The following is a 55,704-nucleotide window of genomic DNA, read 5'->3' as shown; positions in this document are numbered from 1 at the left end:
TTCGCGAACATGTTCGCCGGCCACATGCTCATCCTGATGTTCACCGTCGCCAGCTGGTACCTGCTGAACGGCATCGGCATCGCCTACGCGGGCGTCTCGTTCGTCATGACCATCGTGATGACGGCCTTCGAGCTCTTCATCCAGGCCATCCAGGCGTACATCTTCGTGCTCCTGGCCTGCAACTACATCCAGGGCGCGCTCGCCGAGCACCACTGAGCCCCCAGGTACCCCAGCAGTTCCACCAGACGTCCGGTGGCCAACCCCCACCGGTCCATGAAAGAGAAGGAAGACACGGCATGTCCGCGACTCTCGAACTCGCCGCCGGCCTCACTGGCAACGTCGCTTCGATCGGCTACGGCCTCGCCGCCATCGGCCCCGGCGTCGGCGTCGGCATCATCTTCGGTAACGGCACCCAGGCCCTGGCCCGTCAGCCCGAGGCCGCCGGCCTGATCCGCACCAACCAGATCATGGGCTTCGCCTTCTGCGAGGCGCTCGCCCTCATCGGCATCGTCATGGGTTACGCGTACCCGTCCTAATCACGGAACGCACCGACGACGCCACTTAGACGGAAGGCATTGATGTGAGCGCCCTGGTGAACATGGCGGCGGAGGTTCCTGAGAACCCCCTCGTCCCGCCGATTCCAGAGCTGGTCATCGGCCTGATCGCTTTCTTCATCGTCTTCGGTTTCCTCGCGAAGAAGCTCCTCCCGAACATCAACAACGTTCTGGACAAGCGCCGCGAGCAGATCGAAGGCGGCATCGAGAAGGCGGATGCCCTACAGGCCGAGGCCCAGCAGGTCCTGGAGGACTACCGGTCCCAGCTCGCCGACGCGCGCCACGAGGCCGCCCGGCTGCGCCAGGAGGCGCAGGAGCAGGGAGCGACCCTGATCGCCGAGATGCGTGCCGAGGGCCAGCGGCAGCGCGAGGAGATCATCGCGGCCGGCCACGCCCAGATCGAGGCGGACCGCAAGCAGGCCGCGCAGTCGCTGCGCCAGGACGTGGGCAAGCTCGCCACGGAGCTGGCGGGCAAGCTGGTCGGTGAGTCCCTGGAGGACCACGCCCGCCAGAGCCGGACCATCGACCGCTTCCTCGACGAGCTCGAGGCCAAGGCGGCGTCGGACCCGACGAAGGCAGAGGCCGGCCGATGAATGGAGCGAGCCGCGAGGCACTCGCCTCCGCACGCGAGCAGCTCGACGCGCTGACGGACAACACGACCGTCGACGCGACGAAGCTCGCCGAGGAGCTGGCTGCCGTCACCGCTCTGCTCGACCGCGAGGTGTCGCTGCGTCGGGTCCTCACCGACCCGGCGCAGGCCGGCGAGGCCAAGGCCGAGCTGGCCGGGCGCCTGTTCGGCGGCCAGGTCGGCGGCGAGACCGTCGACCTGCTCTCCGGCATGGTCCGCTCCCGCTGGTCGCGCTCCCGCGACCTGGCGGACGCGACGGAGGAGCTGGCGTACGGCGCCGACCTCGTCGCGGCGCAGCGGGCGGGCGCCCTCGACGACGTCGAGGACGAGCTGTTCCGGTTCAGCCGGATCGTCGCCTCGTCGCACGAACTGCGCGCGGCACTGACCGACCGCACCGCGCAGGGGCCGGCCAAGGCCGAGCTGCTGCGCTCGCTGCTGGGCGGCCGGGCCAACCCGGTCACCGAGCGCGTCGTGGTCCGGCTTGTCGCACAGCCGCGGGGCCGTAGCCTGGAAGCAGGGCTGGACGCCCTGTCCAAGCTGGCCGCGGCCCGCCGGGACCGGATGGTCGCGGTGGTCACCTCCGCGGTGCCGCTCGGCGACACCCAGCGGCAGCGCCTCGGCGCGGCCCTGGCGGCGGTGTACGGACGGCAGGTCCACCTGAACCTCGACGTGGACCCCGAGGTCCTCGGCGGCGTCCAGGTCCGGATCGGCGACGAGGTCATCAACGGCAGCATCGCGGCACGCCTCGAAGAGGCGTCCCGGCGGATGGCCGGCTGACCCACCCACCAACTCAAGAAGTAGTACGGCGGCCCGAGTTGGGCCGTGGACGCAGTGACATCACGGGGGCAACCGCCCCTGCCTGCGGCGGGGGACGCACAGTCCCCCGTAAACGACGACGGGCCCAACAAGGAGAGCAGGGAACCCAGATGGCGGAGCTCACGATCCGGCCGGAGGAGATCCGGGACGCGCTGGAGAACTTCGTCCAGGCGTACAAGCCGGACGCGGCCTCGCGCGAGGAGGTCGGGACGGTCAGCGAGGCCGGTGACGGCATCGCGAAGGTCGAGGGTCTTCCCTCGGCGATGGCGAACGAGCTGCTGAAGTTCGAGGACGGCACGCTCGGTCTTGCGCTGAACCTGGAAGAGCGCGAGATCGGTGCGGTGGTCCTCGGCGAGTTCAGCGGTATCGAGGAGGGCCAGCCGGTGCGCCGCACCGGTGAGGTGCTCTCGGTCGCCGTGGGCGAGGGCTACCTCGGCCGCGTCGTCGACCCGCTGGGCAACCCGGTCGACGGCCTCGGCGAGATCGAGTCCGAGGGCCGCCGCGCGCTGGAGCTCCAGGCTCCGGGCGTCATGGTCCGCAAGTCGGTCCACGAGCCGATGCAGACCGGCTACAAGGCCGTCGACTCGATGGTCCCGATCGGCCGTGGCCAGCGTCAGCTGATCATCGGCGACCGCCAGACGGGCAAGACCGCCCTGGCCGTCGACACGATCATCAACCAGCGCGACAACTGGCGCTCCGGCGACCCGAAGAAGCAGGTCCGCTGCATCTACGTCGCCATCGGCCAGAAGGGCTCCACCATCGCGTCCGTGCGCGGCGCGCTGGAGGAGGCCGGTGCCCTGGAGTACACGACCATCGTCGCCGCCCCGGCGTCCGACCCGGCGGGCTTCAAGTACCTGGCGCCCTACACCGGCTCGGCCATCGGCCAGCACTGGATGTACCAGGGCAAGCACGTCCTGATCATCTTCGACGACCTCTCGAAGCAGGCCGACGCCTACCGCGCCGTGTCCCTGCTGCTGCGCCGCCCGCCGGGCCGTGAGGCGTACCCGGGTGACGTCTTCTACCTGCACTCCCGCCTGCTGGAGCGCTGCGCGAAGCTCTCCGACGAGCTCGGTGCCGGCTCGATGACCGGTCTGCCGATCGTCGAGACCAAGGCGAACGACGTGTCGGCGTTCATCCCGACCAACGTCATCTCCATCACCGACGGCCAGTGCTTCCTGGAGTCCGACCTGTTCAACGCGGGCCAGCGCCCGGCGCTGAACGTCGGTATCTCGGTCTCCCGCGTCGGTGGCTCCGCCCAGCACAAGGCCATGCGCCAGGTCTCCGGCCGGCTCCGCGTGGACCTCGCCCAGTTCCGTGAGCTGGAGGCGTTCGCCGCCTTCGGTTCCGACCTGGACGCGGCCTCCAAGGCCCAGCTCGCCCGTGGTCAGCGCATGACCGAGCTGCTCAAGCAGGGCCAGTACCAGCCGATGCCCGTCGAGGAGCAGGTCGTCTCCATCTGGGCCGGTACCACCGGCAAGATGGACGACGTCCCGGTCCAGGACATCCGCCGCTTCGAGCGCGAGCTGCTGGATTGGATGGGCCGCGAGAAGAAGGAGCTGCTCACCAGCATCGCCGAGGGCGCCAAGATGTCCGACGACACCATCCAGGCGCTCACCGACACGGTCTCCACCTTCAAGCAGCAGTTCGAGACCTCGGACGGCAAGCTTCTCGGTGAGGACGCTCCGGTCAGCACGAGCAAGTGACGACGGAAGGGACCTGATCCATGGGAGCCAAGCTCCGGGTCTACAAGCGTCGCATCCGCTCCGTCACCGCGACCAAGAAGATCACCAAGGCGATGGAGATGATCGCCGCCTCGCGCATCGTCAAGGCGCAGCGCCAGGTGGCGGCATCGACGCCGTACGCGAGTGAGCTCACCCGCGCGGTGACGGCGGTTGCGACCGGTTCGAACACCAAGCACGCCCTGACGACCGAGGTGGACCAGCCCACCCGGGCCGCGGTGCTGCTCATCACGAGCGACCGCGGTCTGGCCGGCGGCTACTCCTCCAACGCCATCAAGGCCGCCGAGCAGCTCACCGGGCGGCTCAAGGCCGAGGGCAAGGAGGTCGACACCTACATCGTCGGCCGCAAGGGTGTCTCGTACTACGGTTTCCGTGAGCGCAAGGTCACGGAGTCGTGGACCGGCTTCACCGACAGCCCGACGTACGCGGACGCCAAGGCCGTCGCCGGGCCGCTGATCGCCGCCGTCCAGCAGGACACGGCCGAGGGCGGCGTGGACGAGCTGCACATCGTCTACACCGAGTTCGTCTCGATGATGACGCAGACGCCGGTGGACAACCGGCTGCTGCCGCTCAGCCTCGAAAAGACGGCCGAGGAGGCGCAGGAGTCGTCCAAGGGCGAGATCCTGCCGCTGTTCGACTTCGAGCCGTCGGCGGAGGACGTCCTGGACGCCCTGCTGCCGCGGTACGTGGAGTCGCGCATCTACAACGCGCTGCTCCAGGCCGCCGCCTCCAAGCACGCCGCCACGCGGCGGGCGATGAAGTCGGCGACCGACAACGCGGAAGAACTCATCAAGTCGCTCTCGCGGCTTGCCAACGCGGCCCGCCAGGCCGAAATCACCCAGGAAATCAGCGAGATCGTCGGTGGCGCGAGCGCACTGGCCGACGCGACCGCGGGGAGTGACTGACAACTATGACCACCACTGTTGAGACGGCCACGGCGACGGGCCGCGTCGCGCGGGTCATCGGCCCGGTCGTCGACGTGGAGTTCCCCGTCGACGCGATGCCGGACATCTACAACGCGCTGCACGTCGAGGTCGCCGACCCGGCCGAAGAGGGCAAGCTCAAGACGCTGACCCTCGAAGTCGCCCAGCACCTGGGTGACGGCGTGGTCCGTGCGATCTCGATGCAGCCCACCGACGGCCTGGTCCGCCAGGCCTCGGTGACCGACACCGGCGCGGGCATCACCGTGCCCGTCGGTGACGTCACCAAGGGCAAGGTGTTCAACACCCTCGGCGAGATCCTGAACGTGGACCCGTCCACGGTCGAGGTCAACGAGCGCTGGCCGATCCACCGCAAGGCCCCCAGCTTCGACCAGCTGGAGTCCAAGACCGAGATGTTCGAGACCGGCGTCAAGGTCATCGACCTGCTGACCCCGTACGTCAAGGGCGGCAAGATCGGTCTGTTCGGCGGCGCGGGCGTCGGCAAGACCGTCCTCATCCAGGAAATGATCTACCGCGTGGCCAACAACCACGACGGTGTGTCGGTGTTCGCCGGTGTCGGCGAGCGCACCCGTGAGGGCAACGACCTGATCGAGGAGATGACGGACTCCGGCGTCATCGACAAGACCGCGCTGGTCTTCGGCCAGATGGACGAGCCCCCGGGCACCCGTCTGCGGGTCGCGCTGGCCGGTCTGACGATGGCGGAGTACTTCCGTGACGTCCAGAAGCAGGACGTCCTCTTCTTCATCGACAACATCTTCCGGTACACCCAGGCGGGTTCCGAGGTGTCCACCCTGCTCGGCCGCATGCCGTCCGCGGTGGGTTACCAGCCGAACCTGGCGGACGAGATGGGCCTCCTCCAGGAGCGCATCACCTCGACCCGTGGTCACTCGATCACCTCGATGCAGGCGATCTACGTCCCCGCGGACGACCTGACCGACCCGGCGCCGGCCACCACCTTCGCCCACCTGGACGCGACCACCGTTCTGTCGCGTCCGATCTCGGAGAAGGGCATCTACCCGGCGGTGGACCCGCTGGACTCGACGTCCCGCATCCTGGACCCGCGGTACATCTCGCAGGACCACTACAGCTGTGCCTCGCGGGTCAAGACGATCCTGCAGAAGTACAAGGACCTGCAGGACATCATCGCGATCCTCGGTATCGACGAGCTGGGCGAGGAGGACAAGCTCACCGTCCACCGTGCCCGTCGTATCGAGCGCTTCCTGTCGCAGAACACCCACGTGGCGAAGCAGTTCACCGGTGTCGACGGCTCGGACGTGTCGCTGGACGAGTCCATCGCGGCGTTCAACGCGATCGCCGACGGTGAGTACGACCACTTCCCCGAGCAGGCGTTCTTCATGTGCGGTGGCCTTGAGGACCTGAAGGCGAACGCCAAGGAGCTGGGCGTCTCCTGACGGCCGGCCTCGTTCCGGGGGCGGCCATGGCCGCCCCCGGTCCGTACGACCACTAGTATTTGACCCAACATCTGCCGTACCCGGCAGGTGGAGACCCGAGGAGCCATCGTGGCTGAGCTGCACGTCGAGTTGGTCGCCGCCGACCGTCAGGTCTGGTCGGGCGAGGCCGGCCTGGTCGTCGCGCGCACCTCGTCGGGCGACATCGGCGTCATGCCGGGCCACCAGCCGCTGCTCGGCGTGCTGGAGTCCGGCCCGGTGACGATTCGTACGACCGGCGAGGACGGGGACGGCACCGTCGTCGCCGCCGTGCACGGCGGTTTCATCTCGTTCGCCGACAACAAGCTGTCTCTGCTCGCGGAGATCGCCGAGCTGTCCGACGAGATCGATGTCCAGCGCGCGGAGCGGGCCTTGGAGCGGGCGAAGTCGGAGGCCGACGCGGCCGCCGAGCGCCGCGCCGATGTCCGGCTGCGCGCGGTGGCGGGCGTGCACTGAAGCCCTCCACCGACGAGTTCGTCCCTCAGCCGCGGGCTGCGCTGGAATCCTCCAGGGCGGTCCGCGGCTGAGGCAATGCAGGTGCGTTTTCCCCCTCGCGCCCGAACCGGCGCGCGGGTACCCCCATCGAGGCGAGGAGGTCGGTTCGGATGGTCCTCGCTCTGCTCGTGAGCGGCGCGGTCGTCGTACTGGTGCTGCTGGGGCTCTTCGTCTTCGGTCTACGGCGACGGCTCATCCAGCGCTCCGGCGGCACCTTCGACTGCAGCCTGCGCTGGAACGTGCCCGACGAGGAGGCCGAGCCCAGCGGCAAAGGCTGGATCTACGGGGTCGCCCGCTACAACGGTGACCGGGTGGAGTGGTTCCGCGTCTTCTCCTACGCGCCCCGCCCCCGCCGCCAACTGGAACGCTTCGCCATCGAGGTGCTGGAGCGCCGCACCCCCCAGGGCGAGGAGGAGCTGGCCCTGCTCTCCGACTCCGTCGTGCTCGCCTGCCGCCACCGCGGTACGAGGCTGGAGCTGGCGATGAGCGAGGACGCCCTGACGGGGTTCCTGGCGTGGCTGGAGGCGGCGCCTCCCGGCCAGAGGGTGAATGTGGCGTAGGGCCTTCGAGGTCCGGCCGTCCGTCGGCTGAACGGCCGGAAGGCCGGGAAGGCGGGGGCGACGCCGCCTCCCCGGCCGGTCCGGGGGTGGTGAGCCGGGTTACTTCAGGCCGCTGTCGATGGCGGTCATCAGTTCGCCGTTGGCGGTGTCACCGCTGAACTCCCAGAAGAACGCGCCGCCCAGTCCCTGCTGCTTGGCGTAGTTCATCTTGCCGACGATGGTCGCCGGGGTGTCGTAGCTCCACCAGTTGCCGCCGCAGCGGGCGTAGGCGGTGCCGGCCACGGTGCCGGTGGACGGGCAGCTCGCCTTGAGGATCTTGTAGTCCTCGATGCCGGCCTCGTACTTGCCGGGGGCCGGACCGGTGGCGGTGCCGCCGGGGGCGTCCTGGGTGACGCCGGTCCAGCCGCGTCCGTAGAAGCCGATGCCGATCAGCAGCTTCTTCGCGGGGACGCCCTTGGCCTTGAGCTTCTGCAGGGCGGCGTCGGTGGTGAAGCCCTGCTTCGGGAGGCCGGGGTAGGACGTCAGGGGCGAGTGGGGGGCGGTGGGACCGGTCTTGTCCCAGGCGCCGAAGAAGTCGTACGTCATGACGTTGTACCAGTCGGCGTACTGCGCGCCGCCGCCGTAGTCGGCCGCGTCGATCTTGCCGCCGTCCGAGCCGTCGGCGGTGATCGCTGCGGTCACCAGCTGCTTGCCGAACTTGGCACGGAACGCCTGCATCATGGTGCTGAAGGCCGCCGGGCCGCTGGTGTCGCAGGTCAGGCCGCAGGCGTTGGGGTACTCCCAGTCCAGGTCGATGCCGTCGAAGAGGCCGGCCCAGCGCGGATCGTTGACCAGCTGGTAGCAGGAGTCGGCGAAGGCGGCCGGGTTCTTGACCGCGTCGGTGAAGCCGCCGGACCAGGTCCAGCCGCCGAAGGACCACAGGAGCTTGATGTTCGGGTACTTCGCCTTGAGCTTCTTGAGCTGGTTGAAGTTGCCGCGCAGCGGCTGGTCCCAGGTGTCGGCGACGCCGTCCACGCTCTGGTCGGCGGTGTACGCCTTGTCGGTGGCCGCGTAGGCGTCGCCGATGGTGCACCGGCCGCCCTGGACGTTGCCGAACGCGTAGTTGATGTGTGTCAGCTTGCTCGCGGAGCCCGAGGTGACCAGGTTCTTCACGTGGTAGTTGCGGTCGTAGACGCCCCACTCGGTGAAGTAACCCAGCTTGACCGCGTCGACCGGCTGTCCGCCGCCTCCGGTGGTGCGGACGGTGGTGGCGGCGCTGGCCGGGCCGGTCTGGTCGGCGGTGTCGCGGGCCACGACGGTGTAGGCGTACTCGGTGCCCTTGGTCAGGCCGCTGTCGGTGTAGGCGAGCTTCTCGACGGTGGCGACCTTGGTGCCGTCGCGCAGGATGTCGTAGTTCTTGACGCCCTTGTCGTCGGTGGCGGCGGTCCAGGTCAGCCGTACGGAGGTGTCGGTGATGTCGCCGGCCACCGGCTTGCCGGGCGCGGAGGGCGGGGTGTCACCGGGCTGTCCGCCGCCGGTGGTGCGGACGGCGGTGGGCTCGCTCGCGGGGCCGGTCTGGTCGGCGGTGTCGCGGGCGACGACGGTGTAGGTGTACGCGGTGTCCTTGGTCAGGCCGCTGTCGGTGTAGGCGAGCTTCTCGACGGTGGCGACCTTGGTGCCGTCGCGCAGGATGTCGTAGTTCTTGACGCCCTTGTCGTCGGTGGCGGCGGTCCAGGTCAGCCGTACGGAGGTGTCGGTGATGTCGCCGGCGACGGGCTTGCCGGGCGCGGACGGCGGGGTGTCACCGGGCTGGGCCCCGTCGCAGGAGCCGCCGTTGAGCTTGCAGCCGCTCACGTCACCGCCGCCGGAGCCGGTGCCGATGAAGCCGAAGCTGACCGAGGCGCCGGGGGTGATGGTGCCGTTCCAGTTGACGTTCTTGGCGGTGTAGTGGCCGTTCGAGCCGCTGACCTGGGCGTCCCAGGCGGAGCCGACGGTGGTGCCGGAGGGGAAGTCCCACTCGACGGTCCAGCCGTCGATGGTGGTGTCGCCGGTGTTCTTCACCGTCCACTGCCCCTGGAAGCCGGCGCCCCAGTCGGAGACCTTGGTGTACGTGGCGGTCGCCGACTCGGCGGCGTGCGCGGGGGTGGCGCCGGCCAGACCGATGAGCGCCGCCACGGGCAGGAGGAGTGCGGTGAGGAACGCGAGGGTTCTTCGTCGGGCGTGGGTGGTGCGTGTCAGGGTTCCGGGTGTCACGGATGCTCCCAGGTAAGGGGGTGGAGGTGGGGGAGAACCTGCGCCGCCCGGTGAGCGCTGTGGGGCGCGCTCACCGCGAAGATGTGAAGGGAGCGTAAAAAGGTCCAGACCTACGGTCAAGAGGTCTGGACCAAAGTGGATGGCACCCTCCGCCGCGCCCGCCCGGCGCGGCGGCGCCCTTTACCCTTCCCGGCCGTCGCCGACACCCAACTCCTGCGCCAATACCGCCGCTTGCACCCGGCTGCGCAGCTCCAGCTTCCCCAGCAGCCGGCTGACGTGCGTCTTCACCGTGGCCTCCGCCATCGCCAGGCGCTCCGCGATGTCGGCGTTGGACAGGCCCCGGCCCAGGCAGCCCAGCACCTCGCGTTCACGGCGGGTCAGCGCGTCCAGGACGGCCGGGTCCGGCGCCGAGGCACCGGCGGGCCGCCGCACCGTACGGGGGTTGGCGAACTCCGCGATCAGCCGCCGGGTCACGGCCGGGGCGATCATCCCCTCCCCGGCGGCCACCGTGCGCACCGCGTCCAGCAGCGCCGCCGCCTCGCTGTCCTTGAGCAGGAAGCCGGCGGCCCCCGCCCGCAGCGCCCCGAAGACGTACTCGTCCAGGTCGAAGGTGGTCAGCACCAGGACGTCGGCCAGCTGCTCGTCGACGATGGCCCGGGTGGCCGAGACGCCGTCCAGCTTGGGCATCTGTATGTCCATCAGGACCAGGTCGGGCCGCAGTTCGCGGGCCAGCCGCACCGCCTCCTCGCCGTCCGCGGCCTCCCCGGCCACGTCGATGTCGGGGGCGGAGCGCAGGATCAGCGCCAGCCCGGCCCGTACGGCGGACTGGTCCTCGGCGATCAGCACCCGGACCGGGCGGCCGGTGGCAGCGGTCATCGTCGTTCTTCCTCCTCGCGGGCGGGAAGGGTGGCCCGTACCCGCCATACCTTGCCGTCGGCGTGCTCGCCGCCGTCCTCGGGACCGGCCTCGAACCGGCCGCCGAGCAGTTCGATCCGCTCCCGCATGCCGATCAGTCCGGCACCGGAGCCCGGCGCACGGGGGCCGGGCCGGTCACCGAAAGGGCTGGTGACGCAGACGGTGAGCGAGGCGTCGGAACCGTGGGCGATACGGACCACGACATCGCCGGGCGCGGCGTGCTTGAGGGCATTGGTCAGGGATTCCTGGACGATGCGGTACGCGGCCAGCTCCACCGGGGCGGGGAGCCGCGCGCCGCCGCCGTCCGCCCGGGCGTCCTCCAGGGTGAACGCCAGGCCGCTGCTCGACCCGTTGGCGCGGGCCTGCGCCAGGAGCGCTTCGAGCCCGTCCAGCGTGGGGGTGGCCTGCGCCTCCGCCGTGCCGTCGGAGCCCTTCGCGTCCCGCAGCAGGCCGATCAGGCGCCGCATCTCGGCGAGGCCCTGCACGCTGTTCTCGCGGATCACGCCGAGGGCCTCGCGGCTGGCGCCCGGGTCGTCGATGGACTGCGCGGCCGTGGCGTGGATGGCGATGGCGGACAGGTGGTTGGCGACCATGTCGTGCAGTTCGCGGGCCATCCGGGCGCGTTCGGCGATGATGGCCTGCGTACGGTCCATCTCGGCCAGCAGCGCGGTCTGTTCGGCCTCCAGGCGGGCGGCCCGGGCGGCGTTGCGGTGTTCGCGGATGATGACGCCGGTCCAGGCGGGACTGATGGTGATCAAGCCGACGCCGAGACCGAGCAGCAGGGCCTGCGGGTCGTGCAGGACCGCCACCGGGACGATGGTGGCGACGACGGTGAGCAGGACGCTGATGACCGGCACGCGCCGGGCGGTGCCCGGGGGCCCGTACAGCACCGCGGCGTAGACGATGTCGGTGAACATCACGATCGTGACGAGCAGCCCGCCGCAGCACACGTCGGCGACGAGCGCGACGGTCGCCAGGCCCAGCGCGGTGCGCGGAGCGGTCCGGCGCAGCAATTCGATGCCGGACAGGACGGCCAGCGGCACCAGGCCGAGCCAGGAGGGCACGTCCAGCAGCGGCGGGCTGCTGTGCAGTCCCAGTTGCCACAGCAGCAGACCGCCGAGCAGGCCGCCGACGGCGATGCACACGTCGTCGCGGTGCGGGCGCGCCAGGGCGGCGAAGGGTCTCGCGGTCACCCCTCCATCAAACACGGCGGCGCGGCCCGTCGCCTCCACGCCCCGGCCGAACCCGTGGCGCCGCGCGCTACATCGAAAGATGCAGCGCCGGATCATCGCGGGTGACGAGGTGACGGCCGGATTCCGGGGTGAGCCTGGAAGGGACAGGAAAGAAGGGGAGTCCCGTGATCGTCACACTGATCATCGTCTGCGAGGTCGGCTTCTGGGTGCTGCTGGCCGGCGGACTGGCCCTGCGCTACCTGGCGAAAATGCCGCGTGCCGGCGCCGCCGTCCTGCTGCTGGAACCGCTGCTGGAACTCGTCCTGCTGGTCGTCACCGCCATCGACCTCAAGAACGGTGCCGAGGCCGACTGGAAGCACGGGCTCGCCGCCGTCTACATCGGTTTCTCGGCCGCGCTGGGGCACCGCACGATCAAGTGGGTGGACGTCCGCTTCGCCCACCGTTTCGCGGGCGGCCCGCCGCCCGTACCGGCGCCGAAGTACGGCAAGGAGCGCGCGGTCTTCGAGTGGCAGTCGGCGGGCCGCTGGGTCCTCGCCGCGCTCATCGCGATCGGCCTGTTGCAGCTCGCGGCCTGGTACGTGGGCGACCCCGCCCAGACCGTCTCGCTGCGCGACTGGCAGACCAAGATGCTCTTCGTCATCGGTATCAACCTGGTCATCGCGGTGAGCTACACGCTGTGGCCGAAGAAGGCGCCGGAGGGGGAGCTGCCCCCGGGCGGCGCGGACGGCGCGGACGGCCACGAGCGTGCCCGCGAGGACGCCTGCCGGTAGCCGTCCCGGCGGTGCGCCTACCGGTAGCCGTCCCGGCGGTGCGCCTACCGCTCGCCGCCCGGCACCCACAGCACGTCGCCCTGCTCCTTGTTGGCCGTGCGGGCCAGGATGAACAGGAGGTCGGAGAGGCGGTTGAGGTAGGTGGCGGTGAGGTGGTTCATGGTGTCGCCGTGCATCTCCAGCGCCGCCCACGTGGAGCGCTCGGCGCGGCGGACCACCGTGCACGCCTGGTGCAGCAGCGCGGCGCCGGCCGTACCGCCGGGCAGGATGAAGCTGCGCAGCTTCTCCAGGCTCTCCAGGTAGTGGTCGCAGTCCGCCTCCAGCTTGTCGACGTAGGACTGCTCGACGCGCAGCGGCGGGAACTCCGGGTTCTCCACCACCGGCGTCGACAGGTCGGCCCCCACGTCGAAGAGGTCGTTCTGCACCCGGACGAGCACCGTGACGACGTCCTCCGGCAGCGAGCCGAGGGCGACGGCCACACCGATCGCCGCGTTGGCCTCGTTGGCGTCCGCGTAGGCCGCGATCCGCGTGTCGGTCTTGGCGGTCCGGCTCATGTCGCCGAGGGCGGTGGTGCCCTTGTCGCCGGTACGGGTGTAGATGCGCGTCAGATTGACCATACGGGCGAGCCTACGCCGCGGCCCTGCGGAAGGCGCGGGTGCAGACCGCCGCGGCCACCGCGGCGAGTCCGGCGGCGGTCAGTGCTCCGTACAGCACGGGCGTACCGGTGTAGTCGCCCACGTAGGCCGCGCGGACACCGTCCACGAGGTGGCGCAGCGGCATGAAGCGGGAGAGGACGTCCAGCCACCCGGGGGCCAGGGCCATCGGCAGCATCAGGCCGGACAGCAGCATCGTGGGCATGGTCGCGGCGTTGACGACGGGGCCGAACTCCTGCGGTGAGGAGACCTTCAGGGCCAGCGCGTACGACAGCGAGGACAGGGCGACGGCCGTCGCGGCGACGAACGCGAAGCCGATGAGGATGCCGCCGAGCGGCGCCCGCAGCCCCATCACCAGCGCCACCAGCACCAGAAGCCCCGCCTGGAACGTGAGCAGCACGGTGTCCCGCAGCACCCGTCCCAGCAGCAGCGCGAGCCGGCTGACGGGCGTCACCCGCATCCGCTCCACCACGCCGTACTGCTTTTCCAGAAGGATGGCGAAGCCGCAGAACGACGCTCCGAACAGCGCGAGTTGCAGCAGCAGGCCGGGCACCAGGACCTGCCAGGAACTGCCCTCGGAGGCCAGCGGCAGCTTCGTCAGCAGCGGGCCGAAGAAGAGCAGGTAGAGCAGCGGCATCAGGACGCCGAAGAGCATCTGCACCTTGGAGCGCAGGCTCTGCCGGGCATAGCGACCGAAGATCAGGGCGGTGTCGGACAGGACGGAGGTCATAGGGGTCTCCTGGAGGGCCGGGCGGTCAGACGGCTACGGGGGTGGTGTCCGCCGGGGCGGGGCCGCGCCCGGTGATCGCCAGGAAGGCGTCCTGGAGGGACGCGTCCGGCGAGCCTGCGTACGCGGTCTTGAGCGCGCGCGGGGTCCCTTCGGCGGCCACCACGCCGTTGTCCACGACCACCAGGCGGTCGGCGAGCGCGTCCGCCTCGTCGAGGTGGTGGGTGGTCAGGACGACGGTGGTGCCGAAGTCCGCCCGCAGCCGCCGGACCAGCTCCCACAAGGCGGCCCGGCTGCCGGGGTCGAGCCCGGTCGTCGGCTCGTCCAGGAAGAGCACCGCGGGCCGGTGCAGCAGGCCCATCGCGATGTCCAGCCGCCGCCGCTGCCCGCCGGACAGCGCGGCACACGGGCGGTCCAGCAGCCCTTCGAGGCCGAGGTCGTGAGCCAGTTCCCCGGCGCGGGCCGCGGCCCGGGCCTTCGGCAGGCGGTACAGCCGCCCCTGGGTCACCAGCTCCTCCCGTACGGAGATGTTCGGGTCGACACCGCCGGACTGGGCCACGTACCCGGTGGCGCGCCGCACCCCGGCCGGGTCGCGGACGAGGTCGCAGCCCGCCACCGTCGCGCTGCCGCCGGTGGGCGCGAGGAGCGTGGTGAGCATCCGCAGGGTGGTGGTCTTCCCGGCGCCGTTCGGGCCGAGCAGGCCGAGGATCTCGCCGTGCCCGACGGCGAGGTCGATGCCGCGTACGGCTTCGACGGTGCCGCGGTGGGCGGTGAAGGTCCGGGTCAGGCCGGACGCCGTGATGACTGCCATGCCGGACAGAAAAACAGAGCCACTGAAAAATTGCAACGCCCCCAAAAATCCAGAGACCCCAAGAAGGCGTACGATGCGGGGCATGGCAGAGGGACTCAGGGAGCGCAAGAAGCGGCAGACGCGCCAGCACATCTCCGACATGGCCACCGGCCTGTTCCTGGAGCGCGGCTTCGACGACGTGACCATCGCGGAGATCGCCGAGCTCTGCGAGGTCTCGGTCAACACCGTCTACAACTACTTCCCGGCCAAGGAAGACCTCTTCATGGACCGCGGTGCCGGACTGGTGGACCGCCTCGCGCGCTACGTACGCGGCCGGGACCCGGGCGAGTCGGCCGCCGCCGCCGTCCTGCGCGAACTGCGCGAACAGGTGGAGGCGGTCTCGCCCGCCGTCGGGCTGGTCGCGGGCTACGACCGCTTCCTGCGCGTCATCGAGGGCGCCGCCACCCTCAAGGCCCGCCTCTGGCATCTCCAGCAGGAACAGCTCACCCGCCTGGAGGAGACCCTCCGACAGGAGGCCCGCGCCGCGGCGGACGACTGGCTGCCGCTCCTGGTGGCCGGCCAGCTCAACTGGGTGCACGCCACCCTCACGGCCCACATCGCCCGCGCCATGATGGCCGGAAGGGCACCCGACGAGGTGTCACGCGAGGCGCTCGTACTGCTCGACGACCTGGAGGGCGCGCTCGGCGAACAGGTCCTCAACTATGCCGTGCGCGGCGGCCGATGAGCCCGTGCGGTGTGATGTCCGTCATCTGAGACGTGACGCGCATCTCTAACCCTCCTATCGATCGCCGCCGAGCGCTAACGTCACTGCCGAGAGCCGTCAGGTGTACAGCGTGTTAGGGGACAGCAAGTGGCAAAGAAGCTCGCCGTCATCGGAGCCGGACTCATGGGGTCCGGTATCGCGCAGGTCTCGGCCCAGGCGGGCTGGGAGGTCGTCCTCCGCGATGTGACGGAAGGCGCGCTGGCCCGCGGCAAGGGCGGCATCGAGGCCTCGTACGAGAAGTTCGTGAGCAAGGGCAAGCTGGCCGCGGCCGACGCCGAGCAGGCACTGGCCCGGATCACCACCACGACCGACCTGGAGGCGGCGGCCGACGCGGACATCGTCGTCGAGGCGGTCTTCGAGCGGATCGACGTCAAGCGCGAGATCTTTACGAACCTGGACAAGCTGGTCAAGGACGAGGCGGTGCTCGCCTCCAACACCTCGGCCATCCCGATCACCAAGATCGCCGCGGCCACCGGGCGCCCCGAGCGGGTGGTGGGCACGCACTTCTTCTCGCCGGTGCCGATGATGCAGCTGTGCGAACTGGTGCGCGGCTACAAGACCAGCGACGAAACCCTCGCCACCGCCCGCGCGTTCGCCGAGTCCGTCGGCAAGACCTGCATCGTCGTCAACCGTGACGTGGCCGGCTTCGTGACCACCCGCCTCATCTCGGCGCTGGTCGTGGAGGCGGCGAAGCTGTACGAGTCCGGGGTGGCCAGCGCCGAGGACATCGACACCGCCTGCAAGCTGGGCTTCGGGCACGCCATGGGGCCGCTGGCCACCGCCGACCTGACCGGCGTGGACATCCTGCTGCACGCCACCGACAACATCTACACCGAGTCGCAGGACGAGAAGTTCGCGCCGCCGGAGGTCATGCGGCGGATGGTCGATGCCGGCGATATCGGCCGCAAGAGCGGGCAAGGCTTCTACGAGCACTGATTCCGCGTCGGACGGGCCCGGACCCCGCACCGCGCTGTCGCAGCGTCAGGCGCCGCTCCCGGCACGGCCGGAAGCGCGGTGGCCGGGGCTCCGGCCACCGGCGGCACGCCCCCGCGGTGGCCGGCGCGCCAGGCGCACGGGTCCGGTGCCGTCACCCTCCGGGGTGAATTCGGTATCGGTTCGCTTACAGGCGGCAACTTCGCCGCACGAGAGGCAGTCAGTTCTGTAGACGTAACGATCGAGCACTCATCACCCGGGGAGCGCATATGCACATCAGGGGCGACCACGCCGAGCTGGTCGTCGGGGGCCGCCTCGACGTCCGCAGCGCGGCGGACGCCCGAACCGTCCTGCACGCCGCCGTCGACTCGGGCCAGGGCGATCTCGTACTGGACCTGACCGGGCTCGACTCGTGGGACGCCACCGGACTCGGTGTGATCATGGGCGCGCACCGCCGCGCCGGGCGGGCCAACCGCCGGCTCGTGCTGCGCGGCGTACCGCCGCAGATGCAGCGGCTGCTGGTCGCCACCCGCCTGCACCGCATCCTCGCCATCGAGGGCGGCATCGCGGCCGAGACCCTGCCGCGGGTCTGACGGCGCCGGCGGCAAGATCAAAAAGCCGCATACCCGAAGGATTCTCACAACACTGTGACGTTCCGGGCAGGAACGGACCCCGGCGCTTCGTAGATACTGGGCGAAGGTCTAAGGTTCGGTTTTCCGCCGTCCGGTTCGCCGCACGGCGGGCACCGGACCAGAAGCGGCGGCCGGGGAGCACCCCGGCCGGAGGCTGGGGGAGTGCGGACGGCCGGGACGCAAACGGTCGGTCGGCACGCCAAGCGCATCTGGGGGGCATTTCACCATGGACCCGAACACCAACCGGGGACCTGAGGAGTACGGCGAGCAGGACGCCCCTGCCACGACGCCGACGCCCGCGGCCGGCGGCTCCGCGGCCGCCCCCGGCGGGCTCGCGCGCACCGTGCAGCTCGTGTCGGGCCCCTACCTGCTCACCGTCAACCCGGTCGACGGCAGCGAGATCGAACCCTGCCCGCCCGGCGAGCAGCCCGCCGTCCCCGGCAAGCACGGCCCCGAGGAGCGCGCCGAGCTGGCCCGCGCCGCCGCCCCGCCCGCCGTACCGGTCTCGGCCGGCCGCCAGGGCGCCCTCCTGGAGCGCGCCGAGGAGACCGACCGGCTGGTGCGGCTGCTGTCGCGCGGCAGATCCGTACGGCTCACCGGGCCCTCCGGGGCGGGCCGTACCCGCCTGCTGGACGCCGTCGCCACCGCCTGCGAGGACCTGGCCCCCGACGGCGTCGTACGGCTCTCCGGTTACCGCCGCACGCCCACCGACGTGATGTACGAGCTGTTCGCCGCCGTCCACCGGGCCCCGCTGCACCGGCCCGACCGCGGCGAACTGCTGCGCCTGCTCGGCGAGGTCGGCGCCATCGTCGTCCTGGACGACCTGGAGTTCGGCGGCGCCGCGCTGGACGAACTGCTGGGCGCCACCCCCGAGTGCGCCTTCCTGTTCACCGCCACCCCCGACGTCGCCGCGCCCTCGCCCGGGTCCCACCTCGAAGAGGTCGCCCTCGGCGGCATCGGCCGGGAGGCCTCCCGCGAGCTGCTGGAGGGCGTCGTCGGCCGGCCGCTCACCGACGACGAGGCCGCGTGGGCCGCCGACCTGTGGTTCGAGTCCGAAGGGCTGCCCCTGCGCTTCGTCCAGGCCGGCGCCCTGCTGCGGCAGCGGCTCCGTACCGGCCAGGACTCTCTCGGCACGTACGGCGAGCGCTCCGACGACCCGGCCGGTGACGGCCACGGCGGCACCACCGGACCGCTGCCGACCGTCGCCGAGGCCGCCTCGCCCGCGCCGCTGATCGCCGCCGGGCTGAGCGAGGCGGCGCGCGAGACGCTGCGCTTCGCGGTCGCGCTGGGCGGCGAGCTGCCGCACCAGGCACACCTGCCCGCGCTCGCCCAGGACACCCACGCGGACGCCGCCCTCGGCGCGCTGCTGGACTGCGGGCTGATCACCCCGGCCGGAGGCCACTACCGGCTCGCGGCGACGGTGGAGGACCAGCTGACGGCCGCCGGGTACGACGACGGCGCGGGCGAGCGCGCCCTGACCGCCGCCCAGCACTACGCCTGGTGGGCGGGCCACCCCTCGGTCACGCCCGAGCGGGCCGCCGCCGAGGCCGACGCGATCCTGGCCGCGATGAACGTCCTGACCGGCAGCCGGGAGAGCGGCCACCCCAGCGCCGCCGTCCTGCTGGCCCGTACGGCCGCCCCGGCCTTCGCCGCCGCCCTGCACTGGAACGCCTGGGAGCGCAGCCTGCGGCACGGCGCCGAGGCCGCCCGCATCGCCGGGGAGGTCGCCGAGGAGGCGTACTTCCACCACGAGCTGGGCGTGCTCGCCCTGTGCACCGGCAACCTGGACCGGGCGCGGGCCGAGCTGGAGGCGTCGATAGGGCTGCGCGGAGTGCTCTCCGACCGGCGCGGCGCGGTCGCGGGACGGCGCGCGCTGGCCCTGGTCGCCGACCGCTCCGGCACGTTCACCCCGCCCGCCGGTACGGCCACGCCGGCCGGCGAGGAGATCCCGGACGCGCGGACGGAGGAGTCGGCCTCCCCGCCCGGCGGGGTGCCCGCCGCCCTCGCGTCGGCCCCGGCCGTCGACGCGACCGCACCCACCGTGGTCACCCGCGCCGTCCCCGGCAGCGGCACGGGCAAGGGCGGCGGCCGGACCGGCGGCCGCAAGGCCCTGCTGCTCGGCGCCCGGCGCAACCTGGTCGCCGCGGGCGCGGGCGCCCTGCTCGTCGCCGTCCTGGGCACCGTCGTCACCCTCGGCGCGGTGTCCGGGTCCGACAACGGCACGGGCGGGAAGGTCAAGACCGAGCAGTCCGCCCAGCCGGGCCAGGACGGCGACGGCATGCCCGCCGACCAGCCGGGCACCGGCAGCTCCCGCACCGGCCAGGGCAGCCGGCCCGGTACGGGCGGCCCCGGCTCGACGGTGCCGGGCACCGGCGGGCAGCCCACCGGCTCACCCGCCCCGAGCACCGGCGCCACGGACCCGACGACCGGCCGGCCCACGGACGGCAGCACGGACCCGACCACCCCGACGACGGGCCCGACCAGCCCGACCACCCGGCCCACCGACACGGACGAGCCCACCGGCAAGCCCACGGACGAGCCGACCGGCAAACCGACGGACAAGCCCACCGACAAACCGACGGACAAGCCGACCGACAAGCCCACGGACAAGCCGACGGACAAGCCGACCAGCCAGGAACCGACCGGGACCACCGGCAACCCGGCGCCCAGCAGCGCCAACGGCAGCAGCTCGGCGACCACCACCGGTGGCACGGACGTCTGAGCACAGCACGACGGCCCGGTACGGGACCGTCCGCCTCGTGGGCGGGCGTTCCGTACCGGGCCGTCGTCGTCCGTGCCGGCGGAGCGGCCGGGCTCACTCCCGGCGCCCTCGCCGGGAGCGGGCGGCGCCGCTCAGAACAGCCGCAGCTTGTCGTCCTCGATGCCGCGCAGCGCGTTGTAGTCCAGCACCACGCAGCCGATACCGCGGTCGGTGGCCAGCACCCGGGCCTGCGGCTTGATCTCCTGGGCCGCGAAGACCCCCTTGACGGGCGCCAAGTGCGGGTCACGGTTGAGGAGATCGAGATAGCGGGTCAGCTGCTCGACCCCGTCGATCTCGCCGCGTCGCTTGATCTCCACGGCGACCGTCGCGCCGTCCGCGTCCCGGCACAGGATGTCCACCGGGCCGATGGCGGTGGGGTATTCACGACGGATGAGCGAGTAGCCCTCGCCCAGTGTCTCGATCCGGTCGGCGAGCAGCTCCTGGAGGTGCGCCTCCACCCCGTCCTTGATCAGTCCCGGGTCCACGCCCAGCTCGTGGGCCGAGTCGTGCATCACCTCTTCCAGGGTGATGATGAGCTTCTCGCCCCCCTTGTTCTCCACCGTCCACACGCTGCCGTCGCCCTCCTTGAGGGTGCACGGCGGGGACATCCAGTTGAGGGGCTTGTAGGCCCGGTCGTCCGCGTGGATGGAGACCGAACCGTCCGCCTTCACGAGGATCAGGCGAGGGGCCGACGGGAGGTGGGCACTGAGCCGGCCCGCGTAGTCCACGGAGCAACGGGCAATGACGAGACGCATGGTGCGCCACGCTACTCGACCGGAGGCCGCCGACGCGATTCGCCCCTGAACGGCCCGCTCCGCCGGCGCCCGGTTGTCTCTGCAATCTCCTGGTGCGCGCCGGGTGCGCGGCATACCGTTGAAGCGGGGGGTCGTGATACGGACACGCTCCGTCGCGAACCCCCGTCCCATCCCTGAGGCTCCGTCCCGGCGGGGCCGCGAGAGGAGAACCTCATGTCGCTCGACGTCTCACCGGCCCTCCTCGAACAGGCCGAGCGAGGCGAGGTCGACGAAGCGGAATTTGTCGACTGCGTCCGGACCTCCCTGCCCTACGCATGGGGGATGATCAGCTCGCTGGTGGCCCAGCTGAAGGTGGACGGCGGCCAGTTCGCCGACAACCAGACGCCGCCGCCGGACGAGCGGGCACGCGGTCAGCTGCTGCGAGCACTGGCGAGTGACGCGATACGCGGGGCGTTGGAACGTCACTTCGGTGTGCGGCTGGCATTCCAGAACTGCCACCGGGTCGCGGTCTTCCCGCTCGACCCGTCGGCGGACGACAGGCTGGCCAAGTTCACCTCCGTCCGGGGCCAGCTGCTCAACCAGTCGCCGGAGCTGCGCGACTGCTGACCGAAGATGCTGCCGCTGCGCATGCGCGACGGAGGCCGTACGGCAAGGGTGCGCATGCGGCAGCATCGGCCGGCCGGCGCGGACCGCCGCGCCCCGTCCCGCACTCGCACCCGTAAGCGCGTCCGCATCCGGATCAGCCGAGCCGCGGCAACACCTCGGCGCCCAGCCGCCGTACGTTCTCCTCGGTGGCGGCCAGGTCGCCGGAACCCTCCACGAGCAGCGCGAAGCGCCGGATGCCGGTCCGCTCCGCCGAGGCCGCGAGCCGGTCGGCGCACCGTTTCGGCGGACCGACCGGATGCAGGTCGCACAGCAGCTCCGTGTACGCCAGCGGGTCACGCATGGCGCGGTGGCGGCCGTCGACCGTCTCGTGGGCCGCCAGCCCGCGCCGCAGCCAGCCCGGCATCGCCTTCGTGAGGACCTCGGCCGAACCCTGACGGGTGTCGCCGACCTGCACCACGCCGGCCGAGACGTGCTCCGCCGCCGCGACCAGCGCCGGGTCCCGCCCGGCCGCCAGCGCCACCCGGCGCCACAGCGCCACCATCTCCGCCTTGTCCTCGTCCCCGCAGTGCATCCCCAGCAGCATGGGCAGCCCGCGCTCGGCGGCCAGCCGCACCGACCGGGGTGAGGTGCAGGCGAGGATCACGGGCGGCCCGGACGGCATCTCCAGCGACTCGTCGGGCCGGGGTACGACGGCGACCTCCCGGAAGGAGTGACGTTCCCCCGCGGCGCCGACGCGCGGCTCGCGCAGCCAGCGCAGCAGCAGGTCCAGCGACTCGGGGAAGTGCTGCTCGTAAGCGGCCAGCCCGGAGCCGAAGACCTCCAGGTCCACCCAGGGGCCGCCCCGGCCGACCCCCAGCGTGAACCGCCCGCCGGAGGTCAGGTGCAACAGCGCCGCCTGCTCACCGAGGGCGACCGGATGCTGGGTCGGCAGCACGCTGACGGACGTGCCGACGCCGATCCGGTCCGTACGGCCCAGCAGCAGGGCGGCCAGCGTCGCCGCCGACGGGCACACCCCGTACGGCACGAAGTGGTGCTCCGCCAGCCAGACCGCGTCGAGCCCGGCCTCCTCCGCGACTTCGGCGGACCGCACCGCCCGGTGCAGTGCCTCCCCCTGCCCCTGACCGGGAAACTGAGCGGCCAGAATGAAAGCCCCAACACGCATCGCTCTTCTGCCTCCTCGCAGCCGACGCGACATCCCCCAACAGGCAACAACGGGTGACACGTGCCAAGGGCACGGCCTGCGGCGAAGTTTCCCGATGATCGCAGGATTGTGGCGGCCGACTACGCACCATGACGGAGCCGCGTAGGGTGGTGACGGCCCGTGACCCCGCAGATTTCCCGAGGTGCCCAGTGTCTCCGCGTCGAAACCGCCCTCGCGGCGGTGAGAAGCCAGCCGACCACGCGGGCGGGGGCCGCTACGGTCTGGAACGTACCGAGGAATGGCGCGGCGAGGAATGGGTCGTACGGCATCTGGGGGGCGGCGGGGCGGCCAAGCACTACCGGTGCCCGGGATGCGACCAGGAGATCCCGCCGGGGGTGCCGCACGTCGTCGCCTGGCCGCGGGAGGGTGACGTGGACGAGCGCAGACACTGGCACAAGGCGTGCTGGAACGCACGGGACCGCCGGAGCGCGCGGCTCCAGCGGTCCCGTAACGCGCCGAGGTACTGAGAGGCGTCAGACGTCGCGCTTCTCCAGCGCGGCGTACGCGCTGCCGAGGACGAGGGCGGTGACGCCCAGGAGGACCAGCAGCGGCTGCCAGCCGGACGGTCCATCGGGCATGAACGGCTGGTCGTAGAGGGCGGCGAGGTTGTTCGGGACCGAGTACTCGATCAGCTTGGTCGCGAACGCGCGCAGGCTGTCCGACCCGATCATGAACACGGCCAGCAGCATGGGCAGCAGGACCAGGCCCGTCATCGCGCTGATCGCGCCGGCCGAGTGCCGCAGCAGCGTGCCGACCGCCAGCGAGAGCAGGCTCAGCAGGGCCACGAACAGGCCGGAGCCGACCGTGGCCCGCAGCCACTGGTCACCGGTGGGCGCCGGGCCGTTGAGCATCCCCACGTGGGCCACCGCGACCAGCGCGTTGGAGACCGTGGTGACGACGAACGTCAGCGCGAACAGCACGATCGCCTTGGCCGTCAGCACCCGGACGCGGCTCGGGCAGGCGGTGAACGTCGTACGGATCATGCCGGTGCCGTACTCCGAGGCGATCACCAGCACGCCGAGGGGGATGACGCACAGCGTCCCGAGCAGCAGGCCGAACCAGGCGAAGCCGAGCACCGGGTCGACCTCCCGGGTCGGGCCCGCGAGGAACACCGACATCAGCAGCCCGAGGCCGACGTTCAGCAGGACCAGCACGCCCAGCGTCCACATCGTGGAGCGCACCGAGCGGATCTTCGTCCACTCGGAGGTGAGCGCGTGCCCCAGGGTGGTCCGGCGCACCGGGATCGGCGAGACGTAGGCCGGGCCGGTGCCGCCGGGGCCGGCGGCCTGCCAGGCGGCCGGGATCTGCTGCTGGTGGGGCGGCTGCTGGGCCTGCTGAGCCTGCTGGGGCGCGCCCTGCTGGTATGCCTGCTGGTGCTGTGCGGGCTGGTGCGGCTGCTGGTACGGCGCCTGCTGCGGCGGGGGACCGGCGGGCGGCTGCTGGGCCTGGAGCGTCATGGTGCCCGCGTCCCTGGGCGCGCCCTGGGGGGCCTGCGGAGCGGGCGGGCCCTGCGGGGCCTGGGGCCCGGGCGCACCCTGCGGGACCTGCGGCGCCGACTGGGCCTGGAGCATCATCGTCCCGGCCTCCTTGCCGGGCGCGGCGGCCGGCGGCTGCTGGGCCTGGAGCATCATCGTGCCGGCCTCACGGGCCGGCGGCTGCGCCGGGGGCTGCTGCTGGGCCGGAGGCTGCTGCCCCGGCTGCTGCGGGTGCGCGGCCAGCGGCCGGGGCTCCGGCTGCTCGGCGGGCGGCTGCGGGGCGGGCTGCTGTGCGGGCGGCTGCGGGGCCCCCGCCGCGGGCGTCGGGCCGGTGCCGGGCGCCTCGGTGTCGTGCGGCTCAGGCTGTGGCTGCGGCTGCTGAGGGCTGGTCATCGGGCGTCCTCGGTGTGCGGCTCGGAGATGTCGGCGGGGGCGGCGGGCTGGGCGGCGGGCGGCATCGGTGCCGGGGCGGCGGCCTGCGGGCCCGGCTGCGGCTGCCCGTACGGGTTCGGGTGTCCGTACGGCGAGCCCTGGCCGGCCGGCGGCGGGTAACCCTGGCCCGGCGCGCCGCCGGGCCCCTGCGCGTACGGGTTGGGCTGTCCCTGGGCCCCCGGGTGCGGCTGCCCCGGGTGGCCGGGCTGACCGTACGGGCCCGGCTGCGGCGCTGCGTACCCCTGCGGCGGCTGCCCCGGCACACCCATGCCCTGCGGCGCGTGGCCGGGTGCCTGCTGCTGGAGGCCGGCCCGCTGGTCGGTCGTCGAACGGTAGTCCACGACACCCTGCGTCAGCTGCATGTACGCCTCTTCCAGGGAGGCCTGATGCGGCGACAGCTCCCACAGGCGGATGTCCGCGTCGTGCGCGAGGTCGCTGATGCGGGGCAGCGGCAGCCCGCTGACGCGCAGCGCGCCGTCCTGCTCCGGTACGACCTGGGCACCTGCCTCGCCGAGCAGCGAGCCCAGCTTCTCGCGCAGCTCCGGCTCGGTGTCCGGTGTACGGACGCGGGCGAAGTCGGCGGAGTTGGCCGAGATGAAGTCCTTGACCGACATGTCGGCCAGCAGCTGGCCGCGCCCGATGACGATGAGGTGTTCGGCGGTCAGCGCCATCTCGCTCATCAGGTGCGAGGAGACGAAGACCGTACGGCCCTCGGCGGCCAGTTGCTTCATCAGGTTGCGGACCCACAGGATGCCTTCGGGGTCCAGGCCGTTGACGGGCTCGTCGAAGAGCAGCACCTGCGGGTCGCCGAGCAACGCCGCCGCGATGCCCAGGCGCTGGCCCATGCCGAGGGAGAAGCCGTTGGAGCGCTTGCGGGCGACGTCCTGGAGGCCGACCACGCCGAGTACTTCGTCGACGCGGCGCGCCGGGATGCCGGAGAGCTGGGCGAGGCAGAGCAGGTGCTGGCGCGCGCTGCGGCCGCCGTGCACCGCCTTGGCGTCGAGCAGGGCGCCGACGTGCCGCGGGGCGTTGGGCACCTGGCGGAACGGGATGCCGCCGATGGTGACCCGCCCGCTCGTCGGGGTGTCCAGCCCCAGGATCATGCGCATCGTCGTGGACTTGCCGGAGCCGTTCGGGCCCAGGAAGCCGGTGACGGTGCCCGGACGCACCTGGAACGACAGGTTGTGCACGGCTGTCTTGGCGCCGTAGCGCTTCGTCAGACCGAATGCCTCGATCATTCTCCGCCCCTCAGAAATGGTTCGGGGCAGAGGTGCTCTCGTACCCCCGTGAGGGTTAGGAGGTTATCCGCAGGCTGACGGTTCCCGTCAAAACGCGGACCGGGCCGAGGGGCGCCGCGCTCAGGCGTCGCGCCGTTTCAACAGCAGGTATCCGCACAGCAGGGCGGCCACCGTCCACGCCAGCATGATGGCGAACCCGCCCCACGGCCCGTACGGCACCTCGTCACCGGCCGGCGCGACCACCTGCATGACCTTGTGGCCGGCCTGGTCGGGGAGGTACCAGCCGATCTTCTCGGTGGCCGAGACGTTGCCCAGGATGTTGGAGATCAAAAAGAAGAACGGCATCAGGATGCCCAGCGCCGGCATGGGGCTGCGCAGCATCGTGGCCACCCCCATCGAGAACACCGCGATCAGCGTCATGTACAGCCCGCCGCCCACCACGGCGCGCAGGACGCCCGGGTCGCCGAGGGACGCCGCGTGCGTGCCGAGCATGGCCTGTCCGACGAAGAAGGAGAGGAAGGCCGTCACGAAGGAGACGACGAGGGCGAGCAGGGCGGCGACGGCGACCTTGCCGAAGAGGAAGGTGCCGCGCTGCGGTACGGCGGCGAGCGAGGTACGGATCATGCCGGTGCTGTACTCGTTGGAGACCACCAGCACCCCGAAGACGATCATCGCGAGCTGGCCCAGGCCCATCCCGGCGAAGCTGATGTTGGTGGGGTCGAAGGCGATCCGGTCGCGGGGGGACATGGTGCCGAAGTCGTTCGAGGCGAGCAGGCAGATCAGCGCGCCCAGCGCGACCGTGACGACCAGCGCGATGCCCAGTGTCCACACCGTGGACCGCACCGACCTGATCTTGGTCCACTCCGAGGTCAGGACCCGGGAGACGGCGGCCATGGTCAGGACCCCCGCTTCTGGTCGCGCCAGCCGGCGCCCCAGCCGCCGCCGGGCGGGGTGTCCGGGGGCGGTGCTTCCGGAGTCCCCGGCGTTCCCGAGGCTCCCGGCGTCCCCGGCGCTCCCGGAGGCGGCGGAGCGTCCGGAAGGCCGTCCTCCGGCGCCGCGGGCCGTGGCTCCGCCGAGTGCGCGTGGTACTCCACCGATCCTGCGGTCAGCTGCATGAACGCTTCCTCCAGGGACGCCTGCTGCGGGCTCAGTTCGTGCAGGACGATCCGGTGCCGGGCGGCCAGCTCGCCGAGGTCGGCGGCGCTCACCCCGTCGATCTCCACCGCCTCGCCGGCCGGCGCCGCCGGGTGCCCGGCGTCCCTGAGCACGTCGAGCAGCCGCTCGCGCTCCGGCGACCGCATCCGTACGTACGCGCGCGAGTTCTCCCGGATGAACCGCGCCATCGAGGTGTCCGCCAGCAGCCGCCCCTGGCCGATGACGACGAGGTGTTCGGCGGTCAGCGCCATCTCGCTCATCAGGTGCGAGGAGACGAAGACCGTACGGCCCTGGGCGGCCAGACCCTTCATCAGGTTGCGGATCCAGTGGATGCCCTCGGGGTCGAGCCCGTTGACCGGCTCGTCGAACATCAGGATCTCGGGGTCGCCGAGCAGGGCGGCCGCGATGCCCAGGCGCTGGCCCATGCCCAGGGAGAAGCCGCTGGAGCGCTTTCCGGCCACCCCGGTGAGTCCGACGGTGTCCAGCACCTCGTGGACGCGGGCGCGCGGGATGCCGTTGCTCTGGGCCAGGCACAGCAGGTGGTTGAAGGCGCTCCGGCCGCCGTGCACGGCCTTGGCGTCCAGGAGGGCGCCGAGGTGCTTCAAGGGGGTGGGCAGCTGCCGGTAGTGCCGCCCGTCGATACGGACCCGTCCCGACGTCGGGTGGTCCAGGTCGAGCATCATCCGCATGGTCGTGGACTTGCCGGCGCCGTTGGGGCCGAGGAAGCCGGTGACGATCCCGGGCCGCACGGTGAAGGTCAGCCCGTCCACGGCGAGCTTGTCGCCGTAACGCTTGGTCAGCCCCTCGATCTCGATCATGTACAGCACGCTAAGCGGGGGCCGGTGCCCCCGCATCTCGGGCGCAGCGGACATCACGCGCCGGGGCCACCGGTCGCCGGAACGGCCCCGTACCCGTCCGGTACGAACCCCGTACACCCCTCGTGCGACCGGTCGTACGACGGTCAGCGGATCTGCTGAAAGCATTCCGCCCGCCCGGCCTCCGGGGAGAGGCGGGCGGGCGGAAAACGTCCGTGCCGTGGTGCGCGGTACCGGCCGTCACGGGTGCGGGCCGCGGGAGCCCACCGGCCGCACCGGCGTCACCACGACGAACGGCGCCTCAGCGCGACTGCTGCGCCGGGACGCCGCGGGAGATGGGCTCCTCGTCCGCCGGGGTTCCGGCCGCGGCGACCGCCGCTCCGGTGAGCGTCGCGAGCATCTCGCGGACGTTCGTCAGCTGGGCGTTGATGGAGTCCCGGCGGTTGGTCAGCGCCGCCAGCTCCCGCTCGGACTCGCTGCGGATCCGGTCCGCCTTGGCGTTCGCGTCGGCCACGATGTCCTCGGCCTGGCGCTGCGCCGTCTCCACCGTCTGGCGGGCCCGGCGCTCCGCGTCCGTCCGCAGCTTCTCGGCCTCCAGCCGCAGCTGCTCGGCCCGGTGCTCGATCTCCGCCAGCCGCTTCTCGGCCTTGGCCTGACGGGAGGCCAGGTCCCGCTCGGACTGCTCACGGCGCTTGGCGAGATTGGTCTCGAAGTCCGCCGCGGCCTGCGCGGCCTTGGCGCGGGTCTCCTCGAAGAGGGAGTCCGCCTCCTCCCGCTTGGACTGCGCGTCCTTCTGCGCCTCGGCGCGCAGCGCGGTCGCCTCGCCCTGCGCCTTCTCGACGATGCGGGAGCCCTCGTCCTCCGCCTTGGCCTTGCGGTCCGTCGCGAACTGCTCGGCGTCGTTACGGACCTGCTGGGCGGCCGACTCGGCCAGCTCGCGGTGCTGCTCGGCGGCCCGCCGGGCCTCCTCGCGCAGGTCCTTCGCCTCTTCCTCCGCGAGCCGGAGGATCTTCTCCACGCGCGCCCCGAGGCCCGCGTAGGACGGTTCGGCGTCGTTGACCTGGGCCTGGGCGTTCTGCGTTTCGAGGTGCAGCTCCTCGATCCGCTTCTCCAGCGAGGTGATACGGGCCAGGGCGCTGTCGCGGTCGGCGACCAGCTTCGAGATGCGGTCGTCCACCTGACCGCGGTCGTACCCACGCCGCACGAGCTCGAAGCCGTAGGGGGAGGAAGTGTCGCTCATGGGGTTCCTGTCGAAAGAGACCGGTGAGGTGATAAAGGGAATCCTAGGGGCCGCAACGGCGTGTCATCGAGTCATTGCACGGTTGGAGTGGAGAATGGCCCCTCATTCGGGTGGCTACCCCTCAGACTGCTTGCCACTCGAACGAGTTGCGCCCGCCCCCGCCGCGGCCTTCGCCCCGTCCTTGCCGCCACCGTTGGCCGGGGTCTCGAAAGACTCCAACGCCTCCAGCACGTCCTGGACACGGGAGATCTCCGCGTTGATGTCCTTGCGGCGCCGCACCAGCACCTCCAGCTCCCGCTTGCCCTCCTCGACGATCTGTTCCGCCTCCGCGCGGGCCTCGGCGCGCAGCCGCTCCGACTCCCGTACGGCCGCGGCCTTCTTCTGCTCGGCCTCCTTGAGCAGCCCCTCCGCCTTCTTCACCGCGGCGATCCGGACCTTGCTGGCCTCGCTGCTGGCGTCCGACACCATCCGCTTGGCCTTCTCCTCGGCCTCCGCCTGCTGCTGCGTGGCCTGCGCGATCAGCTTGTCGACCCGCTCGCCGGCGTTCTTCATCGTCTCCGACGACTCGCGGCGGGCCCGCTCGTGCAGCTCCTCGACCTCGCTCTCGATACGGGCCCGCAGCTCCTCGGCGCGGTCCCTTATCGCGGTGGCGTCCCCGCGGGCCTCGCTCAGCAGGACGTCCGCGTCCGTACGGGACTTCTCGACCCGCGCGTTGCCCTCGGCGGTGGCCTCGGCGACGATCCGGTCGGCCTCCTTGCGGGCCGCGCCCACCATCCGGTCGGCCTGCTCCTCGGCGGCGGTCGCCGACTTCAGCGCCTCCTCCTGGGCCTTGGCCACCAGCTGGTCGGCCTGCTCGGCGGCGTCCGCGCGGCGCTGCGCGGCGTCCTTGCGTGCCGCGTCGACGGTCTGCTCCGACTCCTCCAGCGCCTCGGTGCGCAGCCGGTCGGCCTCCGCCTCGGCCGCCTCCTTGATCCGCTCGGACTCGGCACGCGTACGGGTGGCGTGCTCCTGCGCCGAGGTGACGGTGTCCGCCGCCTCCGCGCGCAGCCGGTCCGCCTCCGCGGTGGCCTCGGCGATCATCCGGTCCGCCTGCTCGCGGGCGTCCGCCCGGGTGCGGTCGGCGTCCCGCTCGGCGCCCGCGACGGTCTCCGCCGCGTCCGCGCGCAGCTTCTCGGCCTCGCTGCCGGCCTCGGACATCAGCTGGTCGGCCTGCTCGGCGGCGTCCGAACGGGTCTTGTTCGCCGCCTCCCGCGCCGCGTCGCCGGTCCGCTCCGCCTCCTGGCGCGCGGTCTCCAACGCCTCGGCGGCCTCGGCCCGCAGCCGCTCCGCCTCGGCGGTCGCCTCCGCGACCAGCTCCGCGGCCCGCTGCTCGCCCTCGGCCCGCAGCCGCTCGGCGGCCTCCTTGCCCTCGCGCACCGTGCGGTCCGCGTCGTCCTGCGCCGAAGAGGTCAGCTCGGTCGCCTCGGTGACGATCCGTTCGGCCTCCGCGCGCGCCTCGGTGAGCAGCTGGTCCACCTGTTCGGCGGCGTCCGAACGCATCCGGTTGGCGTCGTTGCGGGCCTCCGCGCGGGCCCGGTTGGCGTCCTGCTCGGCCGAGGCCAGCGCGTCGGACGCGTCCGTACGCATCTGCTGCGCCTTGGCGGAGGCGTCCGCCACCATCTTCTCGGCCTGCGCGGTGGCCTCCGCGACCAGGCTGTCGGCCTGCTCGGCGGCGTCCGTACGGGCCTTGCCGGCCGCCTCGCGCGCCTCGTCGAGCGTGCTCTCGGCCTCCGCGCGCAGCCGGTCCGCCTCGGCGCCGGCCTCCGTGCGCAGCCGGTCGGCCTCCGCGATGGCCTCCGCGACCGTGCGGTCCGCCAGCGCCTTGGCGGCCTCGGCCTCCTCCTGGGCCTCGCGGCGGGTGCGGCCCGCGTCCTCGGCGGCGCGCTCGCGCTCCGCGTAGGCGTCGGCCCGTACCCGGTCGGCCTCCTCCTGCGCCTCGGTCCGCGTACGGTCCGCGGCGTGCTCGGCCGCCGAGCGCAGCCCGGCGATCTCCTCCTCGGCCTGCTCGTGCAGCCCGGCGACCGCGTCCCGCACCTGCTGGGCGGTCTGCTCGGCGGCGGTGACCAGCTCGTCGGCGCGCCGGTCCGCCTCCTCGACCAGCCGCTCCGCCTCCTCCTGCGCCTCGGCGACCCGCTTGCGGGCCGAGGCCAGCAGCTCCTCGCTCTGCTCGCGCGCGGCCGTGCGCTCCTGGTGGGCCTCCTCGCGGGCCTCGCCGAGCAGCTCCTCGGCCTCCCGGCGGCGGCGGGCCGCCTCCTCCTGGGCGGCGGCCAGCGCCTCGGCGGCCTCGGCACCCGCACGCTCCGCGGCGGCCGCGGCCTCCGCGCGCACCCGGTCCGCGGTCTCCTGCGCCTCGGTCTTCAGCCGCTCCGCCTCGGCGGCGGCGTCACTGCGCAGCCGTACGGCGACGGACTCGCCCTCGGCACGCGCGGCGGACGCGTCGGTCGCCGCCTCCGAGCGCAGCCGCTCGGCCTCGTCCTCGGCCTGCTGCTGGAGCACCCGCAGCCGCTCCGCGGACTCCGCCTTGAGCTTGGCGGCCTCCTCCTGCGCCTCCCGGCGCAGCTTCTCGGCCTCGCCACGCGCGTCGTGCAGCGCCTCCTCGGCAGCGGTGACCTTCTCGGCCGCCTCCGCCTGGAGCCGGTCCAGCTCCTCCTGCACCTCGGTGCGGCGCTCGGCGGCGGCCTCCTCGGCCTCCGTACGCAGTTGCCGCGCGGCCTCCTCGGCCTCCGCCTTCAGCGCCGCGGCGGCCTCCTCGCTCTCGCCGCGCAGCTCCTCGGCCTCCGCGCGGGCGCGCTCCAGCACCTCCTCGGCCTGCTTGCGCAGCGCCGTGGCCCGCTCGATGGCCTCGGTGCGGACCCGCTCGCTCTCCGCGCTCGCGCCCGAACGTGTCTCCTCGGCGTCCGACTTCGCCTTGGCCAGCAGCTCCTCGGCGGTGGCGGCCGCCTCCTCGATCTGCTGGACCGCCTCGCGGCGCGCCTCGGCCCGGATCCGGTCGCCCTCGTCGACCGCCTCGGACCGCAGCTGCTCGGCCTCGCCGCGCAGCCGCCGTGCCTCCTCCTGGAGCTCGACGGTCTTGGCGCGGTACTCCTTCGTGTCGTCCTTGGCGGCGCCCTTGAGCTGCTCGGCGGTGTCGTGCGCCTCACCGCGCAGCCGGTCCGCCTCGGCCTCGGCCTCCCGGCGGACCCGCTCGGCCTCCTCGGCGGCGGCCTTCGTGGTGGCCTTGGCGTCCTCCGACGCCTTGGTCAGCACCTCCTCGGCGGTCCGCGCGGCCTTCGCGAGCTGCGCCGCGGAGTCCTCCGCCGCCTTGGACCTGGCGGCCTCCTGCGCCTCGGCGACCAGCCGCTCGGTCTCGGCACGGGCGTCCGCGCGCAGCTGCTCGGCCTCCGCCTTGAGGGCGTCGGCCTCCTTCGTGGCCTCGGCGACCAGCCGGGCGATCTCCGCCTTGGCGGTCCGCAGCCGCTGCTCCTGGTCCGACTCGGCGGCCGACAGGCGTTTGGCGGCGCTCTCCTGCGCCTCGGTGACCAGCTTCTCCGCCTCGGCGCGGGCCTCGCGCAGCGCGCGGTCGGCCTCCTGGAGCCGTTCCTCGGCGGTCTTCGTCAGCTCGGCGGACTGCCGCCGCGCCTCCTCGGACTCCGTACCGACACTCGTACGGAGCTGCTCGGCCTGTTCGGTGGCCTCCTGGGCCTGGCTGGAGGCGGCGTTCAGCAGCCGCTCGGCGTCCGTACGGGCCCGGCGCAGGACCGCGTCGGCCTCGGCGCGGGCCTGCTCGGCCTCGCTGCCCAGCCGGGCACGGGTCTGCTCGGCCAGCCGCTGCGCCTCGGCGCGGGCGGCGGCCAGCGCCTGCTCGGCCTCGGCCCGCGACTCGTCCATGAGACGGCGCGCCTGCGCCTCCGTACGGGCCCGCAGCTGTTCCGCCCAGGCCACGTTCTCGTTGACGTGCGACTCGACGGTCTGGCGGCGCTCGTTGAGCTCCTCGTCCAGCCGGCGGCGGCGCTCGACCGCCTCGGCGTGCAGGTCGGCCTCCATGCGCGCCTGGCGCTCGGCCTGCTCCTGCAGCAGCCGCTGCGTCTGAGCACGCGCCTCGCGCACCTCGCGCTCGGCGTCGGTACGCAACTGGTCGGCCTGGATCTGGGCGTTGCGCAGCAGCTGCTCGGCCTGGTGGCTGACGTTGTCGTAGGCGGGGCGGGCCGCGATGGTGCGCCGCGCCTCGTGGAGCTTGGCTCGCAACACCTCGACCTGGTACCCGAGGTCGTCGGCGTGCTGGACCGCCTTGTCCCGCTCCGTCTTCAGCCGCTCCATCTCGGCCTCGAACTGCGAGAGGTGGTCGTCAGCCTCGTAGCGGTCGTTGCCCCGCACTGCGCGGTCCCATCCGTCCCCTGGTCATGGTGGCGGCCGGCTCCCATCTGCTCGTTCCGCAGCCCGAAATGCCTCGTGCCGGGCGCGTGCTGGAGCTGACCCTTCCGAAGAAATGGTGTCAGATCATCGGCGGAGTGTGGACCGGGCCCCGACCCGGCCCCCGGCCGAAGATGCACTCTACCGGCCGGGGAAGGGAAAGGTCAGTGCTCTGTCGTGGAGGGAGACGTGGAAGCGGGGGCGGAGGTTCCCTCGTGAGGGGCCGCGGTGACCAGTTCGGTCAGGACGCCGTGGCAGTCCTTGGGGTGCAGAAAAGTGATCCGCGACCCCATGGAACCGGTGCGCGGCTCGTCGTAGAGCACCCGCACCCCCTTGTCCCGTACGGCCGCGGCGTCCCCGTCCACGTCCGCCGTGCCGAAGGCGATGTGATGCACGCCTTCCCCGTTCTTGGCGAGCCACTTGCCCACCGCGGAGTCCGCCCGGGTGGGTTCCAGGAGCTGGAGGTACGAGGCGCCGCCGTCCGACGTATCGTTGATCTTCAGCATGGCCTCGCGGACGCCCTGCTCCTCGTTGACCTCGGTGTGGAACACCTCGAAGCCGTACGTGGCGCGGTAGAACTCGACGGTCGTGTCGAGGTTCTCGCAGGCGATCCCGATGTGGTCGATTCGCGTCAGCATGGCTCCAGTGCACCGCCCGCACGCGTGGTTACGCAACGTGCGCGCGATCACACCCGCAGCCCGGTGACCCGGCGCCTACCCCTCAGTACATTGACGGGAACCCTCGTTAACCTCCCTGTACAGGAAGGGCCGCGCTGATGTCGACAGCGAACGGTACGTCCAGCACCACCTCCGTGATCGTCGCGGGCGCCCGTACCCCCATGGGCCGCCTGCTGGGATCCCTGCGCAGCTTCTCCGGCGCCGACCTGGGCGGGGCGGCCATCAAGGCCGCGCTGGACCGGGCGGGCATCGGCGGCGACCAGGTGCAGTACGTGATCATGGGTCAGGTGCTGCAGGCCGGCGCGGGCCAGATCCCCGCCCGCCAGGCCGCCGTCAAGGCCGGCATCCCGATGAGCGTGCCGGCGCTGACCGTCAACAAGGTCTGCCTCTCCGGCCTGGACGCCATCGCCCTCGCCGACCAGCTGATCCGGGCCGGCGAGTTCGACGTGGTCGTGGCCGGCGGCCAGGAGTCCATGACCAACGCGCCCCACCTGCTGCCCAAGTCCCGTGAGGGCTTCAAGTACGGCGCCGTCGAGATGCTCGACTCGATGGCCCACGACGGACTCACCGACGCGTACGAGAACGTCGCCATGGGCGAGTCCACCGAGAAGCACAACACCCGCCTGGGCATCGGCCGCGCCGAGCAGGACGAGATCGCCGCCCGCTCCCACCAGCGGGCCGCCGCCGCCCAGAAGAACGGCCTCTTCGAGGCCGAGATCACCCCCGTGGAGATCCCGCAGCGCAAGGGCGAGCCGGTCGTCTTCAGCAAGGACGAGGGCATCCGCGCCGAAACGACCACCGAGACCCTGGCCAAGCTGCGGCCCGCCTTCTCCAAGGACGGCACCATCACCGCCGGCACCTCCTCCCAGATCTCCGACGGCGCCGCCGCGGTGGTCGTCATGAGCAAGGCCAAGGCCGAGGAGCTGGGCCTCGACTGGATCGCCGAGATCGGCGCCCACGGCAACGTGGCGGGCCCGGACAACTCCCTCCAGTCCCAGCCCAGCAACGCGATCCGGCACGCACTGGGCAAGTCCGGCCTCTCGGTCGAAGATCTTGACCTGATCGAGATCAACGAGGCGTTCGCGGCGGTGGCCGTGCAGTCAATGAAGGATCTCGGGGTGTCCCCGGAAAAGGTGAACGTCAACGGCGGAGCCATCGCGCTCGGTCACCCGATCGGCATGTCCGGCGCACGCATCGTGCTCCACCTCGCCCTGGAACTGCGGCGGCGCGGCGGCGGTGTCGGCGCGGCGGCGCTGTGCGGCGGCGGTGGTCAGGGCGACGCGCTGATCCTCCGCGTACCGGGCAAGTAGCCGGAGCGCGGGGGACGGACCGGGCGGTACGACCCGCCCGCTCCCGTCACCCGGCGTGACCGTGGAATCCGTGGAAACCGAGCTGGGAGGAGCTGGGCCGTGGTGGACGTCCCCGCACTGGTGGAACAGGCACGACAGGGCCGGCCGCGGGCCGTGGCCCGGCTGATCTCGCTGGTGGAGGGCGCGTCCCCGCAGCTGCGCGAGGTGATGGCGGCACTGGCCCCCCTGGCCGGCGGCGCGTACGTCGTCGGCCTCACCGGCTCGCCCGGCGTCGGCAAGTCGACCTCGACGTCCGCCCTGGTCAGCGCCTACCGGCGGGCCGGCAAACGGGTGGGCGTGCTCGCCGTCGACCCGTCCTCCCCGTTCTCCGGCGGCGCCCTCCTCGGCGACCGCGTCCGCATGTCGGACCACGCGTCCGACCCCGGCGTCTACATCCGCTCCATGGCCACCCGCGGCCACCTGGGCGGCCTCGCCTGGGCCGCGCCCCAGGCCATCCGGGTGCTGGACGCGGCCGGCTGCGACGTGATCCTCGTCGAGACGGTGGGCGTCGGCCAGTCCGAGGTCGACATCGCCGGCCAGGCCGACACCACGATGGTGCTGCTCGCACCGGGCATGGGCGACGGCATCCAGGCGGCCAAGGCCGGAATCCTGGAGATCGGCGACGTCTACGTCGTCAACAAGGCCGACCGCGACGGCGCCGACGCGACGGCCCGCGAGCTCAACCACATGCTCGGCCTCGGCGAGGCCCGCGCCCCCGGCGACTGGCGCCCACCGATCGTCAAAACGGTCGCCGCCCGGGGCCAGGGCACCGACGAGGTCGTAGAGGCCCTGGAAAAACACCGCGCCTGGTCGGAAGAACACGGCACCCTCGCGGAACGCCGCCGCACCCGCGCGGCCCGCGAGGTCGAGACGATCGCGGTCACCCGGCTGCGGGAGCGGATCGGGGATCTACGGGGGGACCGGCGCCTGTCCGTCCTGGCGGAACGCATCGTGGCGGGCGAACTGGACCCGTACGCGGCGGCGGACGAGCTGGTGGCGGGGGTTACGGGGGAGGAGGCGGGGGGCTGAGCGGAGCGTCGGCGAGGCGGGTCGCGTGGGCCCACGCTCATCGCCGTCCGTCTTCTCGTGCCGACCCGCGCCATCACGGGCCGATCGGGCCGGTTGAGCAGCGGTCGCGTGCTGGTGCAGGGCGTTCCGTTCCGACAAGGGGCGCCGGAAAAGCGTCACGCGAAATTCCCGCCACGTAGCCCGGCGGCGGAGGCCACCAAGCACGCCAAGGCTGCCGAGGAGGCCGCCAAGGCGTCCGACGCCGCCGCCAGGGCCGCTACGAAGGTCTTCGACATCGCCCGCGCCACCGAGGCCGAAGACCTGGCCACCCGCACCGCCGCCGCCATCGAGGAGGCCCGCAGCAACAAGGCACGGATCGCCGAGCTGACCTCCGCCTCGGCAGCGGCCGCGGTCGAGGCCAAGTCGCTGGATGCCACCGCCGCCGAACTGGCCGCCGAAGCCGCCAAGCCCGACGCCGACGTCAAGGCGCTGGCCGGCAAGGGCCGGACACTGGCGATGCAAGCGCTGAAGCGGCGCGGCCCCTGGAGCCAGGAGGCGGCCACCCGGGGGCTGTCCGGCTCCGACGAGGACATGCTCGGCTACCTGCGCAGCGGCTGGCAGAAGGCCGGGCTGGAGGAGGTCCGCGAGCGGGTCTTTCAGCTGAGCACCCACAGTGAGTACGAGGTGGTGCGTACCGCTGCGGCCGCGGCGCTGAAGGGCTCGGACCAGCAGGCCAGGGACTTTTACACCACCGGGCAGTACGAGGTGGCCGTCACCGACCTGTCGGTGCGCGTCTCGCAGATCAACAACGCCGGCGGGTCAGGGGTCAAGGAGGCGTCCAAGGCGGCGCTGAAGGACGGCCGGGGCAAGGTGCTGGCCGCCTTCATCGCCACCGGCCAGTACGCCGCCCAGCACTCCGATGAGGAGGTCGACGCCTCCAAGCTGGTCAACACCGGCGGGCCGGAGGTCAAGGCCGCCGCCAAGGTCGCGCTGGCCGGCCCGGCCGAGCAGGTGCACGACTTCGTCACCCTCGGCCAGTACATGGCCGACCGCAAGGACCAGCTCGCCGCCACCCACATCGCCCAGGTCCAGTCACTGGTCGCCGACGCTCAGCGCGTCGCCGCCCAGGCCCAGCACAACCGCTGGATCGCCGCCGGCGCCGCCGCCGAGGCCAACCGTGCCTCCGACGACGCCGCCAAGGCCGCCGCCGAAGCCAAGAAGAACGCCAAACTCGCCGACGGGTACCGCCTCGAAGCCGACAGGGCCGCCGACCCTGTCAGCGGCAGGACAGGCCGGCGTGTGGTGACGCATCTCATCATCACCGAGCACGACAAGCAGTTCAATGAACTCACCATAGGCGCCCCCCGGGGCAGCGCACGCCTCACCGCCACATACGAGCACCCGCTCTGGTCGCCTTCACAGAACTCCTGGGTCCAGGCTGCCGGTCTCCGCCCGGGCATGACCCTCCGCACCGTCGACGGGACCGCGGTCACGGGCGAAGGCAACCGCGCCTTCGCCCAGTACGCCAAGACCTACAACCTCACCTCGACGACCTGCACACGTACTACGTACTCGCCGGGGCCGAGCCGGTCCTCGTGCACAACGCGGGTAAGTGCCCCGACTTCATCGACGGGGACAACTGGTACCAGTCGTTCGACGTGTCGGGGCGTGCGGTCGAAACGATGGCGGATGTCCGAGTGGCCGGTGACACCCTGCACCTGGACGGCCTGATGATATTTCCGAAGGGGACCGACGGGCTGGACCGGGCGCCGGTCGGCCCTGACGCGATTCGTCAGATGAAGCACTCGCTCGCCCAGTAGGCACAGGCGCAAGATTTTAAGACGGTCGAACTGACCTATGAGCGGCATATCCCCAAACCCGACGGAAGTGTGTTCAAGCGGCCGGGGAAGATGACGCTTGACGTCGCAAAGATATGGGGCGGCTGACGCATGGACCGCGCAGCCCTGGACGCGCTGGCGTCCGGGATGAAAAAAGAGGGCGGAACTCCTGATCGTGAGCGAGTGTTCCGGGAGCTGCGGGAGCAGGGAAGGTCACCGATCGAGACGATTTACGTCGTGTCCCGGGTGTTCGACCTGTCTCTCCCGGAAGCGAAGAGCGCGATCTACGAGAGTCCGGCCTGGCGCGATCAAGGGGCGGGCTGGCAGCGGCTGCAGGAAGAAGCCGCCGAAAGCGCCGGTGACTGAGTGCGCTGAGTGAGGGCCGTGGCCCGGTAAGGGCTCCCCGGCTGCGGGGAGCCCTTACGCGTGTGCGCGGCAGGTCGCGTTCGGACGGGGTCCGGTGGGGCGCGGAACCGTCAGTCGTCCTGACCGCCGTTGTCGTCATCATCCGCATCCCGCGGAGCAACCGTCACCGCTGCGCTCTTCGGGTCGACCTGGAGCTTGTGCTCCTTGCCGTCCTTGGAGACGGTTTCGACCTCCCAGACGGCACGGGACCGGTGATCGTCGTCCAGGTCGACAGAGGTGACGGTGCCGTAGCGGGCGGCGGCCTTCCGGGCCGCCTCCGTGGCGTCGACGGTGGCACCCTTCAGCTCGGCGCGGGCGTGATCGACCCTGTGGTCGTCGTCCCCCTCGTGCTCGACGCGCTGGTTCAGGACCTTCGCGTTGCCGGCGTCGAGGGTGACCTCGTGCCACTTGCTGTCCTTGCCGAGGACGTCGACCTCCCAGACCAGGCCGGGACGGTCCTGATCGAGGTCGATGCCGGTGACGGTGCCGGGAGTGGCCTTCAGGGCAGCGGCGGCGGCCTCGGGGGCGGAGACGGTCGCCGCCTTGGCCTCCCGTGCGTCTTCGTGCACGTCGTCGTGGGGCACGCTGACACTGGACCGCGGCGTCGAAGACGCCCCCGCCGAATCGCCGCTGAACGCGACGGCGGAAGCCGTGCCGCCGCCGATGAGGGCGGCCGCGGCCACGGTGGCGATGACGATGTTGCGCTTCATCTCGGTTCGTTCTCCCCGGTTGGTGAGGTGGTGCTCGATGACGTGTTCCACAGTGGCCGGGGGAAGCTGAAGCCAGGCTGAAGTCACCTGAAGGGTTCTTCAGGCGGGCGGTGGCATCGTGTGCGTATGCGCCTGTTGATCGTGGAGGACGAGAAACGGCTGGCCCTGTCGCTGGCCAAGGGACTGACGGCCGAGGGGTACGCGGTCGATGTGGTGCACGACGGCCTGGAGGGCCTGCACCGGGCGGGTGAGGGCGCGTACGACCTGATCGTGCTGGACATCATGCTGCCGGGGATGAACGGCTACCGCGTGTGCGGGACGCTGCGCGCCGCCGGCAACGACGTGCCGATCCTGATGCTGACGGCCAAGGACGGCGAGTACGACGAGGCCGAGGGGCTGGACACCGGCGCGGACGACTATCTGACGAAGCCGTTCTCGTACGTGGTGCTGGTGGCCCGGATCAAGGCGCTGCTCCGCCGCCGCGGCCGGACCGCGTTGCCCGTGTTGCGGGTGGGGGAGCTGAACATCGACCAGGGGGCCCGGCGGGTGGAGCGGAACGGGGCGGAAGTCGTCCTGACCACCAAGGAGTTCGCCGTGCTGGAGCAACTGGCGCTGCGGGCCGGGGACGTGGTGTCGAAGGCGGAGATCCTGGAGCACGTCTGGGACTTCGCGTACGAGGGCGACAACAACATCGTCGAGGTGTACGTGAGCGCGCTGCGCCGGAAGCTGGGCGCCGCGGCGATCGTCACGGTGCGCGGCGCCGGGTACCGGCTGGTGTCCGGTGCGTAGGGTCTTCGGCAAGGTACGGGTCCGGGCCGCGGCGGGCGCCTCGCTCGTGGTGGCGCTGGCGCTGGTCGCGGCGGGTACGGCGCTGCTGCTGGTGCTGAAGAACAACCTGGTGGGCCAGGCGGACCTCCAGGCGGAGAACGCCGCGCGCGAGGTCGCGACCCAGATCGCCACGGGCACGCCGTACGAGAAGCTGGACCTGCCGGACGGGGACGACCGCCCGGTGGTGGTGCTGGCCGAGGACGGGCGGGTGCTGGCGGCGGGCGACGACGTACGGGCGGTGGACGGGAAGGCCGTCACCGCACAGCAGAAGCCGCCGGCCGGGCAGCAACCGCACGACTCCGGCGACGATGACGACGACCGGGAGATCAAGCCGGGCGAGGTCGAGGACGAGGCCCGGCACAGCGGCGGTACGGCCACGGTCGGCCATCGTACGGCGGACTACCGCTTCGCCACCGTCGAGGCCAAGGACACCCAGGGCGACAAGGCGGTCGTACGGGCCGGGGCGCCGCTTGCGGCCGAGCGCGCGGCGGTGGGCTCGGTACGGACCGCGATGCTCATCGGGCTGCCCTGCCTGCTGCTGGTCGTGGCCGGGGTGACCTGGCTGGTGACGCGGCGGGCGCTGCGGCCGGTGGAGGGCATCCGGCGGGAGATGGCCGTGATCACGGCGAGTACGGACCTGTCGCGGCGGGTGCCGGAGCCGGGCTCGCGGGACGAGATCGACCGGCTGGCCCGTACGACCAACGAGACGCTGGGCGCGCTCCAGGAGTCGGTGGAACGGCAGCGGCGGTTCGTCGCGGACGCCTCGCACGAGCTGCGCAGCCCGATCGCGAGTCTGCGGACGCAGTTGGAGGTGGGCATCGCCCACCCGGAACTGCTGGACGCCGAGGGCGCCGTGGAGGACGCCGTACGGCTCCAGAACCTGGCGGCGGACCTGTTGCTGCTGGCGCGGCTGGACGCGGGGGAGCGGCCGGCGGACACCCGGATCGACCTGGCGGCGCTGGTGCGCGAGGAGATCTCACAGCGGATCGGGGACCGGATTCCGGTGCAGGTGGGGGACTTGGCGGGCGTGGAGGTCGCCGGGTCGCGGAGTCAGGTGGGGCGGGTGCTGGGCAACCTGCTGGACAACGCGCAGCGGCACGCGGCGGGCGCCGTACGGGCGAGTGTGGTGCGCGACGGGCGGTGGGCCGTGCTGCGGGTCGAGGACGACGGGCCCGGGGTGCCGCCGGAGGAACGGGAGCGGATCTTCGAGCGGTTCGTACGGCTCGACGACGCCCGCAGCCGGGACGACGGCGGGGCCGGTCTCGGCCTCGCCATCGCCCGCGACGTGGCGGAGCGGCACGGCGGCACGCTGGCCGTCCGCGACGGCTCGGTGTTCGAACTGCGGCTGCCGACGGCGTAGCGGCGCCGGGACCGCGGCCTCCGCACTCCGCCGACGGCCGGGCCCGCGTCCGTCGCCGGTGCGCGACGGCCGGGCCCGTGGCCGCCCGTGGTGCGCGACGACCGGGCCGCATCCGTCGCCGGTGTGCGACGACCGGGCCCGTACCCCCGGCGGCGCAGCCGTCAGACCTTGCCGCGGCGGCCCCGGAGGTGCTCGGCCACCGGGGTCAGGGACGCCCGCAGGGATTCGAGGTTCTCCGGGTCGAACAGGTCGATGAAGTGCCGGCGTACGGACGCGACGTGGTGCGGCGCGACCCGGCGCATGGTGTCCCAGCCGTCGTCCGTGAGCACCGCGTAGAGGCCGCGGCGGTCGGACTCGCAGCTCTCCCGGCGTACCAGGCCCGCGTTCTCCATCCGGGTGATCTGGTGGGACAGACGGCTCTTGGACTGGAGGGTGGCGGCCGCCAGGTCGCTCATGCGCAGCCGCCGGTCCTCGGCCTCGGAGAGGTTGACCAGGATCTCGTAGTCGTTGTTGGTCAGTCCGAACGGCTGCAGGTCGCGCTCCAGCTGGTGCATCAGCAGCCGGCTGACGTCCAGATGGGTACGCCAGGCTCGCTGCTCCTGCTCGGTCAGCCAGGGAGTGTCGCTGTCGGTCGTCATGAATGAATTCTACCCGTGAAAGTTGAATATCGAATTAGTCATGGCTGTGACATGGCTCAGGCGCTCGGTCGGGCGCTTGCTCAGACGTTCGAGGTCACCGTCCGCAGACTACCGCTCACAGCCCGAAGCGGCGCTGGAGCCCCCCGAGGGCACCCGGCAGCTGCGGCGGTTGTGAGCCACTTTGGCGCGTTGCCTCACCCCCGCCCGGCACCCCCGCCTCGGCCGTGACCTCCCCCGTCGCCAGCTCGGGCATCAGCTGTTCGGTGGACTGCAGCAGCACCGTGCCCGCCCCGACGAACTCGAACTGGTGCTCCTCGCCGGAGACCCCGCCCAGACCCGTGTGCGCCCGTACGCCGCCCAGGAATCCCCGCAGGTACTGGTGGTCGTAGTGGTGGCAGGGCGAGGGGCAGTCGGCCCAGCCCACCAGGGCCTGTGGGTCCACCCGGATCGGCGGCTCCATGAAGACCACGGGGCCGTTGGAGGCGGCCACGAACTTGCCCGTGCCGATCAGCGTGAGGAAGCCCGGAATGATCGACTGCTTCAGCGACAGAGATGGCTGAAAGGCGAGCAGGTTGCCCGAGCGAATGGTCAGGTTGCCGTCTTCAAGATCGTAGGAATTGACGTCGAACGCCCGGTCGGCGAGGAGCATCTTGCCCTGGCCCTCGGCGACGACCCAGTCCGCCGCGTGCAATGGCGAATGGAAGCTGTGGGCGACCAGGCGGTCCAGCGCGCCGTGTCCGATGCCCTGGAAGTCGATCCGCCCGTAGTAGGCGACGCCTGTACGTAGACGGTGCCCTGGCCGGACAGCTCCAGCTGGAACGCCTCTCCCGAGCCGCGGCCGACCATGTCGCGCCAGCCGAGGGCCGTGGAGAGCTTGTTGCGGACGTCGCCGCGGTGCGCCACGTACGCCTGCGGGTCGACGTGGACGGCCCCCTGCGGGGTGATGGGCAGCTCGATGACGCCGCCGTGCGCCATCACGGCCACCGCGCCCTGCCCCTTGAGGGTCGTGGTGAACAGGCCCTGGCCGGTGACCTGGCCGCGCACCATGCCCATCACGCCGCCCTGCGAGCCCATGAACATCGTGCCCTGCTGGAGCGTCCCGTCGAAGGCGAGCAGCCGGTCCGCCTCGACGTACAGGGTCTCGCCGGTGAGATCGACGACGTGGATGTGGTGGCCGCCGTGGCCGAAAAGGACCGTCCCACTCCCCTCCACGGTCATCAGCGGCGTCGCCTCGTTGGCGATCCGCCGGCCGATCATCGAACCGATGCCGCCCTGGCCGCTCTGGATGTTTGGGGTGAAGCTGACGTCGCCCTGGTAGGCGAGCATCGCGCCGCGCTGGCTGTACATCCGCTGCCCCGGGCCGATCTGCGCCCGCACCATACGGGAGTTGACGAGGGTGAACGGCATCAGATCTCCCCGCCGACGGTGTTGCGCTCACTGGGCTGTACGTACACCAGGCCCTCGCCCTCGAAGCGGATCTGGAAGGACTCGCCGGAGCCTTCGCCCATGAAGGTGCGGAAGTTCACCCCGGACTGGAAGTGCTGCTTGAGATCGCCGGTGTGCGCGACGTACGCGCCCGGGTCGACCTGGAGCGGGTACTGCTTGGTGACGCGCAGCACCACGGCGGGCCCGTCGGAGACGATGGCGGCCTGGCCGCTGCCCTCGACGGTGGTGGTGAACAGGCCGTTGCCCTGGGAGGCGCCGCGCAGCCCGGTGAAGGTGGTGCCGGTGCGCAGCGCCGCGTCGGTGCACAGCAGGTTGCTGGCCTCCACGTACAGCTTCTCGCCGTGCAGCTGTACGAGGTTGATCTCGCTCGCGCGGTCGGCGAAATAGCAGGTGCCGTGGCCTTTCACCTCCATCACTTCCATCTGTTCGCCGGTCAGCCGGCGGGTGACCATGCCGCGCAGCCCGTCACCGCCGCCGGTCATCTTCTTGAACGTCATCCGGCCGTCGTAGGCGACCATCGCGCCGTTCTTCGCCTTGACGGCATCGCCGGTCATGTCGACGGCGAGCACTTTGCTCCCCTGGAGCCGAAACTGAGCCACAGGATCGAAGGTAACCGGCGCACCGACCCCTGAACAGTGATCCTTTGCGGGCCTGCAACAATGGTGACGCCCTTGTGAAATGCCGCACAAGCGCTTCGTGCCGCCACCTGCCACCCGAACGAGGTTCCCGTGGACATCAAGACCGCTTCCGCCCTGCGCCGGCTCCGCCTGGTCTCCGCCCCCGAGGCGGTGTCGTTCCTGCTGTTGCTCGTCTGCTCGGTCCTCAAGCGGACCACCAGCTTCGACGGTGTGATGGTGATGGGCATGGTGCACGGCGTCCTGTTCATCCTGTACGTGGTGTTCTGGCTGGATGCCTGGAACCGCGCCAAGTGGCAGTTCAAGACCGCCGCGCTGTACTTCGTGCTCTCCGTGCTGCCCACCGGCGGCTTCTTCGCCGAGCGGATGCTCAAGCGCGAGGCCGAGGCCACCGTCATCGCCGCCCGCGCCCGCCGGGAAGGCGTGGTCAACGCATGATCGTCGCCTTCTCGGTGAGCCCGCTGGGGGTGGGTGAAGACGTCGGTGAGTACGTCGCCGACGCCGTACGGGTGGTCCGCGAGTCCGGGCTGCCCAACCGTACGGACGCCATGTTCACGTCCATCGAGGGCGAATGGGACGAGGTCATGGACGTCGTCAAGCGTGCCGTGGCCGCCGTCGAGGCGCGCGCCGGACGGGTCTCGCTCGTCCTGAAGGCCGACATCCGGCCCTCCGTCACCGACGGCCTGACCTCCAAGGTCGAGACCGTCGAGCGCTATCTCGCGGCGGACTCCGGCAACTGACCGGCACGGTCACCGTCATCGGCTCAGCGCGGCGGCGTGCCGCCCGCACTCCCCGCGCTGAGCGCGATGCCCAGCGGTGTGCGCTCGTACAGCACCTCGTGCCCGTGGCGGCGCGAGGTCAGCAGTCCGGCGCCGCGCAGCACCGACAGCTGGGCCGACACCGACGAGGGGGCGAGCCCCAGCCGCTGCGCCAGCGCCGTGGTCGAGGCCGGCTCGTCCAGCGCGACGAGCACCGCCGCCCGGTTCACGCCGAGCAGCCGGGCCAGCGCCGGGCCGGTCTCCGGCTCCTGCCACAGTCCGCCGATGCCGCGCGCCGGGTACAGGACGGTGGGCTGCCAGTGCGGTTCGTAGGCGCTCACCACGTCGGGCCACACGAAGACGCTCGGCATCAACAGGACGCCCCGCCCGTCCAGGTTCTGGATCTGCAGGAAGTGCGCGCGGGTACGGACCGTGAGGGTGCCGCCGGACCAGGTGATCCGCGGGCTGAGGTCCGCGAACAGCTTCTCCAGCCCGTCGCTTGCCAGCTGCCGGGACCGGTAGGCGACCTCGGCCTCCAGCAGCGCGCGCAGCCGGGGCCAGTCCGGGGCCAGCAGCGCGTGCCACGCCCGTTCGGTGGCGTCGGCCAGCTCCCGTACGGCGGCGGCCGGGTCCGTCAGCATCGCCCGGCCGCGCGGGGACTCGGCGGCCCCCGGCGTGCAGGCCAGCGACTTGGCCAGCTCCGCGTGGGCGATGGCCGGGTCCGTGGCCCGCACCCGCGCCAGCTCCTCTTCGAAAGGCGCGAGTGACGACTCCGGCGGCGGCCCCAGGAAGTCGGGGGTGTAGCCGGGCTGCGGCGACGGCATCAGGAGCCACAGAGCGGACAGGTCCAGGCCCGCCAGCGCCGTGCGCATCCGCCGTAGCCAGGGCAGGTGGTAGCCGTGCCGGTCGGTGCGTAACAGGGTCCGTACGGCTTCGTGGGTCTCGCAGAGCGGCGAGATGGCGAAGCGGATGCGCAGCAGGTCGTCCGCGCCGAAGCGCATGTCCAGCGGCATGGCCGAGGCCCCCCTCTCCTCTTACCCCCACTCTTCCCACCGGACGGCCGAACCCGTCATGGATTCGCCCGCTGCCGAACAACTGGGGAGCGCGGGCCAGGCCCGGCACGCTGCCCCCATGCCCGCCACCCCCTCCGGGCCCGCCACCACGGGCCCTGTCGACCCGCGCCCGGAGCCGCCGCCACCACCCACCGGAACCGGCTACCGCGCCGTCTTCTCCACCCCCGAATTCCGCTCCGTCTTCGCCGCACACCTCCTCTCCTCCCTCGGCGTCGTCCTCTGCGAGATCGCGCTCTCCGTACTCGTCTACCAGCTCACCGGGTCGCCCCTGCTGAGCGCGCTGACCTTCGCGCTCGGCCTACTGCCGTACGTCATCGGCGGCACACTGCTCTCCGCCGTCGCCGACCGCCACCCGGCCCGCCGCGTCCTCGTCGTCTGCGACCTGCTGTGCGCGGGCTGCGCCGCCGTGATGCTGGTCCCGGGTACACCGGTCGCCGTACTACTGGCGCTGCGCTGCGCGACCGCCGCCATCGCCCCCGTCTTCGCCGGCACACGCGCCGGGACGCTGGGCGACGTGCTGGGAGAGGGCGACCTCTTCGTCCTGGGACGCTCGCTGATCCGCATCGTCAACCAAGGCGCGCAACTTGTCGGCTTCGCCGCCGGAGGACTGCTGCTGACCGCCGTGACACCCGGCGCGGTGCTGGCCATCACCACCGGCACCTTCCTCGGATCGGCCCTCCTCCTACGCCTGGGCACTCACGCCCGCCCCGCGCGCTGTACGTCCCCCGGGGCACTGCTGGGCGCCTCCCTGGCCGGCACCCGCCAACTCCTCTCCGACCGCCGCATCCGAGCCCTCCTCCTGCTGACCTGGCTCCCCCCGGCCTTCGTCGTCATCCCCGAGGCACTGCTCATCCCGTACGCGGACTCCCTCGGCGCGGGCCCGGCAGCGGCCGGCCTGCTCATGTGCGCCATGCCCATCGGCGCGATCACCGCCGAAACCCTGGCCGGCACCTTCCTCGGCCCCCGGGCCCGCACCCGCCTGACGTTCCCTCTCGGCATCTGCTGCGTCCTCCCTTCCCTGGGCTTCGCAGCGCGCCCCTCCCTCGGCTGGGCCGTAACACTCCTCGCCCTGACCGGCACCGGCATCGCCTACAACTTCGGCGTGGACCGCTGGTTCGCGGCCGCCGTACCCGACGCCCTGCTGGGCCAGGCGATGACGGTGATGCAGGCGGGCCGTATGACGATCATGGGCTTGGGGATGGGGGCGGCGGGGGTGGCGGCCGAGTACGCGCCTCTTCGGGTGGTGATGCCGGCTGGAGGGGTGGTGGGGGTGGTGGCGGTGGGGTTGGTGGTGTTCGAGGTGCGACGGGCGCAGTCCATCCCGTCGCGTAACGTCGCTCGCCAACTGCTGAGGCGACCAAGAGGGAAGTGAGAGTTTGACTGCCGGGAACTTCGACCAACGGGTGCGGGTGATCGTCGAATTTCGCGGTGACTCCGTGGACAGAGAACTTTTCGAGCGGACGCTCCAGGAGAAGGATTGGCCGATCGTCCGTGAGCTTGCATACGACGAACGCCGATGCTTTGACGCTGGTGCACCAGCCGCTGTCTTTCTCTGCGTGGAGGTGCGGCTCGTGGGAGCGCGCAGGGGAGCTGAGAGGGCGGCCGGACTGCATCTGACGGCTTTGCGGCAGAGCCGCGCGCTGGACGTCAAGGTGCATCTCGCCCAAGCGCTTCGGACGGCAGACGACCACCGCACGTTCTGGTATGCGTACCGGACGCCTGCATCACCTCGTCGTCGAGAGCGCCTTCAGGTGCTGACCGGGGCCAGAGACACCGGCCGGGTTGTCGGAGCGGCCAGCCGCGAGCAGGCACGTCGTGCGGCCCGGGCGTGGCTGGAGCCCGTCGGGGCCTATGAGTCTTCGGGTACGGACGTCCGCACGGAGTGGGGGGTGGCGGAGCCCATCGGAGGCAGCCGTCCAGGCGTCGCGAACAGTCGTCGACGCAGCCAGGCGCCTTTCGTCCTGACGCTCGCCACAGCACTGCTCTCCGGAGCGGTGCTGAGTGCAGCCGGTGTCGTTTCCCTGTACGGAATGGCCTCGCTGCTCATAGCGGGCGCTTCGGCATTTCTGGCAAGTCGGCTGGCGATACGCGATGCCTTGCCGGACCGGCGCCGGTCCAGCGCGGTGGTAGGTGGCGTACTGTCTCTCGGCGCGACGGTCGGCGGGTGGGCGGCCGGCGCCTCGTCCCCGGATCCTGTCGTGGGACTGTGGGTGTACCCCGGGATTCTCGCCGTTGCTTTCGTCGTCGGCGGTCTCTGGGCTCTGGCGCGCCAATGGAATTCCTCACGCGAGGTGCTCCAGTGGGTGCTGCCTCTGCTGATTTCTGTGGCTCTGACGCTGATGCCAGGGCTCGGGGATGTAGTCCACTGGTTCTACCTTGACGCCTTCGGACTGGAGCCCGGTGACGTGGGAGTGCCTGCGCTGTGGCGGATCGCCGCAGCGCTGACTTTTCTACCGGTGCTTCCGATCTGGTTCCTGACAGCAGCCGTGTGGGGCTACGCCAAACACTTGCATCAAGTTGTCGTCCATCGTTGGATGCCGGTGACAGCGCTCGCAGTCACCGGCATCCTGTGCACTGCGCTGTCGCTGCTGCTGGTGCCCATGAGCTCAGCGCAGGCCGGTGGACGAGCGTGGCAGCAGGCTGTACGCGGCGACACCCCGGGGACATACCGAGGAATCAAGCCGGAGCGCGTGTGCGTGCAGCCGCTCAAGAAGCACATCGCGGCGGACGGTGCGGAATTCGATCCGTCCCGCCCGTACCTGCGCATCGGCAGCGCGCACGGCACGGTGGCCTTGTGGGACGTGCGCCTGAGGGTTCCGGTGAAGGTGCCGAGCGGTGATGTGACCCTGGTGCCGGTCGCGGCCGGTACGACGAAATGTTCCCCGCCCCGGGCACCAGCGGCTGCCGATGCCGAGAAGTGACCCACCCGGGTACCGAACCCTGAGACAGGGCTGACCACGATATGGCCGACCGGTAGGGTCGAAGGCGTGCCGAAGCCGCTCAGTCTTGCCTTCGATCCCATTGCCCGTGCCGACGAACTGTGGCAGCGACGATGGGGAGCCGTGCCGTCCATGGCCGCGATCACCTCGGTCATGCGGGCGCAGCAGATCCTGCTGTCCGAGGTGGACGCGGTGCTCAAGCCGTACGGGCTGACGTTCGCCCGGTACGAGGCGCTCGTGCTGCTCACCTTCTCCAAGGCGGGGGAGCTGCCCATGTCGAAGATCGGGGAGCGGCTGATGGTCCACCCGACGTCGGTGACCAACACCGTCGACCGGCTGGTGAAGTCCGGGCTGGTGGACAAGCGGCCGAATCCCAACGACGGGCGCGGCACGCTGGCGTCCATCACCGAGCAGGGGCGGGTGACCTGTGACAAGGCGACGCGTGACCTGATGGCGATGGAGTTCGGGCTGGGGGCCTACAGCGCCGAGGAGTGCGGGGAGATCTTCGCGATGCTGCGGCCGCTGCGGGTCGCGGCCGGTGATTTCCAGGACGAGTGATCCGTGGTAGGGGCGGCGAAGATCGCCCCGGAACGGGCGGTTACGCTCGGAGCATGAAACGCAGCGTGCTGACCCGATACCGGGTGATGGCCTACGTCACCGCCGTCATGCTCCTCGTCCTGTGCGCCTGCATGGTGGCCAAGTACGGCTTCGACACGGGCAAGGACCTCACGCTCGTGGTCTCGCAGATCCACGGCGTGCTCTACATCATCTACCTCGTCTTCGCCTTCGACCTGGGGTCCAAGGCGAAGTGGAAGTTCGGCAAGCTGCTGTGGGTGCTGATCTCCGGCACCATCCCGACCGCTGCCTTCTTCGTCGAGCGCAAGGTCGTCCGGGAGATCGAGCCGCTGGTCGCGGACGGTACGCCGCAGCCCGCGAAGGTCTGAGGGAGCGTACGGACGCCGTACGCCGTCGCACGGCCGCCGGGTACGTCCGGCGGCCTTCGCGTAGGGCCCGACGGGTGCCGTCCGGCGACTTCCGGCCGTCAGCCATCGACAATTAGTAGGACGTCCTAGTAAATTTGTGAGCATGGACGCTGACGCGATCGAAGAGGGCCGCCGTCGCTGGCAGGCCCGGTACGACTCCGCCCGTAAGCGGGACGCGGACTTCACCACGCTCTCCGGCGACAGCGTGGAACCGGCGTACGGCCCCCGCCCCGGCGACTCGGTCGAGGGATTCGAGCGCATCGGCTGGCCGGGGGAGTACCCCTTCACGCGCGGGCTGTACCCGACCGGCTACCGCGGCCGTACGTGGACCATCCGCCAGTTCGCGGGCTTCGGCAACGCCGAGCAGACCAACGAGCGGTACAAGATGATCCTGAAGGCGGGGGGCGGCGGGCTCTCCGTCGCCTTCGACATGCCGACGCTGATGGGGCGGGACTCCGACGACCCGCGTTCGCTCGGTGAGGTCGGCCACTGCGGTGTCGCCATCGACTCGGCCGCCGACATGGAGGTCCTGTTCAAGGACATCCCGCTCGGCGACGTCACGACCTCGATGACGATCTCCGGCCCGGCCGTCCCGGTCTTCTGCATGTACCTGGTCGCCGCCGAACGCCAGGGTGTCGACCCGGCCGTGCTGAACGGCACGCTCCAGACGGACATCTTCAAGGAGTACATCGCCCAGAAGGAGTGGCTCTTCCCGCCCGAGCCCCACCTGCGCCTGATCGGCGACCTGATGGAGCACTGCGCGCACGGCATCCCCGCGTACAAGCCGCTCTCGGTCTCCGGCTACCACATCCGCGAGGCGGGTGCGACGGCCGCGCAGGAGCTGGCGTACACCCTCGCCGACGGCTTCGGGTACGTGGAGCTGGGCCTCTCCCGCGGCCTGGACGTGAACACCTTCGCGCCCGGCCTGTCCTTCTTCTTCGACGCCCACCTGGACTTCTTCGAGGAGATCGCGAAGTTCCGGGCCGCCCGCCGCATCTGGGCCCGCTGGATGCGCGACGTGTACGGCGCGACCAGCGAGAAGGCCCAGTGGCTGCGCTTCCACACGCAGACCGCCGGTGTCTCGCTGACCGCCCAGCAGCCGTACAACAACGTCGTCCGGACGGCCGTCGAGGCGCTGGCCGCGGTCCTCGGCGGGACGAACTCCCTGCACACCAACGCGCTGGACGAGACCCTCGCCCTGCCCAGCGAGCAGGCCGCGGAGATCGCGCTGCGCACGCAGCAGGTGCTGATGGAGGAGACCGGCGTCGCCAACGTCGCCGACCCGCTGGGCGGCTCGTGGTTCATCGAGTCGCTGACCGACCGGATCGAGGCCGATGCGGAGAAGATCTTCGAGCAGATCAAGGAGCGGGGCGCCCGGGCCGTCCCGAACGGACAGCACCCCATCGGTCCGATGACCTCCGGCATCCTGCGGGGCATCGAGGACGGCTGGTTCACCGGCGAGATCGCCGAGTCCGCCTTCCGCTACCAGCAGGCGCTGGAGAAGGGCGAGAAGAAGGTCGTCGGCGTCAACTGCGCCCACGGCTCGGTCACCGGTGACCTGGAGATCCTCCGGGTCAGCCACGAGGTCGAGCGGGACCAGGTACGGATCCTGGCGGACCGCAAGGCGGCCCGGGACGACGCGCGGGTGCGCTCGTCGCTGGCGGCGATGCTGGACGCCGCACGCAGCGGCGGAAACATGATCGAGCCGATGCTGGCGGCCGTACGGGCCGAGGCGACGCTCGGCGAGATCTGCGACGTGCTGCGCGAGGAGTGGGGCGTGTACACGGAGCCGGCGGGGTTCTGACGGCGGTACGTGCCGGGGGCGGGGCCGTGCGCGGCCCCGCCCCCGGTGCCGTGTCAGACCATCGCGCCGTTTCCGGCGCTCGCCTTGTCGCGCGGGCGGGCCGCGGGTGCCTCCGGGCCCGGGTGGCGGCTCTCCAGGACGACGGCGGCCGGGGTGGCCGTGAAGATCGTCGAGGCGATGCCGAACAGGACGCCCGCGAGCAGCGCCACGGAGAAGTCGGCCAGCGAGTCGCCGCCCAGCACCGCGAGGGCGGCGAGGACGAACAGGGCGCCCATGCCGGTGTTCACCGTGCGGGGCACGGTCTGCACGATCGCCCGGTCGGCGAGGAGCGCGAGCCCTTCCGCGCCGCGCGCGGCCCGGTCGCCCTTGGCGGCGCGCCGCAGTTCCCGTACGCGGTCGAAGAGCACGACCGTGTCGTTGACGGAGTAGCCGACGACAGTCAGCAGCGCCGCGAGGAAGACGCTGTCCACCGGTTTGCCGAGCCAGGCGAACAGGCCCACCACCAGCACCACGTCCTGCACCATGGCCAGGACCGCGGCCGTCGCGAACGTCCAGCGGAACCGGACGCTCAGATAGATCAGCTGGGCGGCGACCGCGATGCCCAGCGCGATCAGCGCCTTGCCGCGCAGCTCGCTGCCCATGCTGGGCCCGATCTTCTCGTCCCGCTCGACCTCGACCGTGCCGCCGGGCTTCTGGAGGGACGTGCGGATACGGTCCTGCTCGGCGTCGGTCAGCTGCTCGGTCCGTACGGCGATCCCGCCGTCGCCCGACTCCTGGACGACCGCGCGCGGGAAGCCCGCCTCGGCGACCGCCTCGCGCGCCGTCTCGGCGTCCACCGTACGGCTGGTGCTGTACTCGACGAGCCGGCCGCCGGTGAACTCCACGCCGAACTCCAGGCCGCGTACGCCGATGCCGGTGACGGCGAGCAGCAGCAGGCCGGCGCCGACGCCCAGCCAGGTGCGGCGCCGCCGCATCAGCCGCGGTTGACGGCGTGCCAGCCACCGCCGTACCCGCCCCTCGGACGCCATACCGGTGATCGCGGGCCGCCGCCGTACGGCCCCGCGGCGCACCGCCCAGCCCGCCAGCACCCGGGTGATGACCAGCGCGGAGACCATCGAGGCCAGTACGCCGATGGACAGCGTGACGCCGAAGCCCTTGACCGGTCCGGTGGCGAAGAAGAACAGCAGGCCCGCGGCGAGCAGCGTCGTGACGTTCGAGTCGAGGATCGCGCTCCACGCCTTGCCGAAGCCCTCGCGCAGCGGGCGCCGCAGGTCGCCGCCGGAGCGGACCGCGCGGCGTGCGTACTCCTCCCTGGCCCGCTCGAACACCAGGACGTTGGCGTCCACCGCCATGCCGATCGCGAGGACGAAACCGGCGAGGCCGGGCAGGGTGAGGGTGGCGCCCAGGGCGACGAGCACGGCGTACGAGATCAGTCCGTACGCGGCGAGTGCGATCGTGGCCAGCGCGCCCAGCAGCCGGTAGACGACGATGACGAACACGCCGGTGCACAGCAGGCCGATGACGGCGGCGGTGGCACTGGCCTTGATCGCGTCAGCGCCCAGCGTGGGCCCGACGGTGCGCTGCTCGACGACCTCGACGGGCACCGGCAGGGCGCCGCCCTTGACGAGGGCCGCCAGGTCGCGGGCCTCGGTGTCGCTGAATCCGCCGGTGATCTGGGCGTTGCCGCCCGCGATGCCGGTCGTGCACGGCACGCTCTGCTGCATGCCGGGGGCGGAGATCACCCGGTCGTCCAGCACGATCGCGACCCGCCGGGCCGGCTCGCCGGGCGCCGCGCACGCCGCCTGGCCGGTGACCCGCGCCCAGGCGTCCGCGGCGGCGCCGCGGAAGGACAGGTCGACGGTCCAGCCGCGCCCGCCCTGCGGGTCGAAGACGGCCTCCGCGTCCTTGACGCCCTCGCCGGTCAGCGCGGGCGGGCCGAGCCGCAGGGCCTGGCCGGGCGTGTCGGGGTCGGCGAGGGTGCGGGTGCGGTCGTCCTTGGCCTTCAGTTCCGGCGTGCCCTTGGGGTCCGGCAGGGTGGCGAGCACGGGGTGGAAGGTGAGCTGCGCGGTGCGGCCGATGACCTCGACGGCCTGTTTCGGGTCCTGGACGCCGGGCAGCTCGGCGACGATGCGTTTCTCGCCGGAGCGGGACAGCGACGGTTCGGCGACGCCGAGCGCGTCGATCCGCTGCCGCAGTACCTCCAGGGCCCGGTCGGTGGCGGCGGAGTCGGCACGGGCGGTGGGCGAGTCCTTCGTCTCCAGGACGATCTGGGTGCCGCCACGGAGATCGAGGCCGAGGCGGGCGGGGGTGGTCAGGGCGAAGAACAGGGACACGGCGACGACGGCGAGCGCGATCAGCGCACGCCAGGGCCGCCGCGACGGAGCGCGGGACGGCATGGGTCTCCCCTTCAGGGATACGGAGGCGGGGCGCCGGCCGGCCGCGCGCACCGGGCCGCGGCGGCGCGTCGGGGCGTCGCCGGGCATGCCGGTGCTGCGGGCCGCCGTACGCCTGGGGCGTCAGCTGCTCCGTACGAAGGGAGGTCCGCGCGGGCTGCGCGGGGAGTACCGGGCCCAGGGCGGCGCCCGTTCCTGGCGCGGGCCGACGGTCTCGCCGTACCCGAACGGGCTGTGGCGGGGCGCCGGGGACGCGGAGGGCAGCGCGCCCGGGAGGCCGGGGAAGCGCGGGTGGGGGAGGACCGCCTGGATGTGGGCGGTGGCGGTCTGGCGGGCCACCGGCCGGTCCGGGGCGGTGCGGGCGTCGGCCCGGGGACGGCCGGGCGCGGTGTGTGCCGTGAGTACCTGGGGCGCGGCGGCGGACGTTGGCTGGGAAGCGGTGCCGAAGGGGCCGGATGGGGTGGCTGCCGGACTCGCGGGGGTGACAGCCGATGGGCCGGGCAGCAGTGGGCCGGACGTGGCCCCCGCCGTCCCGGACGTCCCGGCCAGGACCAGCAGGACGGCCCACAGCCCGGCCAGCGCGCGCGGCAGGAAGCCCGGCAGCGCACGGCGTGCTCGTCCGCTCACCGCCCGCCCCCTCCGGTCCGCCCGCTCGGCCCGTACCCGGCCGTGATTCCGGCCCAGGGTAGTACGCCGTTCCCGTGCGCCACCCCGTACGGTCCTGTCCTACCCCGCCGGGAAGCGGAGGCGGAAGAGCGCCCCGCCGCCCGGCGCCTGCGCGGCCGTCAGTTCGGCCCGGTGGGCGCGGGCGATCTGGCGGGCCATGGCCAGGCCGAGGCCGGAGCCGGGCAGCGCGCGGGCGGTCTCGGCGCGGTAGAAGCGGTCGAAGACGTGCGGCAGGTCCTCGGCCGTGATGCCGGGGCCGTGGTCGCGGACGGTCAGCTCCAGGCCGTCCGCGGTGGCGGCCAGTTCCGTCTCGACCGGGCCGCCGGGCGGCGAGAACTTCGCCGCGTTGTCCAGGAGGTTGGACAGCAGCCGGGACAGCCGCGCCGGTACGCCCGGGACCGTCACCCCGGTCGCCGCCGCGTCGGCCCGTACGGTGAACGTGATCTCCGGCCAGTGGCCACGGGCCGCCTCCACCGCGTGCTCCAGCAGCGCCGCCGGGCGCACCTGCTCCACCAGCGGCTGCGGCTCCTCGTCCCGGGCCAGTTCGATCAGGTCGTTGACGAGGGTGGTGACCTCGCGCAGCTGGCGGCCCAGGGCGCCGGACGCGCGGTCGCGCTGGGCTTCGGTCAGCCGGTCGGCGCGGGCGAGCAGTTCGGCGTTGGTGCGCAGCGCGGTCAGCGGGGTGCGCAGCTCGTGGGAGGCGTCCGCGACCAGCCGGCGCTGCGCGGTGACCGACTGTTCCAGCTCGCCGAGCATGGTGTTGAAGCTGGCGGCGAGCCGGGTGACCTCGTCCTCGCGGCCGGGCGGACCGGCGGGCAGTTCGATACGGTGCCGGGCGTCGCGGGTGGCGGCGATGCGCTCGGCGGTGGCGGTGAGCCGGGCGACCGGGGCCAGGCCGGTGCGCGACACCCAGTAGCCGAGCCCGGCCGCCAGCAGGGCACCGGCGCCGCCGACTCCGGCCAGGGCCACCGCGGCCTTCTGGACGCCGCGCTGCACGGTGTCCGTGCGCAGCGCCACCTGGAGTGCCTCGTCCTTGCCGCGCAGCCGCACGGTGTACCTCCGCACCGGGTAACCGGCCACGGTCAGCTCGTCGTAGTACGGCGCGTGCCGGCCGGCGGCGACCGCGCGGGTGGCGTCGCTGACCGGCAGCGCGTAAGGGTCGCGCGGGTCCCGGGACTTGTCGGCGGGGACCGACTGGACACAGGGCACGGCCTGGAAACGGCAGTTCGCGTCGCCCGCGGTCGGGCCCCACGAGCGGAACTTCTCGCTGTACTGGGC

Annotated in this window: 51 protein-coding genes and 2 pseudogenes (2 of these 53 cut by a window edge); 29 read left to right on the top strand and 24 right to left on the bottom strand. The window is 72.0% G+C overall.

Annotated elements, in window-relative coordinates:
• The 9 genes from atpB to JXZ78_RS04330 form a co-directional block, all read left to right on the top strand.
• Window positions 1-216: the end of a F0F1 ATP synthase subunit A gene (gene atpB / locus JXZ78_RS04370; RefSeq protein WP_030022193.1), read on the top strand. 582 nt of this gene lie to the left of the window's left edge; 216 of the gene's 798 nt are visible here — the last part of the coding sequence; its start codon lies off the left edge, out of view; it ends in the stop codon at window positions 214-216.
• Window positions 217-296: 80 nt separating this feature from the next.
• Window positions 297-536, top strand: coding sequence for an ATP synthase F0 subunit C (gene atpE, locus JXZ78_RS04365; RefSeq protein ID WP_030022192.1), 240 nt, complete (start codon window positions 297-299; stop codon window positions 534-536).
• Window positions 537-598: 62 nt separating this feature from the next.
• Entirely contained in the window at window positions 599-1,147 is a 549-nt protein-coding gene (locus JXZ78_RS04360; protein ID WP_275127463.1) for a F0F1 ATP synthase subunit B, read from the top strand.
• Window positions 1,144-1,959 carry a F0F1 ATP synthase subunit delta gene (locus tag JXZ78_RS04355; RefSeq protein WP_030022190.1) on the top strand — a complete coding sequence of 272 codons (816 nt, stop codon included), beginning with the start codon at window positions 1,144-1,146 and terminating at the stop codon, window positions 1,957-1,959. Before JXZ78_RS04360 ends, JXZ78_RS04355 begins: the two co-directional genes overlap by 4 nt.
• Before the next feature lie 149 nt (window positions 1,960-2,108).
• Window positions 2,109-3,701 (top strand): F0F1 ATP synthase subunit alpha, encoded by a 1,593-nt coding sequence (gene atpA / locus JXZ78_RS04350; RefSeq protein ID WP_030022189.1) that lies wholly within the window; start codon window positions 2,109-2,111, stop codon window positions 3,699-3,701.
• 20 nt (window positions 3,702-3,721) lie between these two features.
• Window positions 3,722-4,642: a F0F1 ATP synthase subunit gamma gene (locus JXZ78_RS04345; protein ID WP_030022188.1), complete on the top strand. Its 921-nt coding sequence runs from the start codon at window positions 3,722-3,724 to the stop codon at window positions 4,640-4,642.
• A 5-nt stretch (window positions 4,643-4,647) separates the two neighbouring features.
• Entirely contained in the window at window positions 4,648-6,090 is a 1,443-nt protein-coding gene (gene atpD / locus JXZ78_RS04340; RefSeq protein ID WP_030022187.1) for a F0F1 ATP synthase subunit beta, read from the top strand.
• A 108-nt stretch (window positions 6,091-6,198) separates the two neighbouring features.
• Window positions 6,199-6,582 carry a F0F1 ATP synthase subunit epsilon gene (locus tag JXZ78_RS04335; protein WP_030022186.1) on the top strand — a complete coding sequence of 128 codons (384 nt, stop codon included), beginning with the start codon at window positions 6,199-6,201 and terminating at the stop codon, window positions 6,580-6,582.
• A 149-nt stretch (window positions 6,583-6,731) separates the two neighbouring features.
• Entirely contained in the window at window positions 6,732-7,181 is a 450-nt protein-coding gene (locus tag JXZ78_RS04330) for a DUF2550 domain-containing protein (protein ID WP_030022185.1), read from the top strand.
• 99 nt (window positions 7,182-7,280) lie between these two features.
• Here JXZ78_RS04330 and JXZ78_RS04325 read toward each other — a convergent pair whose 3' ends face one another.
• The 3 genes from JXZ78_RS04325 to JXZ78_RS04315 form a co-directional block, all read right to left on the bottom strand.
• On the bottom strand, window positions 7,281-9,413 hold the full coding sequence (locus JXZ78_RS04325) for a glycoside hydrolase family 18 chitinase (protein ID WP_030022184.1): 2,133 nt from the start codon (window positions 9,411-9,413) through the stop codon (window positions 7,281-7,283).
• 180 nt (window positions 9,414-9,593) lie between these two features.
• Window positions 9,594-10,289: a response regulator gene (locus tag JXZ78_RS04320; protein ID WP_030022183.1), complete on the bottom strand. Its 696-nt coding sequence runs from the start codon at window positions 10,287-10,289 to the stop codon at window positions 9,594-9,596.
• Window positions 10,286-11,521, bottom strand: coding sequence for a sensor histidine kinase (locus tag JXZ78_RS04315; RefSeq protein ID WP_030022181.1), 1,236 nt, complete (start codon window positions 11,519-11,521; stop codon window positions 10,286-10,288). Before JXZ78_RS04315 ends, JXZ78_RS04320 begins: the two co-directional genes overlap by 4 nt.
• 164 nt (window positions 11,522-11,685) lie before the next feature.
• On the opposite strand from JXZ78_RS04315, the gene JXZ78_RS04310 reads away from it, so the two are divergent.
• Window positions 11,686-12,291: a hypothetical protein gene (locus tag JXZ78_RS04310; protein ID WP_050502744.1), complete on the top strand. Its 606-nt coding sequence runs from the start codon at window positions 11,686-11,688 to the stop codon at window positions 12,289-12,291.
• Window positions 12,292-12,335: 44 nt separating this feature from the next.
• On the opposite strand, the gene JXZ78_RS04305 is transcribed toward JXZ78_RS04310, so the two are convergent.
• The 3 genes from JXZ78_RS04305 to JXZ78_RS04295 are packed head-to-tail and all read right to left on the bottom strand — an operon-like array spanning window position 12,336 to window position 14,482.
• Window positions 12,336-12,908: a cob(I)yrinic acid a,c-diamide adenosyltransferase gene (locus JXZ78_RS04305; protein WP_030022179.1), complete on the bottom strand. Its 573-nt coding sequence runs from the start codon at window positions 12,906-12,908 to the stop codon at window positions 12,336-12,338.
• A gap of 10 nt (window positions 12,909-12,918) precedes the next feature.
• Window positions 12,919-13,674, bottom strand: coding sequence for an ABC transporter permease (locus tag JXZ78_RS04300; protein ID WP_030022178.1), 756 nt, complete (start codon window positions 13,672-13,674; stop codon window positions 12,919-12,921).
• Window positions 13,675-13,699: 25 nt separating this feature from the next.
• A complete protein-coding gene (locus JXZ78_RS04295; RefSeq protein WP_030022177.1) occupies window positions 13,700-14,482 on the bottom strand; it encodes an ABC transporter ATP-binding protein in 783 nt (260 codons plus the stop codon).
• 82 nt (window positions 14,483-14,564) lie between these two features.
• Between JXZ78_RS04295 and JXZ78_RS04290 the strand changes: the two genes are divergently transcribed.
• The 4 genes from JXZ78_RS04290 (at window position 14,565) to JXZ78_RS04275 (ending at window position 19,532) form a co-directional block, all read left to right on the top strand.
• A complete protein-coding gene (locus JXZ78_RS04290; RefSeq protein ID WP_030022176.1) occupies window positions 14,565-15,206 on the top strand; it encodes a TetR/AcrR family transcriptional regulator in 642 nt (213 codons plus the stop codon).
• A gap of 126 nt (window positions 15,207-15,332) precedes the next feature.
• Entirely contained in the window at window positions 15,333-16,181 is an 849-nt protein-coding gene (locus JXZ78_RS04285; protein WP_030022175.1) for a 3-hydroxyacyl-CoA dehydrogenase family protein, read from the top strand.
• A 266-nt stretch (window positions 16,182-16,447) separates the two neighbouring features.
• Window positions 16,448-16,771 (top strand): STAS domain-containing protein, encoded by a 324-nt coding sequence (locus tag JXZ78_RS04280; RefSeq protein ID WP_030022174.1) that lies wholly within the window; start codon window positions 16,448-16,450, stop codon window positions 16,769-16,771.
• Between the two features lie 265 nt (window positions 16,772-17,036).
• Window positions 17,037-19,532, top strand: a complete 2,496-nt coding sequence (locus JXZ78_RS04275) for an ATPase AAA (RefSeq protein WP_033038716.1) — start codon at window positions 17,037-17,039, stop codon at window positions 19,530-19,532.
• Window positions 19,533-19,663: 131 nt separating this feature from the next.
• Here JXZ78_RS04275 and nucS read toward each other — a convergent pair whose 3' ends face one another.
• Window positions 19,664-20,326, bottom strand: coding sequence for an endonuclease NucS (gene nucS, locus JXZ78_RS04270; protein ID WP_030022172.1), 663 nt, complete (start codon window positions 20,324-20,326; stop codon window positions 19,664-19,666).
• 213 nt (window positions 20,327-20,539) lie between these two features.
• Between nucS and JXZ78_RS04265 the strand changes: the two genes are divergently transcribed.
• Window positions 20,540-20,932 (top strand): SCO5389 family protein, encoded by a 393-nt coding sequence (locus tag JXZ78_RS04265; RefSeq protein WP_030022171.1) that lies wholly within the window; start codon window positions 20,540-20,542, stop codon window positions 20,930-20,932.
• A 133-nt stretch (window positions 20,933-21,065) separates the two neighbouring features.
• Here JXZ78_RS04265 and JXZ78_RS04260 read toward each other — a convergent pair whose 3' ends face one another.
• Window positions 21,066-22,094 (bottom strand): LLM class flavin-dependent oxidoreductase, encoded by a 1,029-nt coding sequence (locus tag JXZ78_RS04260; protein ID WP_030022170.1) that lies wholly within the window; start codon window positions 22,092-22,094, stop codon window positions 21,066-21,068.
• Between the two features lie 188 nt (window positions 22,095-22,282).
• Here JXZ78_RS04260 and JXZ78_RS04255 point away from each other — a divergent pair, with 188 nt between their 5' ends.
• Complete coding sequence (locus tag JXZ78_RS04255) at window positions 22,283-22,600, top strand: Rv1322 family protein (protein ID WP_078624473.1); 318 nt, start codon at window positions 22,283-22,285, stop codon at window positions 22,598-22,600.
• Window positions 22,601-22,606: 6 nt separating this feature from the next.
• Here JXZ78_RS04255 and JXZ78_RS04250 read toward each other — a convergent pair whose 3' ends face one another.
• The 7 genes from JXZ78_RS04250 to mce form a co-directional block, all read right to left on the bottom strand.
• A complete protein-coding gene (locus tag JXZ78_RS04250) occupies window positions 22,607-24,001 on the bottom strand; it encodes an ABC transporter permease subunit (protein WP_238782656.1) in 1,395 nt (464 codons plus the stop codon).
• On the bottom strand, window positions 23,998-25,278 hold the full coding sequence (locus JXZ78_RS04245) for an ABC transporter ATP-binding protein (RefSeq protein ID WP_030022168.1): 1,281 nt from the start codon (window positions 25,276-25,278) through the stop codon (window positions 23,998-24,000). The genes JXZ78_RS04250 and JXZ78_RS04245 overlap by 4 nt, the downstream gene beginning before the upstream one ends.
• Window positions 25,279-25,398: 120 nt before the next feature.
• A complete protein-coding gene (locus JXZ78_RS04240) occupies window positions 25,399-26,172 on the bottom strand; it encodes an ABC transporter permease (RefSeq protein ID WP_030022167.1) in 774 nt (257 codons plus the stop codon).
• A 2-nt stretch (window positions 26,173-26,174) separates the two neighbouring features.
• Window positions 26,175-27,251 (bottom strand): ATP-binding cassette domain-containing protein, encoded by a 1,077-nt coding sequence (locus JXZ78_RS04235; RefSeq protein ID WP_078624475.1) that lies wholly within the window; start codon window positions 27,249-27,251, stop codon window positions 26,175-26,177.
• 298 nt (window positions 27,252-27,549) lie between these two features.
• Window positions 27,550-28,488, bottom strand: coding sequence for a coiled-coil domain-containing protein (locus JXZ78_RS04230; RefSeq protein ID WP_030022165.1), 939 nt, complete (start codon window positions 28,486-28,488; stop codon window positions 27,550-27,552).
• A gap of 114 nt (window positions 28,489-28,602) precedes the next feature.
• On the bottom strand, window positions 28,603-32,880 hold the full coding sequence (scy, locus tag JXZ78_RS04225) for a polarized growth protein Scy (protein WP_030022164.1): 4,278 nt from the start codon (window positions 32,878-32,880) through the stop codon (window positions 28,603-28,605).
• A 200-nt stretch (window positions 32,881-33,080) separates the two neighbouring features.
• A complete protein-coding gene (gene mce, locus JXZ78_RS04220; protein WP_033038712.1) occupies window positions 33,081-33,554 on the bottom strand; it encodes a methylmalonyl-CoA epimerase in 474 nt (157 codons plus the stop codon).
• Window positions 33,555-33,727: 173 nt separating this feature from the next.
• Between mce and JXZ78_RS04215 the strand changes: the two genes are divergently transcribed.
• The 4 genes from JXZ78_RS04215 to JXZ78_RS04200 all read left to right on the top strand — a co-directional run bounded on the left by JXZ78_RS04215 (window position 33,728) and on the right by JXZ78_RS04200 (window position 38,154).
• A complete protein-coding gene (locus JXZ78_RS04215) occupies window positions 33,728-34,903 on the top strand; it encodes an acetyl-CoA C-acetyltransferase (RefSeq protein WP_030022162.1) in 1,176 nt (391 codons plus the stop codon).
• Between the two features lie 99 nt (window positions 34,904-35,002).
• Window positions 35,003-35,971, top strand: a complete 969-nt coding sequence (meaB, locus tag JXZ78_RS04210) for a methylmalonyl Co-A mutase-associated GTPase MeaB (protein WP_030022161.1) — start codon at window positions 35,003-35,005, stop codon at window positions 35,969-35,971.
• Window positions 35,972-36,064: 93 nt separating this feature from the next.
• Window positions 36,065-37,681, top strand: a complete 1,617-nt coding sequence (locus tag JXZ78_RS04205; protein WP_238782655.1) for a hypothetical protein — start codon at window positions 36,065-36,067, stop codon at window positions 37,679-37,681.
• 218 nt (window positions 37,682-37,899) lie between these two features.
• The gene (locus JXZ78_RS04200; RefSeq protein ID WP_157851718.1) at window positions 37,900-38,154 is read left to right on the top strand and encodes a hypothetical protein; all 255 of its coding nucleotides are present in this window, start codon (window positions 37,900-37,902) and stop codon (window positions 38,152-38,154) included.
• A 110-nt stretch (window positions 38,155-38,264) separates the two neighbouring features.
• Here the strand turns inward: JXZ78_RS04200 and JXZ78_RS04195 are convergent, their stop codons facing one another.
• Window positions 38,265-38,903 carry a PepSY domain-containing protein gene (locus JXZ78_RS04195; RefSeq protein WP_030023422.1) on the bottom strand — a complete coding sequence of 213 codons (639 nt, stop codon included), beginning with the start codon at window positions 38,901-38,903 and terminating at the stop codon, window positions 38,265-38,267.
• A gap of 126 nt (window positions 38,904-39,029) precedes the next feature.
• On the opposite strand from JXZ78_RS04195, the gene JXZ78_RS04190 reads away from it, so the two are divergent.
• Together JXZ78_RS04190 and JXZ78_RS04185 are read left to right on the top strand one after the other, a co-directional pair.
• Window positions 39,030-39,692: a response regulator transcription factor gene (locus JXZ78_RS04190; RefSeq protein WP_030023421.1), complete on the top strand. Its 663-nt coding sequence runs from the start codon at window positions 39,030-39,032 to the stop codon at window positions 39,690-39,692.
• Window positions 39,685-41,091 (top strand): sensor histidine kinase, encoded by a 1,407-nt coding sequence (locus tag JXZ78_RS04185; RefSeq protein ID WP_030023419.1) that lies wholly within the window; start codon window positions 39,685-39,687, stop codon window positions 41,089-41,091. The genes JXZ78_RS04190 and JXZ78_RS04185 overlap by 8 nt, the downstream gene beginning before the upstream one ends.
• A gap of 161 nt (window positions 41,092-41,252) precedes the next feature.
• Here the strand turns inward: JXZ78_RS04185 and JXZ78_RS04180 are convergent, their stop codons facing one another.
• The 4 genes and pseudogenes from JXZ78_RS04180 to JXZ78_RS04165 all read right to left on the bottom strand — a co-directional run bounded on the left by JXZ78_RS04180 (window position 41,253) and on the right by JXZ78_RS04165 (window position 43,774).
• A complete protein-coding gene (locus JXZ78_RS04180; RefSeq protein WP_030023418.1) occupies window positions 41,253-41,729 on the bottom strand; it encodes a MarR family winged helix-turn-helix transcriptional regulator in 477 nt (158 codons plus the stop codon).
• 115 nt (window positions 41,730-41,844) lie between these two features.
• Window positions 41,845-42,504: pseudogene (locus tag JXZ78_RS04175) on the bottom strand (AIM24 family protein); the annotation flags it as partial.
• Window positions 42,501-43,136: pseudogene (locus tag JXZ78_RS04170) on the bottom strand (AIM24 family protein); the annotation flags it as partial. The pseudogenes JXZ78_RS04175 and JXZ78_RS04170, both read right to left, overlap by 4 nt.
• Window positions 43,136-43,774, bottom strand: coding sequence for an AIM24 family protein (locus tag JXZ78_RS04165; protein ID WP_078624581.1), 639 nt, complete (start codon window positions 43,772-43,774; stop codon window positions 43,136-43,138). The pseudogene JXZ78_RS04170 and the gene JXZ78_RS04165, both read right to left, overlap by 1 nt.
• A 129-nt stretch (window positions 43,775-43,903) precedes the next feature.
• Between JXZ78_RS04165 and JXZ78_RS04160 the strand changes: the two genes are divergently transcribed.
• Both JXZ78_RS04160 and JXZ78_RS04155 read left to right on the top strand, forming a co-directional pair.
• A complete protein-coding gene (locus JXZ78_RS04160) occupies window positions 43,904-44,248 on the top strand; it encodes a DUF3817 domain-containing protein (protein WP_030023413.1) in 345 nt (114 codons plus the stop codon).
• On the top strand, window positions 44,245-44,550 hold the full coding sequence (locus JXZ78_RS04155) for an MTH1187 family thiamine-binding protein (RefSeq protein ID WP_030023412.1): 306 nt from the start codon (window positions 44,245-44,247) through the stop codon (window positions 44,548-44,550). The genes JXZ78_RS04160 and JXZ78_RS04155 overlap by 4 nt, the downstream gene beginning before the upstream one ends.
• Window positions 44,551-44,573: 23 nt before the next feature.
• On the opposite strand, the gene JXZ78_RS04150 is transcribed toward JXZ78_RS04155, so the two are convergent.
• Window positions 44,574-45,581 (bottom strand): ArsR/SmtB family transcription factor, encoded by a 1,008-nt coding sequence (locus tag JXZ78_RS04150; protein ID WP_030023411.1) that lies wholly within the window; start codon window positions 45,579-45,581, stop codon window positions 44,574-44,576.
• 118 nt (window positions 45,582-45,699) lie between these two features.
• Here JXZ78_RS04150 and JXZ78_RS04145 point away from each other — a divergent pair, with 118 nt between their 5' ends.
• The 5 genes from JXZ78_RS04145 (at window position 45,700) to icmA (ending at window position 51,367) form a co-directional block, all read left to right on the top strand.
• Entirely contained in the window at window positions 45,700-47,013 is a 1,314-nt protein-coding gene (locus JXZ78_RS04145; RefSeq protein WP_238782654.1) for an MFS transporter, read from the top strand.
• A 4-nt stretch (window positions 47,014-47,017) separates the two neighbouring features.
• Window positions 47,018-48,562, top strand: a complete 1,545-nt coding sequence (locus tag JXZ78_RS04140) for an MFS transporter (protein ID WP_157851717.1) — start codon at window positions 47,018-47,020, stop codon at window positions 48,560-48,562.
• 66 nt (window positions 48,563-48,628) lie between these two features.
• Entirely contained in the window at window positions 48,629-49,138 is a 510-nt protein-coding gene (locus tag JXZ78_RS04135; RefSeq protein ID WP_030023406.1) for a MarR family winged helix-turn-helix transcriptional regulator, read from the top strand.
• 53 nt (window positions 49,139-49,191) lie between these two features.
• Window positions 49,192-49,524: a DUF3817 domain-containing protein gene (locus JXZ78_RS04130; RefSeq protein WP_030023405.1), complete on the top strand. Its 333-nt coding sequence runs from the start codon at window positions 49,192-49,194 to the stop codon at window positions 49,522-49,524.
• Window positions 49,525-49,666: 142 nt separating this feature from the next.
• A complete protein-coding gene (gene icmA / locus JXZ78_RS04125; RefSeq protein WP_030023404.1) occupies window positions 49,667-51,367 on the top strand; it encodes a coenzyme B12-dependent isobutyryl-CoA mutase large subunit in 1,701 nt (566 codons plus the stop codon).
• 53 nt (window positions 51,368-51,420) lie between these two features.
• Here the strand turns inward: icmA and secD are convergent, their stop codons facing one another.
• From secD to JXZ78_RS04110, 3 genes are all read right to left on the bottom strand, one after another.
• A complete protein-coding gene (gene secD / locus JXZ78_RS04120; RefSeq protein ID WP_030023403.1) occupies window positions 51,421-53,763 on the bottom strand; it encodes a protein translocase subunit SecD in 2,343 nt (780 codons plus the stop codon).
• Window positions 53,764-53,883: 120 nt separating this feature from the next.
• The gene (locus JXZ78_RS04115) at window positions 53,884-54,387 is read right to left on the bottom strand and encodes a hypothetical protein (protein ID WP_030023402.1); all 504 of its coding nucleotides are present in this window, start codon (window positions 54,385-54,387) and stop codon (window positions 53,884-53,886) included.
• A gap of 99 nt (window positions 54,388-54,486) precedes the next feature.
• Window positions 54,487-55,704 carry the 3' portion of a sensor histidine kinase gene (locus JXZ78_RS04110; RefSeq protein WP_030023401.1) on the bottom strand. 180 nt of this gene lie beyond the right edge of the window, so 1,218 of the gene's 1,398 nt are visible here — the last part of the coding sequence; the start codon falls outside the window, past its right edge — the gene reads right to left on this strand; the stop codon is at window positions 54,487-54,489.

Origin of the sequence: Streptomyces monomycini (assembly GCF_022271435.1) — a bacterium.
Classification (GTDB): Bacteria; Actinomycetota; Actinomycetes; order Streptomycetales; family Streptomycetaceae; genus Streptomyces; species Streptomyces monomycini.
This window is presented reverse-complemented; position numbering and strand designations above follow the sequence as displayed.

Excerpts from the sequence above, each read along its gene's own strand:
- JXZ78_RS04275 (WP_033038716.1), top strand. The coding sequence starts at position 17,037 with ATGGACCCGAACACCAACCGGGGACCTGAGGAGTACGGCGAGCAGGAC.
- JXZ78_RS04180 (WP_030023418.1), bottom strand. The coding sequence starts at position 41,729 with ATGACGACCGACAGCGACACTCCCTGGCTGACCGAGCAGGAGCAGCGA.
- JXZ78_RS04235 (WP_078624475.1), bottom strand. The coding sequence starts at position 27,251 with ATGATCGAGATCGAGGGGCTGACCAAGCGTTACGGCGACAAGCTCGCC.
- JXZ78_RS04230 (WP_030022165.1), bottom strand. The coding sequence starts at position 28,488 with ATGAGCGACACTTCCTCCCCCTACGGCTTCGAGCTCGTGCGGCGTGGG.
- icmA (WP_030023404.1), top strand. The coding sequence starts at position 49,667 with ATGGACGCTGACGCGATCGAAGAGGGCCGCCGTCGCTGGCAGGCCCGG.
- JXZ78_RS04200 (WP_157851718.1), top strand. The coding sequence starts at position 37,900 with ATGGACCGCGCAGCCCTGGACGCGCTGGCGTCCGGGATGAAAAAAGAG.
- JXZ78_RS04265 (WP_030022171.1), top strand. The coding sequence starts at position 20,540 with ATGTCGCTCGACGTCTCACCGGCCCTCCTCGAACAGGCCGAGCGAGGC.
- atpE (WP_030022192.1), top strand. The coding sequence starts at position 297 with ATGTCCGCGACTCTCGAACTCGCCGCCGGCCTCACTGGCAACGTCGCT.
- mce (WP_033038712.1), bottom strand. The coding sequence starts at position 33,554 with ATGCTGACGCGAATCGACCACATCGGGATCGCCTGCGAGAACCTCGAC.
- atpD (WP_030022187.1), top strand. The coding sequence starts at position 4,648 with ATGACCACCACTGTTGAGACGGCCACGGCGACGGGCCGCGTCGCGCGG.
- JXZ78_RS04290 (WP_030022176.1), top strand. The coding sequence starts at position 14,565 with ATGGCAGAGGGACTCAGGGAGCGCAAGAAGCGGCAGACGCGCCAGCAC.
- JXZ78_RS04155 (WP_030023412.1), top strand. The coding sequence starts at position 44,245 with ATGATCGTCGCCTTCTCGGTGAGCCCGCTGGGGGTGGGTGAAGACGTC.
- JXZ78_RS04295 (WP_030022177.1), bottom strand. The coding sequence starts at position 14,482 with ATGGCAGTCATCACGGCGTCCGGCCTGACCCGGACCTTCACCGCCCAC.
- JXZ78_RS04240 (WP_030022167.1), bottom strand. The coding sequence starts at position 26,172 with ATGGCCGCCGTCTCCCGGGTCCTGACCTCGGAGTGGACCAAGATCAGG.
- JXZ78_RS04360 (WP_275127463.1), top strand. The coding sequence starts at position 599 with ATGGCGGCGGAGGTTCCTGAGAACCCCCTCGTCCCGCCGATTCCAGAG.
- JXZ78_RS04190 (WP_030023421.1), top strand. The coding sequence starts at position 39,030 with ATGCGCCTGTTGATCGTGGAGGACGAGAAACGGCTGGCCCTGTCGCTG.
- JXZ78_RS04130 (WP_030023405.1), top strand. The coding sequence starts at position 49,192 with ATGAAACGCAGCGTGCTGACCCGATACCGGGTGATGGCCTACGTCACC.
- JXZ78_RS04300 (WP_030022178.1), bottom strand. The coding sequence starts at position 13,674 with ATGACCTCCGTCCTGTCCGACACCGCCCTGATCTTCGGTCGCTATGCC.
- atpA (WP_030022189.1), top strand. The coding sequence starts at position 2,109 with ATGGCGGAGCTCACGATCCGGCCGGAGGAGATCCGGGACGCGCTGGAG.
- JXZ78_RS04320 (WP_030022183.1), bottom strand. The coding sequence starts at position 10,289 with ATGACCGCTGCCACCGGCCGCCCGGTCCGGGTGCTGATCGCCGAGGAC.
- JXZ78_RS04330 (WP_030022185.1), top strand. The coding sequence starts at position 6,732 with ATGGTCCTCGCTCTGCTCGTGAGCGGCGCGGTCGTCGTACTGGTGCTG.
- secD (WP_030023403.1), bottom strand. The coding sequence starts at position 53,763 with ATGCCGTCCCGCGCTCCGTCGCGGCGGCCCTGGCGTGCGCTGATCGCG.
- JXZ78_RS04305 (WP_030022179.1), bottom strand. The coding sequence starts at position 12,908 with ATGGTCAATCTGACGCGCATCTACACCCGTACCGGCGACAAGGGCACC.
- JXZ78_RS04280 (WP_030022174.1), top strand. The coding sequence starts at position 16,448 with ATGCACATCAGGGGCGACCACGCCGAGCTGGTCGTCGGGGGCCGCCTC.
- JXZ78_RS04355 (WP_030022190.1), top strand. The coding sequence starts at position 1,144 with ATGAATGGAGCGAGCCGCGAGGCACTCGCCTCCGCACGCGAGCAGCTC.
- JXZ78_RS04250 (WP_238782656.1), bottom strand. The coding sequence starts at position 24,001 with ATGACCAGCCCTCAGCAGCCGCAGCCACAGCCTGAGCCGCACGACACC.
- JXZ78_RS04345 (WP_030022188.1), top strand. The coding sequence starts at position 3,722 with ATGGGAGCCAAGCTCCGGGTCTACAAGCGTCGCATCCGCTCCGTCACC.
- JXZ78_RS04195 (WP_030023422.1), bottom strand. The coding sequence starts at position 38,903 with ATGAAGCGCAACATCGTCATCGCCACCGTGGCCGCGGCCGCCCTCATC.
- JXZ78_RS04145 (WP_238782654.1), top strand. The coding sequence starts at position 45,700 with ATGCCCGCCACCCCCTCCGGGCCCGCCACCACGGGCCCTGTCGACCCG.
- JXZ78_RS04260 (WP_030022170.1), bottom strand. The coding sequence starts at position 22,094 with ATGCGTGTTGGGGCTTTCATTCTGGCCGCTCAGTTTCCCGGTCAGGGG.
- nucS (WP_030022172.1), bottom strand. The coding sequence starts at position 20,326 with ATGCGTCTCGTCATTGCCCGTTGCTCCGTGGACTACGCGGGCCGGCTC.
- JXZ78_RS04150 (WP_030023411.1), bottom strand. The coding sequence starts at position 45,581 with ATGCCGCTGGACATGCGCTTCGGCGCGGACGACCTGCTGCGCATCCGC.
- JXZ78_RS04245 (WP_030022168.1), bottom strand. The coding sequence starts at position 25,278 with ATGATCGAGGCATTCGGTCTGACGAAGCGCTACGGCGCCAAGACAGCC.